Source organism: Leptolyngbya sp. CCNP1308 (genome assembly GCF_034932455.1).
Lineage (GTDB): Bacteria > Cyanobacteriota > Cyanobacteriia > Phormidesmidales > Phormidesmidaceae > Nodosilinea.
The window spans coordinates 57,672-115,342 of record NZ_JAYGIH010000004.1; the positions used below are offsets into that span (position 1 = coordinate 57,672).

53 protein-coding genes, 1 pseudogene and 4 CRISPR repeat arrays (2 of these 58 cut by a window edge) are annotated in these 57,671 nt (G+C 50.4%); of the genes and pseudogenes, 29 read left to right on the forward strand and 25 right to left on the reverse strand.

Annotated elements, in window-relative coordinates; translation table 11 throughout:
- The 11 genes from VB780_RS03360 to VB780_RS03410 form a co-directional block, all read right to left on the reverse strand.
- Positions 1-8 carry the beginning of a hypothetical protein gene (locus VB780_RS03360; RefSeq protein ID WP_323349724.1) on the reverse strand. Its footprint begins 466 nt before the window's first position, so the window shows 8 of its 474 coding nt (coding positions 1-8); its start codon is at positions 6-8; its stop codon lies beyond the left edge, outside the window.
- Positions 9-354: 346 nt separating this feature from the next.
- A complete protein-coding gene (locus VB780_RS03365; RefSeq protein WP_323349725.1) occupies positions 355-675 on the reverse strand; it encodes an HK97 gp10 family phage protein in 321 nt (106 codons plus the stop codon).
- Positions 672-1,061 carry a hypothetical protein gene (locus VB780_RS03370; RefSeq protein WP_323349726.1) on the reverse strand — a complete coding sequence of 130 codons (390 nt, stop codon included), beginning with the start codon at positions 1,059-1,061 and terminating at the stop codon, positions 672-674. The genes VB780_RS03365 and VB780_RS03370 overlap by 4 nt, the downstream gene beginning before the upstream one ends.
- A 2-nt stretch (positions 1,062-1,063) precedes the next feature.
- Positions 1,064-1,498 (reverse strand): hypothetical protein, encoded by a 435-nt coding sequence (locus VB780_RS03375; protein WP_323349727.1) that lies wholly within the window; start codon positions 1,496-1,498, stop codon positions 1,064-1,066.
- A gap of 25 nt (positions 1,499-1,523) precedes the next feature.
- Entirely contained in the window at positions 1,524-2,582 is a 1,059-nt protein-coding gene (locus tag VB780_RS03380) for a hypothetical protein (protein ID WP_323349728.1), read from the reverse strand.
- 27 nt (positions 2,583-2,609) lie between these two features.
- Positions 2,610-3,269, reverse strand: coding sequence for a hypothetical protein (locus VB780_RS03385; RefSeq protein ID WP_323349729.1), 660 nt, complete (start codon positions 3,267-3,269; stop codon positions 2,610-2,612).
- A 202-nt stretch (positions 3,270-3,471) separates the two neighbouring features.
- On the reverse strand, positions 3,472-5,412 hold the full coding sequence (locus tag VB780_RS03390) for an NERD domain-containing protein (protein ID WP_323349730.1): 1,941 nt from the start codon (positions 5,410-5,412) through the stop codon (positions 3,472-3,474).
- 169 nt (positions 5,413-5,581) lie between these two features.
- On the reverse strand, positions 5,582-7,108 hold the full coding sequence (locus VB780_RS03395; RefSeq protein ID WP_323349731.1) for a hypothetical protein: 1,527 nt from the start codon (positions 7,106-7,108) through the stop codon (positions 5,582-5,584).
- A gap of 2 nt (positions 7,109-7,110) precedes the next feature.
- Positions 7,111-8,151: a hypothetical protein gene (locus tag VB780_RS03400; RefSeq protein WP_323349732.1), complete on the reverse strand. Its 1,041-nt coding sequence runs from the start codon at positions 8,149-8,151 to the stop codon at positions 7,111-7,113.
- 287 nt (positions 8,152-8,438) lie between these two features.
- Positions 8,439-8,921, reverse strand: a complete 483-nt coding sequence (locus VB780_RS03405) for a hypothetical protein (protein ID WP_323349733.1) — start codon at positions 8,919-8,921, stop codon at positions 8,439-8,441.
- A 147-nt stretch (positions 8,922-9,068) separates the two neighbouring features.
- A complete protein-coding gene (locus VB780_RS03410; protein WP_323349734.1) occupies positions 9,069-9,479 on the reverse strand; it encodes a hypothetical protein in 411 nt (136 codons plus the stop codon).
- 544 nt (positions 9,480-10,023) lie between these two features.
- On the opposite strand from VB780_RS03410, the gene VB780_RS31310 reads away from it, so the two are divergent.
- The 13 genes from VB780_RS31310 to VB780_RS03470 all read left to right on the forward strand — a co-directional run bounded on the left by VB780_RS31310 (position 10,024) and on the right by VB780_RS03470 (position 21,322).
- Complete coding sequence (locus tag VB780_RS31310; RefSeq protein WP_416349196.1) at positions 10,024-10,230, forward strand: helix-turn-helix domain-containing protein; 207 nt, start codon at positions 10,024-10,026, stop codon at positions 10,228-10,230.
- A 2-nt stretch (positions 10,231-10,232) separates the two neighbouring features.
- Positions 10,233-10,433 carry a hypothetical protein gene (locus VB780_RS03415; RefSeq protein ID WP_323349735.1) on the forward strand — a complete coding sequence of 67 codons (201 nt, stop codon included), beginning with the start codon at positions 10,233-10,235 and terminating at the stop codon, positions 10,431-10,433.
- A 93-nt stretch (positions 10,434-10,526) separates the two neighbouring features.
- Positions 10,527-12,566: a hypothetical protein gene (locus VB780_RS03420; RefSeq protein WP_323349736.1), complete on the forward strand. Its 2,040-nt coding sequence runs from the start codon at positions 10,527-10,529 to the stop codon at positions 12,564-12,566.
- A 635-nt stretch (positions 12,567-13,201) separates the two neighbouring features.
- The gene (locus VB780_RS03425) at positions 13,202-13,822 is read left to right on the forward strand and encodes a hypothetical protein (RefSeq protein WP_323349737.1); all 621 of its coding nucleotides are present in this window, start codon (positions 13,202-13,204) and stop codon (positions 13,820-13,822) included.
- Between the two features lie 507 nt (positions 13,823-14,329).
- Positions 14,330-14,470, forward strand: a complete 141-nt coding sequence (locus tag VB780_RS03430; RefSeq protein ID WP_323349738.1) for a hypothetical protein — start codon at positions 14,330-14,332, stop codon at positions 14,468-14,470.
- A 133-nt stretch (positions 14,471-14,603) separates the two neighbouring features.
- The gene (locus VB780_RS03435) at positions 14,604-16,934 is read left to right on the forward strand and encodes a peptidoglycan-binding protein (protein ID WP_323349739.1); all 2,331 of its coding nucleotides are present in this window, start codon (positions 14,604-14,606) and stop codon (positions 16,932-16,934) included.
- 17 nt (positions 16,935-16,951) lie between these two features.
- The gene (locus tag VB780_RS03440; RefSeq protein WP_323349740.1) at positions 16,952-17,140 is read left to right on the forward strand and encodes a hypothetical protein; all 189 of its coding nucleotides are present in this window, start codon (positions 16,952-16,954) and stop codon (positions 17,138-17,140) included.
- A 136-nt stretch (positions 17,141-17,276) separates the two neighbouring features.
- Positions 17,277-17,687, forward strand: a complete 411-nt coding sequence (locus tag VB780_RS03445; protein WP_323349741.1) for a hypothetical protein — start codon at positions 17,277-17,279, stop codon at positions 17,685-17,687.
- Positions 17,684-17,923: a hypothetical protein gene (locus tag VB780_RS03450; RefSeq protein ID WP_323349742.1), complete on the forward strand. Its 240-nt coding sequence runs from the start codon at positions 17,684-17,686 to the stop codon at positions 17,921-17,923. The genes VB780_RS03445 and VB780_RS03450 overlap by 4 nt, the downstream gene beginning before the upstream one ends.
- A gap of 174 nt (positions 17,924-18,097) precedes the next feature.
- A complete protein-coding gene (locus VB780_RS03455) occupies positions 18,098-19,090 on the forward strand; it encodes a hypothetical protein (protein WP_323349743.1) in 993 nt (330 codons plus the stop codon).
- Positions 19,091-19,213: 123 nt separating this feature from the next.
- On the forward strand, positions 19,214-19,738 hold the full coding sequence (locus VB780_RS03460) for a DUF4230 domain-containing protein (protein WP_323349744.1): 525 nt from the start codon (positions 19,214-19,216) through the stop codon (positions 19,736-19,738).
- A 193-nt stretch (positions 19,739-19,931) separates the two neighbouring features.
- Positions 19,932-20,978, forward strand: a complete 1,047-nt coding sequence (locus VB780_RS03465) for a hypothetical protein (protein ID WP_323349745.1) — start codon at positions 19,932-19,934, stop codon at positions 20,976-20,978.
- Between the two features lie 50 nt (positions 20,979-21,028).
- Positions 21,029-21,322 carry a hypothetical protein gene (locus VB780_RS03470; RefSeq protein WP_323349746.1) on the forward strand — a complete coding sequence of 98 codons (294 nt, stop codon included), beginning with the start codon at positions 21,029-21,031 and terminating at the stop codon, positions 21,320-21,322.
- Between the two features lie 145 nt (positions 21,323-21,467).
- Positions 21,468-23,110: direct repeats of the CRISPR family, unit length 36 nt; unit sequence GTTTCCATTCAATTAGTTTCCCCAGCGAGTGGGGAG.
- Positions 23,111-23,242: 132 nt separating this feature from the next.
- Positions 23,243-24,218: a CRISPR direct-repeat array (repeat unit 36 nt; unit sequence GTTTCCATTCAATTAGTTTCCCCAGCGAGTGGGGAG).
- A gap of 115 nt (positions 24,219-24,333) precedes the next feature.
- Positions 24,334-25,605: a CRISPR direct-repeat array (repeat unit 36 nt; unit sequence GTTTCCATTCAATTAGTTTCCCCAGCGAGTGGGGAG).
- 34 nt (positions 25,606-25,639) lie between these two features.
- On the opposite strand, the gene VB780_RS03475 is transcribed toward VB780_RS03470, so the two are convergent.
- Genes VB780_RS03475 through VB780_RS03500 form a run of 6 tightly spaced genes read right to left on the reverse strand, consistent with a single transcriptional unit; the run spans position 25,640 to position 32,719 of the window.
- Positions 25,640-27,079: a hypothetical protein gene (locus VB780_RS03475; protein ID WP_323349747.1), complete on the reverse strand. Its 1,440-nt coding sequence runs from the start codon at positions 27,077-27,079 to the stop codon at positions 25,640-25,642.
- Between the two features lie 27 nt (positions 27,080-27,106).
- Positions 27,107-28,798 carry a hypothetical protein gene (locus VB780_RS03480; RefSeq protein WP_323349748.1) on the reverse strand — a complete coding sequence of 564 codons (1,692 nt, stop codon included), beginning with the start codon at positions 28,796-28,798 and terminating at the stop codon, positions 27,107-27,109.
- Complete coding sequence (locus VB780_RS03485) at positions 28,791-29,234, reverse strand: hypothetical protein (RefSeq protein WP_323349749.1); 444 nt, start codon at positions 29,232-29,234, stop codon at positions 28,791-28,793. The genes VB780_RS03480 and VB780_RS03485 overlap by 8 nt, the downstream gene beginning before the upstream one ends.
- A 2-nt stretch (positions 29,235-29,236) precedes the next feature.
- Positions 29,237-30,052 (reverse strand): RAMP superfamily CRISPR-associated protein, encoded by an 816-nt coding sequence (locus tag VB780_RS03490; RefSeq protein ID WP_323349750.1) that lies wholly within the window; start codon positions 30,050-30,052, stop codon positions 29,237-29,239.
- A 4-nt stretch (positions 30,053-30,056) separates the two neighbouring features.
- A complete protein-coding gene (locus tag VB780_RS03495) occupies positions 30,057-31,121 on the reverse strand; it encodes a CRISPR-associated protein (protein ID WP_323349751.1) in 1,065 nt (354 codons plus the stop codon).
- Positions 31,122-31,153: 32 nt separating this feature from the next.
- Positions 31,154-32,719 (reverse strand): Cas10/Cmr2 second palm domain-containing protein, encoded by a 1,566-nt coding sequence (locus VB780_RS03500; protein WP_323349752.1) that lies wholly within the window; start codon positions 32,717-32,719, stop codon positions 31,154-31,156.
- Positions 32,720-32,992: 273 nt separating this feature from the next.
- Between VB780_RS03500 and VB780_RS03505 the strand changes: the two genes are divergently transcribed.
- From VB780_RS03505 to VB780_RS03515, 3 genes are all read left to right on the forward strand, one after another.
- Positions 32,993-34,156, forward strand: a complete 1,164-nt coding sequence (locus VB780_RS03505) for a WYL domain-containing protein (protein ID WP_323349753.1) — start codon at positions 32,993-32,995, stop codon at positions 34,154-34,156.
- 155 nt (positions 34,157-34,311) lie between these two features.
- A CRISPR array of direct repeats spans positions 34,312-36,133; the repeat unit is 35 nt; unit sequence GTTTCCATTCAATTAATTTCCCAGCGAGTGGGAAG.
- A gap of 413 nt (positions 36,134-36,546) precedes the next feature.
- Positions 36,547-37,341 carry a hypothetical protein gene (locus tag VB780_RS03510; RefSeq protein WP_323349754.1) on the forward strand — a complete coding sequence of 265 codons (795 nt, stop codon included), beginning with the start codon at positions 36,547-36,549 and terminating at the stop codon, positions 37,339-37,341.
- A 57-nt stretch (positions 37,342-37,398) separates the two neighbouring features.
- Positions 37,399-38,421: a hypothetical protein gene (locus VB780_RS03515; RefSeq protein ID WP_323349755.1), complete on the forward strand. Its 1,023-nt coding sequence runs from the start codon at positions 37,399-37,401 to the stop codon at positions 38,419-38,421.
- A 14-nt stretch (positions 38,422-38,435) separates the two neighbouring features.
- Here VB780_RS03515 and VB780_RS03520 read toward each other — a convergent pair whose 3' ends face one another.
- The 3 genes from VB780_RS03520 to VB780_RS03530 form a co-directional block, all read right to left on the reverse strand.
- Positions 38,436-38,999 carry a CAP domain-containing protein gene (locus tag VB780_RS03520; RefSeq protein ID WP_323349756.1) on the reverse strand — a complete coding sequence of 188 codons (564 nt, stop codon included), beginning with the start codon at positions 38,997-38,999 and terminating at the stop codon, positions 38,436-38,438.
- Between the two features lie 632 nt (positions 39,000-39,631).
- Positions 39,632-40,366: a hypothetical protein gene (locus VB780_RS03525; protein ID WP_323349757.1), complete on the reverse strand. Its 735-nt coding sequence runs from the start codon at positions 40,364-40,366 to the stop codon at positions 39,632-39,634.
- Between the two features lie 73 nt (positions 40,367-40,439).
- Entirely contained in the window at positions 40,440-40,640 is a 201-nt protein-coding gene (locus tag VB780_RS03530; protein WP_323349758.1) for a DUF4113 domain-containing protein, read from the reverse strand.
- A 1,225-nt stretch (positions 40,641-41,865) separates the two neighbouring features.
- On the opposite strand from VB780_RS03530, the gene VB780_RS03535 reads away from it, so the two are divergent.
- From VB780_RS03535 to VB780_RS03590, 13 genes and pseudogenes are all read left to right on the forward strand, one after another.
- Entirely contained in the window at positions 41,866-42,798 is a 933-nt protein-coding gene (locus tag VB780_RS03535) for a BamA/TamA family outer membrane protein (RefSeq protein WP_323349759.1), read from the forward strand.
- Positions 42,799-43,334: 536 nt separating this feature from the next.
- On the forward strand, positions 43,335-43,565 hold the full coding sequence (locus VB780_RS03540) for a hypothetical protein (protein WP_323349760.1): 231 nt from the start codon (positions 43,335-43,337) through the stop codon (positions 43,563-43,565).
- Positions 43,566-44,042: 477 nt separating this feature from the next.
- A complete protein-coding gene (locus VB780_RS03545) occupies positions 44,043-44,915 on the forward strand; it encodes a toll/interleukin-1 receptor domain-containing protein (RefSeq protein ID WP_323349761.1) in 873 nt (290 codons plus the stop codon).
- A gap of 199 nt (positions 44,916-45,114) precedes the next feature.
- Positions 45,115-45,408 carry a hypothetical protein gene (locus VB780_RS03550; protein ID WP_323349762.1) on the forward strand — a complete coding sequence of 98 codons (294 nt, stop codon included), beginning with the start codon at positions 45,115-45,117 and terminating at the stop codon, positions 45,406-45,408.
- A gap of 104 nt (positions 45,409-45,512) precedes the next feature.
- Positions 45,513-46,028 (forward strand): DUF1499 domain-containing protein, encoded by a 516-nt coding sequence (locus tag VB780_RS03555; RefSeq protein ID WP_323349763.1) that lies wholly within the window; start codon positions 45,513-45,515, stop codon positions 46,026-46,028.
- A gap of 426 nt (positions 46,029-46,454) precedes the next feature.
- A complete protein-coding gene (locus tag VB780_RS03560) occupies positions 46,455-46,847 on the forward strand; it encodes an AbrB family transcriptional regulator (RefSeq protein WP_323349764.1) in 393 nt (130 codons plus the stop codon).
- A 215-nt stretch (positions 46,848-47,062) separates the two neighbouring features.
- On the forward strand, positions 47,063-47,434 hold the full coding sequence (locus tag VB780_RS03565) for a hypothetical protein (protein WP_323349765.1): 372 nt from the start codon (positions 47,063-47,065) through the stop codon (positions 47,432-47,434).
- A gap of 1,215 nt (positions 47,435-48,649) precedes the next feature.
- Positions 48,650-49,087 carry a hypothetical protein gene (locus VB780_RS03570; RefSeq protein WP_323349766.1) on the forward strand — a complete coding sequence of 146 codons (438 nt, stop codon included), beginning with the start codon at positions 48,650-48,652 and terminating at the stop codon, positions 49,085-49,087.
- 52 nt (positions 49,088-49,139) lie between these two features.
- A complete protein-coding gene (locus VB780_RS03575) occupies positions 49,140-49,625 on the forward strand; it encodes a hypothetical protein (protein ID WP_323349767.1) in 486 nt (161 codons plus the stop codon).
- Between the two features lie 249 nt (positions 49,626-49,874).
- Positions 49,875-50,030 (forward strand): annotated as a pseudogene (locus VB780_RS31315) (DUF2283 domain-containing protein); the annotation flags it as partial.
- A 117-nt stretch (positions 50,031-50,147) separates the two neighbouring features.
- Entirely contained in the window at positions 50,148-51,029 is an 882-nt protein-coding gene (locus VB780_RS03580) for a GIY-YIG nuclease family protein (protein WP_323349768.1), read from the forward strand.
- Positions 51,030-51,489: 460 nt separating this feature from the next.
- Positions 51,490-51,996, forward strand: coding sequence for an HNH endonuclease (locus VB780_RS03585; protein WP_323349769.1), 507 nt, complete (start codon positions 51,490-51,492; stop codon positions 51,994-51,996).
- A 50-nt stretch (positions 51,997-52,046) separates the two neighbouring features.
- On the forward strand, positions 52,047-52,580 hold the full coding sequence (locus VB780_RS03590; protein ID WP_323349770.1) for an HNH endonuclease: 534 nt from the start codon (positions 52,047-52,049) through the stop codon (positions 52,578-52,580).
- 290 nt (positions 52,581-52,870) lie between these two features.
- On the opposite strand, the gene VB780_RS03595 is transcribed toward VB780_RS03590, so the two are convergent.
- The 5 genes from VB780_RS03595 to VB780_RS03615 all read right to left on the reverse strand — a co-directional run.
- Complete coding sequence (locus VB780_RS03595) at positions 52,871-53,134, reverse strand: hypothetical protein (RefSeq protein WP_323349771.1); 264 nt, start codon at positions 53,132-53,134, stop codon at positions 52,871-52,873.
- Between the two features lie 15 nt (positions 53,135-53,149).
- Positions 53,150-54,460 (reverse strand): aminopeptidase P N-terminal domain-containing protein, encoded by a 1,311-nt coding sequence (locus tag VB780_RS03600; RefSeq protein ID WP_323349772.1) that lies wholly within the window; start codon positions 54,458-54,460, stop codon positions 53,150-53,152.
- Between the two features lie 100 nt (positions 54,461-54,560).
- A complete protein-coding gene (locus tag VB780_RS03605; protein ID WP_323349773.1) occupies positions 54,561-55,328 on the reverse strand; it encodes an MBL fold metallo-hydrolase in 768 nt (255 codons plus the stop codon).
- Positions 55,329-55,627: 299 nt separating this feature from the next.
- Positions 55,628-57,271: a phytoene desaturase family protein gene (crtI, locus tag VB780_RS03610; RefSeq protein ID WP_323349774.1), complete on the reverse strand. Its 1,644-nt coding sequence runs from the start codon at positions 57,269-57,271 to the stop codon at positions 55,628-55,630.
- A gap of 111 nt (positions 57,272-57,382) precedes the next feature.
- On the reverse strand, positions 57,383-57,671 hold the 3' portion of the coding sequence (locus VB780_RS03615; RefSeq protein ID WP_323349775.1) for a Uma2 family endonuclease. The gene runs 251 nt beyond the window's last position; 289 of the gene's 540 nt are visible here — the last part of the coding sequence; the start codon falls outside the window, past its right edge — the gene reads right to left on this strand; it ends in the stop codon at positions 57,383-57,385.

Genomic DNA, 57,671 nt, shown 5'->3' on the forward strand with positions numbered 1-57,671 from the left:
TTTGGCATCGTTAAACTGGTGTTGAGAAATAATTCGCAGTCTCAAATTGAGTCTTACGAATGTCAGAAAAAAGCTGAAAAATAGGCCCTTTTTTGGGGTGTTTTTGGTGTGCCAAAGTTGGTACAAATTGGCGCACTGTGGCACAAATGCGCCAAAGTTGGCACACTTTTCGAAACTCCTAAAAATGTGCGCCAATGTTGGTACTTATGCGCCAACTTTGGTACAGAGTGCGCCAATGTCGGTACACATGCGCCAACTTTGGCACACCATTTTTCATGAGTAAAAGTACTTAGTGAGATGAAATTTTTCAGACTCTAAAAAAAGTTTTTGATCTTGCCATGAGTCTTGCCTATCTCAATTCATTTCACGGTCAATATTTTCGTCAAGTGCGCGCGACAGGTAGCGATCGATCTCTGGTTGAGAGCGGCTAGCCATCAAAACTTTTTGCTCAACGAAGCGAGCGTATGGAGCTGAGTTGTCAAAGTAAAACTGATTCCAGCTTTCGATTTTGCTGAACCAAGAATTTTGCAGTCTCCCTGTGCGAACAGGTGTTCTCGCCTTGAGAATCCCCAAGCCGTAGTCGGCAGTGTCGCTCATTGCTTGAGAGACAGCACGACGGAAATGTAAGTTGGGATTCTCATGGAGAGGCCCGGACGCTACGAAGGAAACTTTCATTGGTACTGAGTTGTATGTCTTTTAGCAGAGGAGTACTTGCTCCAATAGATCGGAAGGTTGACGCGACGGGCTAGCTCTTCGAGAAGAGTGTGCCCGTCGCGGTTTAGATGCTGAAGGTGGAACTTCCAGTTCAACTTAGTGTGAGACGTGGAGCCAGCCATGCTGGACTGTCGCGATTCCTTCTTCTGCTCATCGATTTCGTCAAGTTCATCGAAGATGACAGACACCCGGTCGATGGTTGCCTGGGAGTAATCCTCCTCTAGTCGGCGCTGCAGAAAGATTAGTCCATCAGTTGCGTAACCAGTTTGAAGGAGGATTGTCCCATCGCTCGGGTAACCCAGCCTGATGAAAATATCTTCGATTACGCTAGGGTCGAGCTTGGCCATTCTTACGCCTCGAAGTGTCTGCGAGCGAGAACCTTGATAGCGACAACATCGGCTGGATCAGTTTCATCGATCGCAGCCAGATCCTTTACACGAACTTTCCCGCCCGCGGGTACGAACATGTTCGCAGCCAGGCTAGGAGAGCCGCCAATGAGGAACGAGCGGGTAGCATCGGTTTGAGATGCGGCCAGGTTAGCGGCAACAGCGGTCTGGTAGAAGACTTCGTCATCAGGGCCAAGCACCTGGGCAGAGTGAGTTCGGTTTCCTACAGCAGCGGTGGTAGTCACGGTAGCGACCACGCCCAGGATTTCCCAGGATTCACCAGCAGGTACAGTCGCTAGGTGGGTAGCATCAACATCACCAGAAATGATGGCGACAGCCTTAGAGATATCAACAGTAGGGGTGACATACATTCCCCTAACAACAACAGAGTTAGACATTGTGATTTCCAGAGAATTAAAGAATTTAGGCCGCGGTCTGAGCTACGTCATCCAAGATGGACAAACCCTGAATGGGGTCATGGCACTTGAGCTGCAGGGAGATAGAGATCTCAGCTTTGAAGACATCGGGATGGTTGTCAGAGACATCGGCCATACGAAACTTCAGGCCCTGGTAGGAGAAGAATGAGATCTTGCTGTCCTCAGTGCCGGGTGAGCCCTCTTCATCGAAGACGTACATATCCATCTTGCTGGGGTCGATAAACCGCATTTGGTTAGCAGTCGCGGCCACAACATCAGACACGACAGGGATGCCTTTGATGGCATAGCCAGCGAATGGCTGAATGTTCGCGATCATGTTGCCGTAATCAGCATTGACCTGAGTCTCAGCCTGATAAAGCTTTCTCAGTACGTCTTGGTCAATCTCATCGCTAGTCAGGATGAGAAGATTTGTCCCATTGTTTCGAGCAGAGGTCGCGCCAGCAACCCGACGATCGCGCAGCAAAGCAGTGACACGGTCTACGGTTAGAGCCTCAGGGGTTCCAGGAGTTGCACCCTGCTTGACGATGCATTTCCAACGTGGGTAAGTAGAGCGAGAGATGCCAGCGTAGCTACCCGTCTGGGCCGCGATCGTGTTTAGACCAATTACCCCAAAGTGAGTGGCGTTAGCAGTGCCGTTACCGGTGTACAAAACCCCATTGATCTGCTGGGTAAGAGACCGAAGAGCATCAGCGACTTCAGTGCCTACAGCAGAGCGAACCGCCTGAATTTTGCCAGTAGCAGCAGCTTCGATGAGGTCACGACGACGAACGTTCATCTGATACTTGAAGTAATAGTCAGGAACGGTCAGGGCAGCTTCTCCAAGGGAACCAGCAGTATCGTCAGCGAGAGCGCCTGCGAGAGCACGGCCACCAGAGGCAGCATCAGTTAAACGAGCAGACCATTCGATTGGGCGTTGGCGAGTAAGTTGTGAGCGAGATGCTAGGAGACCCAAAAGAGGGGTTTCAACCAAGCGAGTCTCGGCCAATGTTTGTTCGGCCACAGCCGACATGAGGTCAGCAGGGCTGTAGGTGTTGATATTTGTCATCGATGTTTTGCTTTGTGGATGGAAAGGTTAAAGAGCGAGTTTTGCTTCGCCACTTTGAAGCTCTGCCGTGATCTGTTCGAGGCGAGAGCTGTAGGTGGTTTTAGCGGGGGCAGTCGTAGACTTCGTTTCAGTGCTTCCCGACCCGCTGACACCAGAGGGAGGGATGAAAAACTTACCTTCGTCAGAAGCCAGAAACTTTGTGATGGTCGTTTCTAGAGGAGCGACATCATCGTCCCCATGTTTAACGAACCATTGGTCGCCTTCCTGCTGAATCTTGTCGCCGTGGTCAGCTAGGAATAAGCGGTAAAGAACCTTTTGGTTCAGTGCGCCAGTGCCTGCGATCGCCTGAGTGAGGGCAGAATCCCGCTTGGCCTGAAGAGTCTCTTGTCGTTCCCGCTCACGCTCAGCTTGAAGCTCAGCGAGTTGGTTTTGGAGAGCTTTGAGGGTTAGCTTTTGACTGCCGGTATCGTCAGGGTTTTCAGCGCTAGAGTCAGCCGCTGGGGCCTGAGGCGCATCCGTTATCTTCTGAAGCAGCTTCTTTGTAGCAGCAACAGCGCCCGCGTTCGCAGCATTGACCTCGGTTAGGACTTCGGTCTTAAAGCTATTAAGGAGGGTGGTGAGCTGTTCTAGGGTTACAGGTTCAGACTGAGGAGTTTCTGGTTGGTTGTTGTCTTCTGATGTCGTCATTGATTTTTAGATGTCCGTTTAGGATTTTTCTGCATGGCAAAACAAAACCGCCCCGACTGCAGTAGGTCGTGGGCGGCTGTATCTGGATATTTATAGAGCCCCTTACCAGTAGGGGCATTCACTTAGCTTTCGCTTTTTCGGAATGGGGTTAAGGACGAAGAAGTATTGCTATCTTGGTATACCGAATCAAGTTTTCAGCTGTTTAAGCAACGCGTTCATCTCTATGTCTGAATGTACTAGTATTCTGAATACACTGCATTATTTCAGAGGCTCTCACTAGTCTGCCAGCCTTAAGGGTTTTTACATCTTGCTCCACAGATTCGATTGTACTAATAAGGTTATCTAGTGTTGTCACACGACGAAATTCGCTTAGCTTCATGGGTATGTCAGAGATGTCAGCTTCACTCTTGAATACGACAATGCCGTATGAGTAAGCTATCCTTTTTCGGGGTGATTTCTTTAATCTAGGCCATTTTTTCGATAGGTCTTCGAATACTCTCATTAATGACTTAGCATACGTATCAACCTGCATATAGGGATTGATTCCCCAAGAGGACATAACCTCTATCTTGTGACCCTGTGAGTTCTGACAATACCAACGACTATTAAGAATATTTTGGCCAGAGATTATTTTTCCGCCATAGCCCTTTGCTTCTATGACAGCTAAAAAAGATTGGCCAATCACCACAAAGTCAGTTGCTTGGCTGCATTTTCCATCTCGGCTTGCGTCATACCTAAATAGGTATTCCCATTCTCTAGATTTAATCTTTTCGCAGCCATCTAGGACTCTGATCACTTCTTTTTCAAACTCATTCGCATCTTGGTTCGGCTGGGACACCTCTGAGAGCTGTTGTTTAAAGCGTTCGTTTTCCTTAGCAAGAGACTGGTTTTGTAGAACCATCTCTTCTTTTGAGTGATGAACTTCTTCAGCTCTTTTCTCAGCTTCATCTTTTTCTTGATGAGCCTTGTCAAGTTGCTGTTCGTAAAGCGCCTTTATCTCCTGCTCGGATCTAACTTGAGCATCTTTAGTTAAGAGTTGTTGGCTCAACTTTTCTCGGTCTTGTAGAAGCTGGTTAAGTTCTTGCTCCAGTTTTTGCTGATCTTGGAGTTTGCTTTGCTGGGCCGAGCCTAATTCTTTCTCTTTCTGTTGCAACAGCTCTTTGTTTTCAAGCAACTGCTTCTGAATATCGATTCGAGACTGTTCATCGGCTTTAATTTTGTTATCCTTAATCTGAATCTCATTCTTTAGCTGCTGAATTTGGTGAACAGCTTGACCCCTATCTCGGTTAAGATTCTTTAGTTGGATTTCTTTTTCATAAATTGTTTGCTGGTGCAGCTGGATAAGTTTCTGACTATCGCTGAATTGGCTCTCTAGCAGCTGATAATCATTTAGTTGGTTTTGAAATCTAAGTTCCTGAGCCTCGGATTCGGCCTCTTTCTGTCTCAACAACGACTCTGATATACGCTTCTGTTGCTTCCATTTCCCGTTGGTTAACTCAATCACAATCCATGACGCAAAACCTAAAGCAATAGCGAATAACGTTGTGAGAGCATAATATTTTTTGGCTCCGCTATCGGCCCAGAGTCCTTCTGGCCAGCTCCTTATCCACACGAAATAGGATGAAAAGAAGTTTGGTGACACGCCTCGAACATAATAAACTCGACCAATTACTTCACCCTGGTTGAGAAAACCAGTTGCCTTTCGGGCATCATCGCGCGCATCATTATATTTTCCCTCTGCGTACAGAGGTGGCGGATCTCTGAGTAGATCGTATTCAGACTTTGCAAGCGTGCTTGCATCAAGAAGATTGCTCCATGAGAAATTTGAATCAGTCTTAAATCGAACTTCTTCGCCGGGGCAATCCCTTCTCTCTATCGTACAATTCGTAACGACAAGTCCAAAGTGACCGTAGTTGCTATCTAGTGTGCGCTGAATTTCTCCCTCATCTCCTGCCATAAGAGCATAAGAGAGTTTAGTTGGCAAAGTGTGCGAAAGAATATTAAAATCTACTGTCTGGACTCTATAGATGGTGTTATCCCAATAGCCTCTATGATTGGCCTGATTTATTAGGGCGGAAGCGCCAAATGAAAAGCAAAAAACATAAAGGAAGCGGCTGACTGGATTATTTATTATTGATGGCATAGTCAGGATACATAACAGAAAGATTACTCACGCTTTCGCTTGAGTTCCCATCTGTCAGGTCAGGAATAGTAAAGTTTTAGATAATTTCCATAAGTCTCCGTAAAGGTATCGGCACAACAAAGAAACCTCCAAAGCAGCCGTTGCTCAGGAGGTCAGGTTATCTGAGAATTTATATGACTCCGTTAGTGGGGGCAGGTTCGACAGGTTGGGGGATTGGCTCAGGCGGGGGTGCATCTGCAACTTCATCGAGAACAGCCTGCTTCTGCTCAGGTGTTAAATTCGACATCAGCAGACTCAGCAGCCGCTCCCTGATCAATATATATAGAGTGGGAGTCAAAACCGCTTGAAGCCGCGCCATATCGATCCCTAGCAGCATGTTCAGAGCTTCGATGAGGTCTGTCAGGCGATCGCCGCCGAAGTCGTCTAACCCTGACACAGCAAGGGTTGAACCACTGTTTCCTTCAGCCCGCTCTACCAGCTGATAGGTGTCCTGAAGCGCGTCGGTAAGGATGTGGCCATAAGACTTAAGGCGGTCGTTTTCGATCTGGAAGTCCATTTCCTTAGAGACACCCGAGGCCTCGATTGCCTCTTGAACGTAGGCACCGCCTACGCCTAGGATGGCTCGAATCTGCTTCTCTGCCTGGGTTAGAGCCTTATCGACGTGAACGAGAATGTCGCCCTTAGGCTCACTCCACTCGAACTTATCGACCTGTAGAACGTACTGCAAGCCCGTTGGTAGAGGCTCATCAGACCCAACGTAGGTATCACCTAAGTCGCTATCGGGCGTCTGGATAGGCTTGTAGGTTCGCTGTAGATAACTGGCGGTCAGTAAGTCATATCTATGGCATTCCAATCGAAGGCATTCTTCGCCCTTCGCGTAAGCCTGGTTTCCAGACCACTGGGACTCATCCAGCTCCAGCCGAGCGACGGGCAGGGCACCAAAGCCATGCGCGACAGGGTTACCAGCTGAAGGAACAGCGGGCTCAGATTCGTGGACTAAAGGATTACCATCTTTATCGAGGAGTTCAAGAATATTCCCCTTGCGATCAAGCTTGACGTAAGCCTCATAGCGGGCGATATGCTCTCGATCGATGAAAGTCCACCTGGCCATCTTCATAGGCTCTGTCAGTGGATTGATGACATCGACAATCTGAAAGACCTTAATCCAGTCCAGCTGCCCATTCGATTCACTCCATAGAGAAACCTGAGGTGCTGGGTAGACCACAATTTTAGACCGTAGGCCCATCTGCTCTTCTTCAGCCTTGGACTGAGGAGGTACTGGCGCGGCGGTTTTATCGACGTGAAGGAAGACGGTTTTGAACTTTAAGGCTTCAGCGAAGATTTGCTCAACCAGCTGTATTTCGGTACGACCCTGGCCATCATTATCCTCTCGAAACTTCTCCCAGAAGTCTTCGCTAGCGGCATTGCTGACGTGAACCGTGCCGCTGGTAATCTTACTGGCCAGCTGCGAAAGGTTAGAACCTAGGGTATTGCTGTAGGCAAACTTCTTCAGACGAGCCTCGTAGATTGGGTCTTCTTCGCCAGGTCTCTGCTCAATAAAGAGAGAGAGTTTGTCCCTTAAGCGCCAGCCACCCTCGCTGAGAAGAGAGATTCTCTCTAGGTGAGGCTTCATCGCTGTGTAGCTAGGATGCTCGGCCAGCAGCTGTTTGAGGAGAAGTTTAGGAGGATATTCCATAGTTAAGCTGCTTGAGCGAAATTTAAGACGTGATCGCCGTGCTTGAATTCGAGAGTGCCAATAACGTGCATGGCCGCGTCGAGACAGTGATCTTGCTGTCCTTTCGCGGGTTTGTTCAACAAGTTTCCGTCTGAATCCTTCTCTCGGTGGTAGCTGCTAAATTCGTCAAAGAGAGCAGCAGTTTTGGGCGTGAAGTAGAGACGATTTTGATAGAACAATGAATCGCCAATAGCAACTCGTTCCATAGGGGATGGCTTTGATCGCTTTACTTCAACGCTACGCTGCAGCGCTGGGACACTATGAAGCTTTCCATAGCGTCTAAAACTGAGGATGCTGCCAGGCCTGTCATCCGGCAGGAATGGTCGATAGATGTTATATTCCTTGGCGAACTTAGCAGCCTGTTCTAGAAGCATGGGCTCAGTGATAGGCAGGCCCGAATCGTTCTTCCAGAAATCCAATAGGTAGTAGCATCCGCCGTGGGTTAAGCCAACAACGACCATCGCGGGGTTGATGTCGCCCCAGTCAACACCTAAGTAGACAGACCGAAATGAATCAGGCACTTCCGTTGCGATGTGGTGCCGCTCGATCGCGCTGAATAAAGCGCCCTCAAAATCTTCCCAACTGGCCTCGAACTCTTGCCTAAAAACCTTCGGGGGTAGTTCACGACGGGCACGCTCCAAATGTGTTTTAGGGAAAAACGGATTGTGAGAGGTGTGGAAGTGGAAATAGCTCCAGTCAGGTTCTCGTAATGCCTGCTCGTGAATTTTGTAGAAATAGCTGGTACGACCCTTGGGAGTTCCAATTAAAAGCGCGCGCCAGTCTCTGTTTCTTGCTAGTGCAGGGAATACAATCTCATCCCAAACGGTAGGGCCAACGTCCTGAAACTCATCCATCAAGCTGGCATAGAGGTTAAGCCCACGCAGGCGATCGCCTTGGTTATCACAACCCCTCAAAATCAAGTCAGGGCGGGATCCATAGAAGGAGATTCTATAGTCGCTACGATTGATGTTTTTTACTAAAGGACAGTTCTCAAGGGCATTCAATAGGGGGCCCCAGTGGATGCTTCGACACATTTTCAGTGTCGGCATCAAGATAGCCACAACCTGTGGACTAAGTGGGTCAATCGTCCCTGAGTAGGTTAAACACAAGACAATCGCAGTCGTTAGCAGTAGTCTGGACTTACCTAAGCCACGACCGGCGCAAACGACTGAGACACGAGACTTACTCTTAAAGACCTTCATCTGGGCCTTATGCAGGCTCAGATTTAACGAGGCCATTTTTCTTCTATATACAAGGAATGATTAGGGGCGAACCTTACATCGAAGCGGGGTCAATCCTCGGGTTCGCTAAACTCGTCATCGTCGTAATCATCGTCAGGCTCAGCCAAGCCGATGGTTAAATTGAATTGTTGTTCGCCGCTGTTGAGCTGTAAGAAGCGCTCGACCATACGGTCGGATGGCAGTACGGTTTCAGTGTCCTTAAAAATGACTACGCCAGTAGCGTCAGTGCGAGTCTTGACCCGCTGGATTTCACCCTTAAAGACTTTTAAGACATAAGCTTCAGCGAGAGAGCGACACTCTTCAAGCGTATCTAGAACCGCAGTGGTTTGAGACTGAACATAACCGGCTTTAGCAGCTTCGATTCGAGCTTTGAACTCAGGATGCTTCTTACTCCATAGATAGAAAGTATTCCTATCCATACCAGCAGCGTTAGCCGCATCAAGGTTAGTCCCGCCGCGCTCTAGTACACCAACAATCAAGTTGACGACAGCCTCTGAATATTTAATTCTGGCTCTAGGCTTAGGCTGTGACATATGCCTATAAAATGCTGACTAAGTTTATAAGTGCCTATGAAAATAAGAAGGGCCCCACCGAAGTGAAGCCCAGAGTCCCGAATTAAAACCCAACTCAAGGAGGAGAAAGACACACATTCCCTCTACCTTTACAGCATGTGCAGAAAACTAAATCACTTGATGAACGACATAGGCAAGGTGATTGATCGCAAGCGGCAACAAGTAGCTCTGATAATCACTCAGGCGCATGCCAGGAGGAACCAGCTTAGAGAGCTGAGTGTTCGCTACAACGCTGTCGCCATAGTAAGCATTCAAAGTGCATCTGTGAATGAAGTCTAACTTGTAGAGAGCTTCCCGCATGGTCTGTTGATCTAGGACACTTAATAGAGTCTTTCCAGGGATTAACTCGTAGTTCTCCATATACAACCGCGCGAAGTGCTCTTCATCAACGCGATCGAGCTCTCCCTCGTAGTAAAGCTGAACAGCCTCTTCTAACTCAATGAGGTTGATGTAGGGACAAAGTTGGCGCTCGACGGGTTCTAGATAGTAACCCTCTTCCATAGCAGTAGGCTCTAACATGCCAGCACCTCCCGGTAATCACCGATGCGACCACATTCTTGGTAGGTAAGACGGTCTAACTTCTTTTCAGAAAGGACAACGCGCGCGCTATGAATCTCGCTCTGTATGATTAAGTCGAGATTTTCGACTAACCAAATAGAAACCTCTTGTCTAATTCGAGCGCTTTTAGAAAATAGGTGAGGTCTGATTACCACGAAGATTCCGCGCCGGGCTAGTGAAGCATAATCTCGATGGATGTGATGTTGAAACCTATAACATAGCGTGCGGTAGGCGATACCAGAACGGCGCGATAACCCCCGCAGGCTAGGGGTTTTGAGGTATTCAAGGAAGAGCCGCCGCGTGGCTTCTCGTCTTTTAAATTGGTTTTTAGTCATTACTCTTGAGCCAGGAACTTAAGAGTAGGGTTCCATATTAATAGTGGCTTTGTCTGGCCATTCTTAGGGGTTTTTAGGGTATGCCTCGTTCTGTTCAAGCTCGCGTAGTACACTTGTCTTCAACAACTTTTAGATGTATAATTTAAATAAGAATTCGACAAGTTCAAATAATGTTTCACTGCCGACTTAAAGAGTATCTAGACGCAGCCGGTCACAACCGAGAATGGCTTATTAACGAGACTGGGCTGGGCTATGCAACCGTCCATAAATTGTACAGAGGCCCTGTTAAGCAAATCAGCGCTAAGACGTTCCTGGCTTTGAAGAAAACTTTTGACTTGGATTCAGTCGAAGACATTTTCACACTCACAGAGGACTAATCATGTACACAGCACAAATTACAGCCTGCAAGGGCCCCAACGAATTAGGAACGACAATCTACCGCGATCGCCCGATCGTCTCAGTAGAAATCGAGTTAGTAAAAATTCAACTGGAGCAGCTGCTCAGTGCCCCAGCATCGTTCGTGGTTCAATACGCGCGCGAGGCTGACCACACCTGTGGGTCACAAATGGATTTGGATTAGTAGGCACAAAAAAGCCGCTGCTCGACACAACGGCTTTTTTAGAAATTAGTTTACTCGTTCAACTCACCGCAAACATCTTCCAGGAAATTTACGATGCACACCGAGAATGACTCTCTAGGAAAATCCTCAATGCAATCTGATTATAACACAGCTGAGACTCAAAAGGGTATAAAACAAGACCTACAACTAGCCAACATCCGGCCTCATTGCCCTAGAACAGTTGCCGCCTTCTACGCTTTGCCCGAAGAAGAGATTCTACCTAAGGCACGCCAGCACTTGGGTTACAGAAGCAGCACACCCATCGCCCGTCTGCTGCGTAGCTATTTCATAAGGACTCAGGGCGTAGACAATATATTGGCCGCTGCTGCTGGTGAGATTTTATTGAGCATTGTCTGTAATGCCTACCGCATGAAAACGAGGTCTAATCCTGAGCGTTTGTTTAAGGATAAGATTCCCGTGTCGATCATCAGGAGTAAGCTGACCGGGCAGGATTACGAGACTTGTGAAGTGAGTCGCGGCATCATTACGCTGAGCGGGGCTTTCTTTGAGGAGGTGCTTGAGCCCCTAGAGAAGATTTATGTTGACAGCGATCTATTCGGTCGCATGCCCTTGCTTGAAATAACCCCGCAGAAAAAGGGTCAGTGCCGGACGTACAATGTCATGGGACTACAGGTGGCTTTGTCCGAGCAGATTCAGCACGGCTGGGAGGATGTGGAGATTGTTGCTAAAAGCGACTACAGCAAGCCCGCTGGACTGTCTGATGATTTTAATAGCGGGAACCTAAAGCCTTTTACAATTGACGCCGCTAACAAGTTCGCTAATGCGGAGTTCGAATTCAACGTGGAGTTGTTCAGCCGCAAAGGCGCTCAATTCATCCACGCCCTAGCACTATCTGGTTGCCCTGAATGGACACACGACCTAGTTGGGCAAAAGGCTTATCTGGCAAGGCTCACCAGCCTCTTAGGAACCCTAGGTACGATGGATGCCCATAGCAAGGAGCAGTTTGTAGGCATGGTGCATATGACCAGCTGCGGGCGGCTCTATCCTGAGGGTGGTGGAATCGTTAACCTACCCAAGCCCCTACGCTGGCTGCTGATTGGAACTCCTCATAAGGGCCATGTCCTGGTGGATATTGACCTCAAAAGCTGCCAGATGGTGGCTCTAGCCACAATTCTGAAGTGTGACGAATCGCTGGAGCAGATTCTCGATATTATCCACAACGGCAAGAGCCTGTGGGAGCACCTAGCGCCCAAAGGGTTTGACCTTAAAACAGGCAAACCGGCGCTGAAGCAATTGATTTATTCTTTCTGTTTTGGAATGCAGCTCAGCTGTTTACAACAAGAGACCAACAAAAAGCTAGCCAAGATGGGGGTGGGCTTTCGGTTCAATAAAGAGCAGATTGACGAGATTCTAGCTAGCCCTGTCATGGCTCCTCTGGTTGAGGCACGCGAGCGGTTCTTTAAGAAGTACAGCTTAGAGGCGATCGACAAGCTGGTTCAAGGTAAGCGCAAGGTTGTCATAGAGAACGAACTGGGCCTAAGCTTTAATCTCAAAGAGCGTGCGGAGGAACTAAGGGCTGAAGCGCTGAAGAAGGGTAAGAAACCTGATGAAGTGAAGATAGCGGGCAAGTTATTAGCTCACCTCGCTCAAGGCTCTGAGCAAGCCGTGATGCAGCAGTTCCTAGCGAGCGCCATCATCTCGAAAGAGAATGATGTATACCCCATCAATTTTCAGTATGACGGCTGCACGTTGTCCGTTCATATGGACAGAGTTAACGAGGTGCTTGCACAGTGCGACGAGTGGATGGAGCAAAACCACCCGAACCATAAGTTCGAAGCTGAAACGTTGTGGTTCTTAAACCATCCTTCTTTCCGCACCCACTGTGCAAACCACATGTTGGAGACCGAGTGGATATTGTCGGGCCGCTACAAGAAAATGAACCATGATAGTAGGGGGATGCTACTAAATTACGTCCACCTGGATGGATATTGGTACAGGACAACGCGCTGGGATGGGGAGAAGAGCTACACAGTAAACGAGCAAATGGATCACCCGTGGGTAAAGATAAAAGAATACTGGGAGAGAGAGGAGGCGGCACGTTTGGCGGCGAAGGCTGAGCGTTTGGCGGCTTAGTTATCGTCAGGGCTCACACAGGTCGCAAGGCTCTCATAGGGGGGGGGCCTTTTTTTTGTTGGGGGGGGGCGCGCGGCGGTTTTTTTCTTACGTGCTGACGATTTTTTCCCCTGTCTTGTTGAGTAAAGGATAGTTGGATGAGCGAGGTAGTTAAGGTAGCTGGCAGGCACATGGTAGGCGGGCATTAATAGGATATGTATACTATGTAGGTGAAATGAACATATAGAATAATTGCTGAAACCCTTTCTGTGTAAGGCCTTCAGCCGACGACCAAAAAAGGGGCAATCCCGCAAATCATTTTTCGCCAATCGCTGAAACCCTTATATACCAAGGGTTTCAGCGATTCACTGTTTTTGGGATTGCGGGATTCCCGAAACCCTTACACAGCAAGGGTTTCAGCGATTCGACCTGTTTTCCACCCCTCCAGCCGCCCGTTTTTGCGGCGATTCTGCGGAAAAGTAACTCCATGTGGCCCCAAACGCTTCAATGGTGGAGTTACTTTAACTCCACCATTGAGTTATTCAAGTAACTCCACCCCCTCGGCAAATAGAATTGCATAGAAGTAACTCCACTATGGAGTCAAAGTAACTCCACCCATGATACAATGGAGGTAACTCCACCAAAAGGGTAGACCTATGTCCACTGGCAAAAAGAAAATCTCCGCGTACCTCACCCACGACCTAGAGGCCCGAGCCAAATCACTGGCGGCATCTAAGCAAATGAGCCTCTCCACCTTCGTTGCTTACCTTCTGAGCCGGGAGGTTGAAGCGCACGAGGGCACCACGCCCGCTTCAACACAGGAACCCTCTGTACTGCCCGCAGTACAGCTTGAAGCCCCTGAGCTTCCCCAGTCCGCCGCTGCGGTTAAGTCTGAGCCCGCTAAAGAAACTAAAGCGCCCGTGCTTGACGATGATGATGAAGACGACGCTGTTCTATACACACCGCCGCCGAGAAGACCGCGACCTGTTGTTATTGAGGAAGGGCTCTCAGCATATGAACCGCCATCCCGAGAGAGAATGCATCGAGAGATTGGGATTGCTAAGCAGGTTCAAGAACCAGCCGCTCAGTTTAATGATGACGAAAACCCTTTCCCTGACGACGAATGTGAACCAGAGCGTGATTTTGACGACGAATACGACGAGGATTTAGAGCGAAGAAAACAATGGGAGCTTAACAGCATCAAATCCCAGTTCAGGAGCAATCCAGCCAAATTGAAGGAAAAAGTGGCCGAGTGGAAGGAGAAGTACGAGGCGTGACAAAAGCATAAATCACTCGCTAAAAGGCTCCCAACGGGGGGCCTATTTTTATGGGCATAAAACCTCAAAAGATGTTCCCCTCAGAAACGCCAGGTTGACCACCTCTCACCACTATCGACCTGGTATGTTTCAGTCATGGAACAAATTAGAGTAAACACCTATGAAAGTCGTTGTAAATTTCTCATTCGAATCGCCCGGCTTGGAACAGAAGCTCAAAGATTTACGAGCTAACCGAGACCGGAAACTATTTCCCAGAAACGAGAACTTTTACGATTTTCTACGGGTGAGGAGATGCCAGTGGTGGTTCTGGGAGCAAGGCCAGCGGGCCATTAGTCTCGAAACTCTCCGCTCGATCGAAGCCAAGCTCGAAACCAGTCTTAATGTTTCAGTCCCCAATCTTTAGGAACCGCATCATGCGAACCCAACCCAACTTAAATCCCGAAGTCGAAGCTGCCCTCTTAAAGCTTGAGGTGCTTCTCACCCGCTATCACCAGGAGAAATCACCCAATGACAATCAAATCTCAAATGGAATATCTTGGCAAGCTCCTGCCGGGGATGCTTGATCGAGCCGTTATCGAAAATACTTTGAGGCTTCAGAACGCTGAATCCAAAATTGAAAAGGGCTCTCTAGCTGCTGCAAACAACTAGAGAGCCCATGAGCTGAAGAAGCTGCAAACTTCCAAGCTCGATTTCACAAAACGCACCCACGTCAAATAGGAGGTCTTGCTGCTTAATTCTAGCAGGCGGGCCTCCACCCGATCTAATCAAATGGAGGCACGTTGTGCTAGAAGTTTTCGCCCAAACTGAATACGAAGCAAACTTTGAAGTTTACGGTGGTCGTGACCTCGACCCTGACCTCGATGCAAAGGTCAAAAAAGCTGGTCGTGGCGCTGCTACCCTAACCGTCGCTGCGGCGATGGTGTCCGGTATTAACTTCTGCGGTGGTACTCCTTCTGCAAGCGCCAGTGAAGGTAGCGGTGTCCTCCACACTGAAGTTCAGCAGAACCCTGTTAACAAGCTGCTGCGCGATGCTGTCAAAGCTACTGTCAAGCGTGATGCCAACGGTAATCCTCAGATTGTTGAAGCTGAAGCTCCTGTTCCAGCTGCTGAGGTTGTGGGGGCTGAGCCCGCTGCTAAAGTTCCTCAACCTGATGTTCAACCGCTCGCTAAAGAAGCTGACGCTCCTGGTGCTGGTGACCTGGTTCGTGGTTTCGTCAAAGGTTCTTTGAATCTGATTGACCGCGACGCTGAGCCTCTGACTGCGCCCCAGATTGGTGGTGAAGAGGTTAAAGGTACCGAAGGTGATGTACAGGCTGCTTCTAATGAGCAAGCTGCTGACAAGCCGGTGGCCACCGAGCACAACATCCATGACATCGACATCACACAGTACAAATTCGCGGACATGTCGGACTCCAACTGGGTCTTCTTGGCTCAGAAGAAGTTGAATCACCTGGGCTATGAACTTCCTGTTACTGGGAACTTCGGGCCTTTGACGAAGACTGCGATCATGAGGTTTCAGTTCGACCACGGTCTGGTCGCTGATGGTGTCGTGGGTATGGCTACTAAGCAAGCGTTGATGGATGGGATGGTTCCTGCCGAGGGCGATCGTATCAACCAGCGCAAGCCTCTGGTTCTCTGGAGTGCCGAGGAGATTCTCTCTGGTGAAGACCTTCACAACGGTCGTGGTAGAGACAAAGCTTCCTACATCAACGGTATTCCCGTAATTTCGCATCAATACCAGCGGGATTTGGGGAACGGGCCTCGTCCTCACCGCGGTGTTGACCTCCCCTTCGCTAAGGGTCATAAAATCCTGGCTGTGGGTACTGCGGCTAAAGTCTGGTATGACGCTGCTGGCGGCGGTTTGGTCATCGAGCAGACTCACCCCAGTATGCCTGGCAGTTTGATTCAGGTTCTTCACTGTAACTCTGCTTTTGGTAAGAGCTGGACTTACTACCGTGACAACGGTAAGCAAACCTTTGAGGTTGACCCCGCTGAGGTTGGTCGCAAGATTATCGGTGAGGTGGGTAACACCGGCATCGGTCAGGGTGCCCACTCTCACATCGGTGTGAAGATGCTTGACGGTAAGCGCTACGGTCAGCAGGTTCAATCGGGCGCTGAGAACTTCATCCTGGTTCGTTCCACCCTGCCTCACCTTTTGCACTGGGGATTCGAGGAGGACATCCACGTTGCGATGGGGCCTCCCGCGTTCAAAGACCACGGCAATCGTCTTGATGTTGCTGCTGTTCCTAACGTCAGTGACATCCAGGCTCTTAAGGGTGAAGTCGTTGCAGCTCCCTTGGAAGCGCCTGCTCCTGTTGAAGTTCAAGCTGAGGCCCCTGCGTCCGCTCCTGAAGCTAGTGGTGAGTACATCCCCTTTGGCGGGCGGGTTTCTGAGAACGCTGCCGAGCGCGTAATGGCTGACCCCAAAGGTGCTGCTTCTCTCGTTGATGTCGCCCGTCACATGGGTTTAGACCCGATTGAGTTTGTGGCTTTGATGTCTTGGGAAAGTGGTGGGACTCTAAATCCCAACGCAATGGGCGGTGATCGTGATGAGTATAAAGGCCTAATCCAGTTTTCTCCTAGCAACGCCATAAAGTACGGGGTTGAGGGTCAAATCTCCATCAGCGAAATGGCTCCTGCTGTCATGGAGTATCTGATTGATCGTGGGTTCCGCCCTGGTGAGCACGACATCAGACACGCCTACTCCGCGATTCTCGTTGGCACTGCTCGTGAAGACTACCGTCACCCTAAGACTGGGAAGCTTGCTTGGGATATTCCCGACAGCAATACTACCACCGTTCGAAACGCTCATAAGTATTTCCAGGGTGGTGCACATCACGAGCGGGCGCGGTCTTTCCTCGAAGCTAGCCTGGGTTCCGTTCCTACTAAGCCCGTGCCCCAAGAAGTGATTGTTGAAGAGCCTCCCGCTGAGGTTCCTGAGGTATCTGCTATTGACCCCGCATCTGCCAAAGAAGGAGCTCCTGCTGCTCATTTCTATGGTGAGGAAATCGAGCTTGAACCCCTTGATGACGAGCCGCCTGCCCCCGGCCTCTTTGGACGATTGGGTCGGGCGTTTACTCAGCCTAGCGGACAATCTTTCCAGCCTAAATAACAAGGACTCATCTACCAATGTTCAATCAATTGAAAACAATTCAAGTTCTGGTTCCCGCGGTCGCCCTAGGTTTTTGTCTGGGGTTGCCGCTGAGCCTAGAAATCGAAGCCGACCGCCGATTTCTGGTCTACACAGTTTATGGTCACACGGCAGTTCGCCTAAGAATTGCGGATGCCAGACGTTCTATCAATCCGCAGTTCTTTTAAGCTCAGAAAAAATCTAGCTAGGGGCTCCATCCGGGGCCTTTTTATTAGATAGAAAATATATGGGTTGAACAGACTTTGCTGGCATCAAATTGATAGTGTTCCAACATGAAACAAAAGGGATAACCCCCGAGGATTTATGGAAAATAACCCAACTCAAATTGTCGTCCACGAAGGTCAAGAAATTAGTGTTTCAGCTGAGGTTGCCGCTCTCATTCAACAGGCCGCGGCCCTTGCTGCTCAAGAGGCTCTACGCAATGCTGGCCTCGCTGCCAACGGCGCATCAAGAGGACTTGGTTCAGTCGCCAAAGGCGCTACTGTCGGTGTTGGCAAAATAATCTCAGACACTGTCGCTGAAGTAAAAACTGACCTAAAGAATGACCCTAAGCGGTTTCGGATTGGTGTTCAGCGCATGGTCTTCGCCTGCGGGTTGACTGGTTTTCTCTGCCTATTCACTGGCGTTGCGATCGGTTTGGGCGACCCTGCTCACCAAGTTCAAATCTCGCCCGCTGAACATGCAACTCAAACCGTCGAGGAAGCAGCAAAATGAAAACCCAGAAATTTATCGCTTACACCGCCCTTGGTGTTGCCTCAGCTCTAACCGTTGGTTGTAATCAGCCCGGACAAGCTAATCTCGATGCCGTCGATAGTCTTAATGACCAACAGACCGCTGAGGTCATCACAGTTAGAGATGGTGGTGACTCCGGTGATGTAGAGGGCTGGAGCGCTGAGCAAGAGCTGGCCCTAGACACCCTCAGTGCTGGCTACTTCAGCACTAAGAAATAATCCCAACTCCCTGGAAATCGAAACAATGAAACTCATCCAACTCCTATTCGTAGGTCTAGCCGCTGGTCGAACCCTAGAACAAATCGAAGAATCCCGTCGCGCGTTCGGTTAATAAGTTCTAATGGTCTCGCTCATTCCTGGTCGGGACTTCCCCATATATAAGGCTATAAGAAAGTGTCAAACTCCCTTCTGCATGTCGTCTTCTCGTCTGGTCTCCTAGCTCTAGCCCTCACCAGCCATCAGAAAGAACCTGAGTTCCATCCCATATTGCCCTCTCCTGAGACCCTAGACGCGCTCGTTAATGTCTCCATCACCGCTGTAAAGACCATTCACTTGGGGACTGACCCGAGTGTTCTAGACCTACATGATGCCAATGTTTTGTCGGTTAGCGATAAGTTCAAAGGCCCCGGCTGGGATGGGATGTTCCAAAGCATTGCTATCCAAGATTTAGCTTTGGGTCATCGCCTGCGCCTGGTTGTGGACTTTCTCAACGAGAACGTAATTGTCACCTTGGGATTTGATAGTCGTCTGCTGACTGAGAACGAATTCCAGTTGGGTGTCGCTCAATTCCTCGATGAACATCCAACCCGTGGTGCTGACGAGTTGACTGAAGGGTTGATGCGCGATGGGGGTGATGAAGTCTTCCAATCTCAGATGAGTGCCCTACTGCCCATCGATGATGGGGCCTTTGACGAGAACCTGGGCCATACCTCTGGAATGTTTAAGGCTACCGTTCTGAATCTGTCAGCCCAGCAGGAGGATGGTGAGTTCAATGTTGAGGTGACTGAGATTGAAGAACTCCTGAAGAGTCTAGATAAGAAACAAAATAAGTTCCAGCGAACCGTGAAGCGCGATCGCCTGGCCAAAGAACTTCTACCTTGGACTCTCGCTGCTGAATCTGGTGAGGGTACTGACTTGGCTTTGTTGCTGACTCTTTTGCATGAAGCGGGTCATCAGGTCTACGCTAAGGCCGCTAAGAACTTTCCCAATGATGTGGCTGGCTACGTGCCGGTGAAGCAGAATGTCTCCAGGTATGGACTGGCAACGAGCGGCGAGGCTTTTGGAGAAGGTTTTGTCTGGTTCATCCTTGACCCCGCTGGTATGAAAGATGAAGCTCCTGAGTACTTCGCCTGGGTTGAGAAGTGTTGGGAGCTGGCTAATAAGTAAATGTTCTCCCCTATCAAAAGAGTCATAACCCTCTCAGTATCTATTCCGCTCGTCGTAGGAGGGTTTCTATCAGCTGCTGTAGCGTTCGGTCAGCCTAAAGATCAATCCTTTAAGACAACCTCGGTGGCCCTGCCCCAGCTGGTCAATAGTCATTTTAATATAGACACCAGAGAAATTCTCGTTGCAGCCATCAGCGAGCGCGTGGAAGCTCCTACGGCTAAAGAGGATTATGAGTTCGATGTTCCCGCGCAGATTGTTAGCTATGTCAGCGGTGAGAAGGTTGGGGATGTCCTGGTAGGTTATAAAGCTGTTGGCTCTGTCACAGCTCAAGTAGACTTCGATGCGATACAAGCTGACAGCATCCGAATCGAGGATGGTCAAACAATACTGACCCTGCCGCCCGCTCAGTTTGTTGATGGCTTTCTAGATGTTACTGACGTTGGTCTAGCTGAGGAAGCTAGGGAGAAGCTAGCTGGCCATATCGGTTTCACATTGATGATGGAAGCCCAACGCAGCGGGCAAGGCCAGATGCTTGAGCAAGCCTGCGACGGTTCTCTCTTCTACGAAGCGAACGAAGAGGCCGCAAAAGTTCTCCAGACCTTCGTTGATTCAGTAGAAGTTTCTGAGTCCACCTGCGAGCTCAATTGAGTTTTCATTACTTAAAAAGCTTCGGTTCTCACACCAATGGTTGAACAGTCTTGCTGAGATAAAATTGGTACACTTGGGACAAGTTTGGTTTAAATGATCCAAATCTGGCGCATTCAACTAAGAGAATATGACGCACAAAACCGCCGCAACATGCTCGATAAATTGTAAAACTCAATCAAGGACTCAAGACTCAATGCAACAGCTAATCATCGGATTCGACCCTGGCAACCACTGGACTAAAGTCTGTGTTAAGACACCTGACGGAAAGCTAGAGAAGATTGTTATTCCTTCTTCGTTAGCTACTAACCAGAATAGTATTGTTCAAGAAGAGAGCTCCGACAGCTTCACTCTATTCACCGATCCTGAGAAGGATAACAGCCGCGAGTTTTTCAAATCTTGGAGTACGAATCCGGTCTACAACCCCTTTCAGGTAATTGTGGGTGACCCCAGCGGTAATGGCAAGCCTCGTTACGCATTTCCAATGCTAGTCTCTGCAATCTGGCCATATATACAGAATGGGGACTGCCTGAAGGTCGTAGTTAGTGTCCATGACAAAAGTGCCTATGGTCAAGCTATGAAAGAGGGTTTAGATGGCGTCCATAGTGTTACCTACACCTCAGCTGATGAGAAGCAAGAAACCAAAACCTTTTGTATCAGCGTTCTGAATGTTGTCTACGAAAGCGCTGGGGTTGTCCTTGGGCAGGAGAGCCGTCCGTTAAAGTCTTTTATTCTCGACATTGGCGGCGGCACTGTTTTGGCAATTCCCATGAACAAAGCGCGCCTTGCCCTTGACTCTGTAATCGAGCTTCCTCACAGCGGTGTTAAAGCCTTGCTCGGGAACTTGACCGTCTGTAATGAACTCAAAGCTCTGATTCGCTCTGATGCGGCTATGGCTCCCCACTACGCGCGGGTCATGTCTAACGAGGGTTTGATGTCCATGCTCAAGAACAAAGGGATCGCTACCGTAGGGAAGATTAAACTCGACTGCCGCGATGTGCTCGCACCTGTGGCCACCCGCTGGCTGAATAGCCTGGAGAGCGAATTGCACCAGAGCCTGTCGGCCAGCTACTTAAACGAGCCTGGGCGGACACTACTGCTCTCTGGTGGTGGCTCCCTCGTTCCTGGGGTTAAGGAATGGGCCTCAGGTCTTGGCTTCAAGACTGTCTCTGACCCCCAATTCGCGAATGCCCTAGGTTTGCACTCTCTCGCACAAGAACTATCCCAAAAGGTGGCCGCATAATGACAACTTCAAATTCCAAGCCCAAAGCCCGTAGAAAAAGCACTAAGCGAGTGGAACGGAACACCGTTCGTGTCTCGACTCAAAAAGGACTGATTGCTAAAGCCCGCGAGGTTCTTGGCGAAGCTGGAAGTGCTCTCAGTGATTCTGAACTGCTGAACTACGCTTTGATTAGCTTCATCCAGAAATCAAGCACTCATGCTGAATTAGCCCCAACGGTTCAGATGGTTCCTCATACGGTGGTTCCCCACCAATCCGTACCTGTCGTCATCCATCAGCCCACGCCTACGCTCGCGCCCGCGCTTGATGAGGATGGCCTAAGTGATGATGATTGGGGTGTTGACTGACCCTGAGGCATCAAGAGCACCCCCCATCAGCTCCTTTAAATTTATCTCAACTACCTACGCGCGTAGTATTCATAGCTTCACTGGTTCCTTGGTGACTCTGTCTGGAGCAGTAGCGACAACCCGCAAGCTGCGCGACCCGCGCCATGGTTCTATTCAATTAGTTTTCCCAGCGAGTGGGTTGTTCAGCACCATATGAAATGCACAAAAACGAAGAATATGGTGAAGTGTTTCCATTCAATTAGTTTCCTCAGCGAGTGAGGACGTTACATTGCAGAAATGGTTTTTGAGACTTTTGTAGTCTGGGAGTTTCCATTCAATTAGTTTCCCTAGCGAGTGGGGAGCATCAGGCCGCTTAAAACCCGTGTCAGGCGATGCAAAGTTGTTTCCATTCAATTGGTTTCCCCAGCGAGTGGGGAGAACTCAGAGAGGTTGACGGTCATCTTAGGATCATTCGCTGGTAGTTTCCATTCAATTAGTTTCCCCAGCGAGTGGGGAGCAGGCGTTGAGCGATGCCCTTGACGAGTACCAGGAGATTTCCATTCAATTAGTTTCCCCAGCGAGTGGGGAGACAACATCTGGGTCAACCTCTGCCACTACTGGGAGAAGCAGTTTCCATTCAATTAGTTTCCCCAGCGAGCGGGGAGCCACTGCGACGGCACTACGGTTTGGCCGTAAGCTGCAAACTGCGACGGGTAAGGTTCCATTCAATTAGTTTCCCCAGCGAGTGGGGAGCAGGTGGTGCGGCGGCGGTGGAGTGAGTGCAGGGGGCGGTTTCCATTCAATTAGTTTCCCCAGCGAGTGGGGAGATACCTTGTTGCCTTGGGGAGCATTTCTAGTTCATAAGTTTCCATTCAATTAGTTTCCCCAGCGAGTGGGGAGGTCACTACAATCACCCCGAGCACGGCGATGGCATTGTGTTTCCATTCAATTAGTTTCCCCAGCGAGTGGGGAGAACTCAAACCTGGAGCTTTGTGTTTTTTCACACTAAGTTAATTAAGTTTCCATTCAATTAGTTTCCCCAGCGAGTGGGGAGAAAAATATTTTTCTTTAGGCGCGATCGGTCGGAGCCTGGTTTCCATTCAATTAGTTTCCCCAGCGAGTGGGGAGTCTGGGTAGATAACAACGGTTCACTTGCTGACCTTGAGTTTCCATTCAATTAGTTTTCCCAGCGAGTGGGGAGTTGTTACGGGTGGGGAGAACCTTTCGGATTCAGCCATCTACGAGTTTCCATTCAATTAGTTTCCCCAGCGAGTGGGGAGATACAGCCTGGTGATTGTTTTTCCTTCCTGAGGTTCGGGGACGTTTCCATTCAATTAGTTTCCCCAGCGAGTGGGGAGTTACCAGGTATCGAAAGCGGTTGAAAGCACTAAAGTAACGTTTCCATTCAATTAGTTTCCCCAGCGAGTGGGGAGCTTGGGGTTAAGTACACTTCATTCTGGCTCTACCTTAGAGTTTCCATTCAATTAGTTTCCCCAGCGAGTGGGGAGGATCGCATCAAGTACACCACCACCGGTTCCGTTAACCTGGAGTTTCCATTCAATTAGTTTCCCCAGCGAGTGGGGAGCCACTTGCTCCCGGCCGTCGCCGGGGATGTGGCTGTAGTTTCCATTCAATTAGTTTCCCCAGCGAGTGGGGAGACCCGGTGAGCTACCGACAGCCGAGCCGGTTTGATGAGTTTCCATTCAATTAGTTTCCCCAGCGAGTGGGGAGACGATTCTGACTGACCCCAACATTCTGGCCAATTATGCTGTGTTTCCATTCAATTAGTTTCCCCAGCGAGTGGGGAGTTTAGGTTCGAAAGAGAAGACGTTGCTAAGACTTGGGTTGGTTTCCAATCAATGTACTCCCCAGCGAGTGGGGAGGTAGCGACCCATGGCCCATGACCTACGCCACAGAGCAAGACTTCATCGACCGCTTCGGGTTTCCATTCAATTAGTTTCCCCAACGAGTGGGGAGTCGAAAGAGAAGCCATTGCCGCCAATGTTGCACCTTCTAGTGTATGCAATGAAGTTTCCATTCAATTAGTTTCCCCAGCGAGTGGGGAGATCCCGGATGGCGCTGTGGGGTTGTTTCCCTGCAAGACCAGCAGTTTCCATTCAATTAGTTTCCCCAGCGAGTGGGGAGTCGATGCTGTCGCAAAAATCCATCCTTTAATGGATTCTGTTTCCATTCAATTAGTTTCCCCAGCGAGTGGGGAGCCCACTGTGGCCGCTAAGCAACTGCCCGTAGACGAATAGTTTCCATTCAATTAGTTTCCCCAGCGAGTGGGGAGTATTACGGCTCTAGCAAGGGTGTAATTTTTAGGGGTTTTGAGAAGTTTCCATTCAATTAGTTTCCCCAGCGAGTGGGGAGAACAACACTGTTTGGAGTGCCCCGCTTATGTTGCTGACGGGTTTCCATTCAATTAGTTTCCCCAGCGAGTGGGGAGTGGGTAGAGATTTTGCTTACGGCCAAAAAGCCGAGCAAAATGTTTCCATTCAATTAGTTTCCCCAGCGAGTGGGGAGCCCACGACGAAAACGCCCTGCTACTCAGCGCCTACCGGGCGGAGTTTCCATTCAATTAGTTTCCCCAGCGAGTGGGGAGCCAGAGCATGATTGACTACGAAGCCGCAGAACCCCTGATCGAGTTTCCATTCAATTAGTTTCCCCAGCGAGTGGGGAGTTGGCAATCTTTCCTCCCTTTGAATGTGATCTGTTAGCCACGTTTCCATTCAATTAGTTTCCCCAGCGAGTGGGGAGCAAAAGCTCCGTACTGTGGTGAAAACCACTGGCGCTAAAGTTGAGTTTCCATTTAATTAGTTTCCCCAGCGAGTGGGGAGACATCTACAACGGCTACTCTGTGGCTCGCCTGGCTGGCATGTTTCCATTCAATTAGTTTCCCCAGCGAGTGGGGAGTAAAACCTACGCTCACGACTTCATTGCGCTACACGATGATGGTTTCCATTCAATTAGTTTCCCAGCGAGTGGGGAGTGGGTAGCGATTGGCTTCTGTTCTGGAAAAATGCCCGTATGTTTCCATTCAATTAGTTTCCCCAGCGAGTGGGGAGCCACCATTGAGGTGCTGCGGGCCAAGTCCAGCATCCGCTGCCAGATGTTTCCATTCAATTAGTTTCCCCAGCGAGTGGGGAGTTCTCACGATAATACTCCGGAATCACAGTTCGACTTTTGGGTTTCCATTCAATTAGTTTCCCCAGCGAGTGGGGAGCTGTGGTATTGGAGCCTCCACTATTGGTGAGAAGGTTCCTCCAAGTTTCCATTCAATTAGTTTCCCCAGCGAGTGGGGAGGATTGATGCTCTTAGCAAACATGGGTACACAGTAAACGATCTGTTTCCATTCAATTAGTTTCCCCAGCGAGTGGGGAGAACCTGGCAGAATCCACTCAACATCTCATGACCGCTCAACAGTTTCCATTCAATTAGTTTCCCCAGCGAGTGGGGAGAAGGTGCAAATCTGGTTCACGCGAAAGCTTGATGATCAGTTTCCATTCAATTAGTTTCCCCAGCGAGTGGGGAGGACCCGAAGCTTAGCCACCTTGAGTACCCTTGTACCACCAGTTGGCAATTGTTTCCATTCAATTAGTTTCCCTAGCGAGTGGGGAGGGTTGTACCGAGATTCAGACTTCGCGGCTTCAATCTCGAGTTTCCATTCAATTAGTTTCCCTAGCGAGTGGGGAGGGCTGGCATGGCGTGGTGAAGGAGATCGTAAAGCCGGTGTTTCCATTCAATTAGTTTCCCCAGCGAGTGGGGAGAAGATCACCGGCACCTGGCGGCAACCGGGGCCGGTACCGGTAGTTTCCATTCAATTAGTTTCCCCAGCGAGTGGGGAGTTGTAGTTGATAGGGCGATTCATTCCCCCGCTACAGGTTTCCATTCAATTAGTTTCCCCAGCGAGTGGGGAGACCTATTCAATTGGATGAACTACCAAGGAGTGGAACCGAAAGGTTTCCATTCAATTAGTTTCCCCAGCGAATGAGGAGCTACCAGTTCCAGGAAAAGGTAAATCTACGTATACAAAGTTTTCATTCAATTAGTTTCCCCAACGAGTGGGGAGATCCCAGGTAAGGGCAAAAGCACATACACCAAGCACTTGTTTTCATTCAATTAGTTTCCCCAGCGAGCGGGGAGTTTCGGCTCGCCATACATTCAATTCACAGATAACATCAATCGGTTTCCATTCAATTGGTTTTCCCAGCGAGTGGGGAACAGAACTTCAAGCTTGAGTCTATTTCTTTGCCTGAGGCTTACACGGTTTCATTCAATTGGTTTTCCTAGCAAGTGGGGAGTTATTTCCGAAAACATCGTCCAAGCAAATCATTCTTATAGAATGGTCTTTAAATCTTGATGGATAGTTGCCATTAAGCTGGCTGTTTGAATAGATTCAAAGTTCTGATTGGTAATAGAGTTAAGGCAGTTTAGTAATCGTTTCTGCCAAGCAGCTCTATTTTCTTTGGTGCCCCAGGCACGAAACACCTCTCTTTCATCTAAGCCTAGAAGTCTGTGGAACTGTTGATTTCGTATGCTGCTAGCCCCTTTCCAAATGATGTTGATGTTTTCGTTGTCAGAAAATTCTGGGTGAGCTGTTTCAAAAAGTTTAAATAAGCTTCCGCTATAAAGCATCAAGCCATCAGTTTTGTCTGCCAGTTCTTCTTGTAAATAAGCAGGCAAACCACTTCCTTCTCGCAAAAAGGCAACTGGAGCACCCTTTTTGTTCGCCTTGATATCTTCTTGGTAGTACCACTTGGCCCAGTCGCTCAACATACCTTCTGCCGCACGAAAGCTGTGGAACAGAGCTTCTACAGTATTGCCCTGTTCTAGCCGCACCAACGCCAAAAAAGCTGACTCGTAGCCCGCCCACCACCACTCTTCCGTTCTATCAGGTGCCTCTTGGAGTGAGGCAGCAAACTCAGCAAACTTCGCTTGGTTCCATAAAATAGCTGAGTTGAGCAAATCCTCAATTCTCCGCCCAATTGCTGGCTCTATGATTGGTATATCTTGCCTTAAGACATCCTGTACACCTGCATAGTCGTAGCGATGCAAGAGCCGTCTGGCTTCTTGCAGTCGAATGCCCCAGAGGTAAGTTGAGCTAGGAATCAGCTCTGAAGAAGTCTGAAATTCGTTGCTGACTAAAAATTGAACCTGTGAACCAAACCGGGTCAGCGTCACAAACTGCACCGCTGACGATAGCGCTGGGGTGCCCGCTTGGTGGCTTACGTAGACTGGCTTGCGTGGGGTCCAGTCTACTTGGCCAAGCAAAGCTTGGATCAGTGACAGGGTACTATCCCAATGGTCTAGGCCAGGGCAGTTGGCCTCTGGGCTTACCAAAAGGTACTGCTGGGTAGCGTCGGGTAAGGCTTGGCCCAGATAATGCCGCAGCAGGGGTTCGAGTTCGCAGGTGTCCCGCCAGTAGGGATCTTTAGGTTGGCGATCCCTCTCTCCAAACAAATTGCTTTGGTCGGTCAGCAAAACCACAATGCGCTGAGGCTGCCATTGACATTGCGCCAAGCCCTGAAGCAGAGCCTCTAGCCGAGGAAACCGCAGAGTAGCAACATGGTTTTCGATCTGGTCAGCATACACCGCTCCTAGTGCCCTAGCCGGATAGGAGAATAGCCTTTCGCCTGTTGGCGTAGACACCTCAGTCTTTAGAAACAGAGGTGACGCCAATCGTCTATCCTTGGCCCGGCGCTTCAGATCGTCCCAATGGGTGGCAGTAGACAGGAAGACATCGCTATCTCCAACGGTCAAAATCCAGGTTGTCATAGCGCGGTGTATGGGAGTAATAGGCCGCTATTGGGGCCAGAGCAGGGCAAAGTCGGTTTGCTCTTGGTTTAGGAACGTAAGAAACTGCTGAAAATCGGGGGAGTTATCAGGAAATAGCGTCAGCAGTTCCAGGTATTGACAGTCAGCGGGCATGATAGCCAGCGGTTTGCCGGTTGGGTCATCTTTGCGCTTGACCAAGCGCACCACCGGATACATGCGATGCCACAGGCGACCGATTTTGCCCATTTGCCCAGTAACTGAGGTTTTGTAGATAGAGCCTTCGGTGGTACCAGCGGAACGAATGTCCTCACGGTAGGGGCCATGGAGCCAAGCGATCGCTCTGCTATCGTCTTCATGGCCAGCTAGGCGACCCCACACCTGCACCTTGTTTGGGTGCCACGCTTCGCGCCAGTCTGTAGCCCAATCTCTGCTGGTGCGGCCTTGCATCTCTACCCACTTTTGGGCTGCGGCCCTGACCGCATTGAGGAAAGGGGTAATGTTTTCTGGCTTACGCACTTTATGGTTTTGGGTGAGCGAGTCTGCCCCCCACTGCCAATGGCACCCGATCAACGGTTTGCCTGATAGCTCAGCATAATCTTTGTGAAACAGGCGGTGGTCGGCCCGTCGCCAAGACTTACCAAACCCGCCAAAGACCATGGCAAAGTTCATCAGTGCCCTCACCAAGTTGTTTAGAGCCTGGCGCTGAGCCGTATCATCTAGCGGGCGATTGAGCATCCAGTGCAAGTCACCCTCGATATCGTAGGTCGGCTGCTCCCAGCGATCGCGCCCATAGGTGCCCATATTCACCCGGCTGGGCTGAAAGCTCATGGCCAGTAGGCCAACATCGCCCTTTCCCTTCACGCTGCCAAACAGATCATCAACTAGACGTTCGGCATTGTCTGCTGAGGTTAGACCACCAAACAGCCTTAGGGCGTGCCCCCGCAGCGCTGCACGAAAGACGTTGGGTCGAAACTCTGAGGATTTATCAATGAGCTTGGGGGCCTGCCCCTCTCCTTTAAGCCTGCATTTGAATAAAACCTCACCAGCATGGTCAGCTACCTGGCCGTAGCCCGCGCTTACTCGGCAGCCGAGGCCACCGGCTAGTGCAGTTTCCCAAATTTGCCAAATAACCTCCCATTCGGTGGGTTCTAGTTGCTGAGTGCTAGAGATGCCAAACTTTAGCTGGGGCTGGTAGAGCGAAATCTGGGCAAAGGCGCTGGTTCGTTTTTCGCGCTGCACCTGGCGCTCTTGCTGGGGGTGAATCATATCCACCAATCCCTCTGTCCAGTTAGAGCTGGTGGGGTAGCCGCCGTGGAACCTCAAAATGCCAGGCTGAAAGTCTTTACCAGGAAGTTCTTTGCCGCAGTAGCGATTAGCCTGCTCTGGGCTACACGCCTTTCGAAATGCCCCTTTCATACTGCTGCCAGGGTAAAAGGGCCATCCGTAGGCCCCAATGACAGGGCGAATAATTCCGTCGTCTTGGCCACCGTTGGTAACAAACCGCCAGTTAATTTCATAGGGTTTGTGGTTGCCGGTTTCGGGTAGCTGGGGCAGGCGATCACTGGCCTTGTCGATCCATTCATCGACCCACAGTTCTACATCTTGGGGTTCATTTGCCTTGGTGCGATCAGGGTAAATGCGCTGGAGTTGGCAACGACCATCGATCTGTGCCCGAAACATCATTGGCACTTTCTGATCAGCATTGGGGATATTAGGCATCGTCTCTAGCCCCTCCCTTATACCGCTGAGTCCACCAAATTAGGGCATCGCAGAGCTGAGCCAGCACAGCTAGAGCTACACGTTGGTCAGCCAGATCAAGCTTCCAAAGCTCTGCCGAAACTTCTTGAATAGCTTGAGTATCTGTAAACTGAACGTTCCCATTGGGGATAGTGACGCCAGTTCTGGCCATAATGCTAACAAAAGCATCCCAAGTTTCTTTCCAAAACTGAGCCTTGTTTTGTTCTTTGTCTTGCAGGCGCAGTTGCTCGCCCCAAAACCTTTCCAAACCATAAGAAACGGACATTCGCATTTTATGAGCCTGGTTAAGCGAGGCTTTTTTAGAGCGCTGTGTTGGAGGAAGTGCTTCGTCTCGCTGGCGTGCTGCCAGCACCAGCTGCTGGGCTTCTCGATCTAAACCGTAAGAGTTCCATGCCATGGTTAGTACGCTCCTCCTAGGGTGACCTGGCAGCGTCCAAAGCCCACGGACTCTAGACCGCCAAAATACAGTTCATCGGATGATTCATTTTCTCCAAAGGGTTGCCACCCAGTGTTTTTCAAAGCAATGGGGAAGATCAGCACGCTGCCCTCGGGCAATGCTTCCACGTTAAAGAAGGCTCCCTTTTCGGTATCGACTTTTTTCATGTCATCTACCAGCTTCACCCGGCTCTGTCGGTAGAGAGCCATATCGTGCAAGATGGCGATGTCGTTGTCAGCCACAACAACCGTTTGCTTGGGGTCAATGTCAAACCCTGCTGGTACCCAGGGCGAAAGATCAACCTCTTGCTCAATTTCCAAAAAGCCGAGATTAAAGAACAGTACCTTGCGACCCGTACCCAGTGGTCGAGCCTGTAGACCGCTCTGTGCCGAGTAAGGTAGCGGCAGATCTGATGTAATCTCAGCAATCCGCTTGTAACGCTTGAGCAGGTAAGGGCAGGTGACCCAGACAATGGGCTGTCCTGGGCAAAACACCGGCAGCCAAACCAGGGACGCATACTCAAATTTGACGATCGCCTCGGTAGTGCCGCCATCTTTTTGCCCTTCCACAGATTCGTGACCATACCAATGGTTTTCATCAGTAGTGCCAGCGCGCATATCGGCTCGAAACCTGCCCCTAATAGAGCTACCGGGGATGATGCCTGTTTGAGTAAACTGGTCTCGAAAAATCAGGTTGAGATTGCCACTTTCTTCTCCAGCGCTAGCGCCGACATGAAGTGGGGCTAGGGTTTTTATGATGCCGAAGGCTTTGGAATACATAGTGTTAGCTCCTTGAAATATCAACAGGCAGACAGAGATTGCACCCCAGGTGCTTGAGCGGAAAGCCCTCTCTGGGGAACCAATCTTCTGGCCAGTCTGACCAGGGTTTGCCGATGGCATCTTTGAAAACGTAGACCGTGCCAGTGGGCACAGCGTATCGCCCTCGGCTGAGTCGCCCCGCTTGGGTGGGTTGCTCCGTTTGGTTGTCTTTGGGTTGGCTACCCAGGCGATAGCGGTAGGGCAGAGGGCGATCAGTCAGCATCATCGGTCGCCGTTCGGAAAAATCAGAGTGGCGTGGGTAGCGCAGCGACAGGTGAGTAGACCCCCACAGCCCAGGGCCAATCAAAGCAAAGGCGTTTTCGATAGGGCGTTGTAGCAACTCTGTAATGGGGCTAGTCTCATCAATGTGGTGGCTGGTGACTTCGACTAGGTGGCTTTCACCGCCAAATCGATACCAACCATCGTCTAGGGGCACTGTAGATAGGTAGACCAGGCAAGTCTCAGCGTCGCCGCCATCCCACTTGTTGGGCAGCATCTGCACAGCGTTTTCTAGAAACAGACCATTCTCGTCGCGCACGTGGCGTTCATCGGATTTAAGGCTGGGGTGCAGCATAGGTAAAAACTCCCAGGGCGCTTTGGCAGCAGCCTGGTTGGCTTTGATGTCGTCGGGAGAGTAATCCCAACTGTCGATGCGCTGCCACTGGTAGTCGGCCTCAATGTCGGGGTGAGCAACCTCATCGCGCCACCATTGGTAGTTGCGGATCTCCCATTGGTCGGTGTCGTCTTCCCCGAGAATTTTGTGGCGCGGGACGGGTATATAAAAATTGTGGGGGGAATCTACATTGGCCCAAAAGGGGCCAGCTACAAAGAGCTGATGCCTAAGGGTTTCCTGGGATGGGGCATCGTCCTTGGCGTCTTTATGGGCACTGAAAATGAGCCCGGATAGGGTTGCTGCATCGGGCGGAAACTTTGCGCCGGAAAGACCCACCAGGTTCTCTGGGGACAAAAATGCCCCGGCGCTGCCGTACATAAACCCCAGGGGGTGGATGGTAATGATATGGGTAAACATAGGTGTGGTGCGCAACAGCAATGTCTAAGCGATCAACCTTGATTGGCAGCTAGGTACCAGCCGGTGTGAATGGCACCGTTGATCCAGTCGATCATGGCGAGGGGGTCGTTTTTGGGGCCTAGAATATCGGCAGCTTGATCAAATAGGGTTTGCCCATAACCCGGAAAATAGAGGTCGAAAAATTCAATCGCTATGGTGTCATCCCCTGCCGTGGGGTTCTGGCGGCTGGGAATTGCGTGCCGAGCTTTGAGCTGTGCCCAATCGGTGAAAATATGCGCCCAGTTGGGATTGTTGCCCCAGGAGGTGCCATTGCGATCGCAGTAGCTTTGCAGTACATCCAAGTCTTGCCAGCGGCAAGTCCATTCCACAAATTGGCCGCTGTTAAATACAATGCGAATCGTGACACGATCGCGCCCTAGATTTTTGGCCCGCTTCTGGGCCAGGCGACAGTGCTGTAATACATCTCGCTGGGGCACATTGGGTGATACCCACACAAACCCAACGCTGACGGTAATAGGGTGGCCGTGCTGCTGCCATTGAGCATTTAGCCCCATCAGCCAGTCCAGCGCTTGACTAGTAGCCAGGGGGCGATCGCTAGCTTGACCATATAAGACTCCTAAAAAGTCATCGCCACCGGCATAGACTACCCGCCCATGATCGCGAGACAGAGACTTGCTAAAGTCCTGCCCCCATTCCCTCATCTGGCGGCTGAAGTCGCGCACAGCTTCATCGCCTATTGGGGTTAACTCCTTTTGAAGGTAGTCACCCACATGATCGCCATCGCCCATAAACCATCCCGTCCATTGGCCTTTGCCATCACGGGTGTTGCGGTGAATATCGGTAAAGCCACTCTCTAACTCGCTAATGCCCAGTTCCCTGGCTAACTGGGGCCAGGTCACCAACCGTTTCACCAACTCGGGTACGCTCAACCGTTCGTTAGTAGCCAGAAATCGGCCTACAGTGTCTTCTTCGCTGGCATTAGGGCTACTCAGACGTTCGGCCAAAGCCTCATAAAAGCTTTCCATCTGCTGCCGTTCTGATGGCGACAACGACCAACCAGGATTTGAGTTCAATGCCCCTAGCCCCGGCCAGGCGATCGCATCTACCCCCGATAAACTAGAGCTTTCACCCACCCAATTCACAGCTACCCAGTCGCGCCGCAGCTTGCGAGTTTCCAGATCCTTCATGGCTGTTTGAATTGAGTCGCCATGGCCCCAAAATATCTCCCAGTGGTAGCGACCCCACTTGGCCCAGACTTCTTGCCAGTGGTAGCTCTCCCTTGGAAACGTATCTTGCAGGCGGGTTTCAACCCATTGGCGGCATTGGTCTAAAACCCTTTGCCAGGCTTGCAGCAAAGTTTGCTCGACCAGGTTGCGTGGGTAGTCGCCGCGGATGAGTAAGCGGTTGGGCATGCCCCGTTGCAGGTTAATCGAGGCTGGAGAAATCACCTCGCAATTGGCGGGGGTTGCCTCCACGAGCCTTTCGGCTAGATATGACAGCAGCCCGGAGGCCCCATACAGATCGCGCAGTTTGCGTGATTTTTCGATGAATCCCTGTACTGGAGCAAAGCTAATTGCTGTATAGATCTCTTCAGTCATGCCACCGCCTCCTGTGGAGAGATGCAGTGCAACTCCTTTAGTGGAGCGTCTAACAACCCCCAGAGCTTTGCTTGCCAGAATGCTTTTGACACAGTGCTTTCCTTTATTAGTGTCGTAGCTCGCGCCTAATCTAACAGAGCTAATGCGTAGATGCCCCCTTAAATTGATATTCCTTCAGATAACCAACATCTTGATAAAGGGTTGCTATATTTGGGTTTCCAGGGTTGAGCAAGCTTTTCAGGAATATTTTCTTTTTGTTGACATTCAGAAATAATGAGCAATGTCAGTTTAAATTCCTACGTAAATCCTCAGGCCTTTGAGCGATTAATGGTGCTGATTGCAACTCTGGTGCAGCATCCAGGGATTGGAGGGCGAGACCCCGAAGGTGAAAAACCCGGTGAGCACGATGCAGCGCAAGCCATTCTGAGCGAAATGGAGCAGGTCGCTCAAAGCCTGCAAATTACCTTGCCGGTCTATTCCGTCCATACCATTCGCAAAGACCTTAGAACCCTTCGCCGTTACAGGATTCTGGATGACCGCATGTACCGTTGGGGCTATTACCTAGGAACTGGTGCCTTCACCCGTTCAGAGCTTCAGGCAGCCCTTCAAGCCCTTGCTACTCAGGCCCATTACCAGGGTGACCCTCAAATTCGCCGCCTCTACGCAACTCTAGAACGCCGCCTGCGGGGTCTTGATCTAGAACTCGATGGCCAACTCTTTTACCCAGTGCGCACCCACCTCAGCCGCACCATTGTCTACACCGACCCCGAGGACATGATGGCTCAAGGCCGCTATCGCAGTACCCTGTTTCATGAGCTAGAGATAGTAGAGCAGGCGATCATTACAGGCCAATCTATTGAGGTGCTGCGCCACCGTGACCCCTACGGCAGCACGGGCACCGGCTACCTCCAGATTTACCCGCTTCAGCTGATTTACTCAGATGTGGCCTGGTATTTGCTGTTTGAGCACGCGCAAAGCCAGCACTTTGAGATTGTTCGGGTGGATCGCCTAAGCGAGCAGGTTAAACCTTTAGATTCAGGCGGGCGGGGTACGGCAGCTCAAACCCAAAGTCTAGAAGCTGCCCATCAATTGCTAAAGCAGGGGTGGGGGCTATACTTAGGCACCCCAGAAGAACAGCGGCAAGAGCGTGGCGGGCTGGCAGAGTTTGTGCTGGTGAAGGTACGGTTTTGGTACCCAATGGCGGAATTCATTTTGGAGGGCGATCGCCGCCACCCCAGCCAGATAGTGAAAAAGGGTACCCAGGCTGGGGAACCTTATGTGGATTTCTCGGTTAGCTTGCCCCAGCGATCACTGCAAGAATTTGGCCGCTGGGTTAACCGATTTATGCATTTGGCAAAAATTCTCTACCCTGAAAATTTGGCTCAAAAGCATAGACTCAATGCTCTGGCTTTAGCCAGCCGATATGTGGAAGATTAAGGAAAAGTGGAAGGCGAGAAAAGCTTGGCTCTACCGGAACTGGTATGCTACAAGCCCCGCAGTAAGTTCAAAATGATTGGCCTGCAAGGCTTTCAGCGCTTCTGGGGTACTGTCAGCATACTGATCCCCGGAGAGCCAAAAGCTTTCCCCTAAATGTTTCCATTCAATTGTTTTCCCAGCGAGTGGGAAGGAGCCACAAACTCCTGATCGGGTTCCCCGCAACCTGCAAGTTTCCATTCAATTGTTTTCCCAGCGAGTGGGAAGAAAGTGGGTACTGCGGGGAGTGTTTCACTCCCTATAGGTTTCCATTCAATTAATTTCCCAGCGAGTGGGAAGATCAGCCCCAGTTTGTCGCTGAAAAGCGTGCTGATGTTTCCATTCAATTGTTTTCCCAGCGAGTGGGAAGTCTTACCTCTACTACCCCTCCTGAAGTAGAGCCACGTTTCTATTCAATTGTTTTCCCAGCGAGTGGGAAGTTGCTTGGATGAAATGTATCTTTGAAGGTACCGAGAGGTTTCCATTCAATTGTTTTCCCAGCGAGTGGGAAGGAGACAAAGTGATTAACACGTTGTTTAGAATGCTGGTTTCCATTCAATTGTTTTCCCAGCGAGTGGGAAGCTTTGGGGCATACTGCGGATTCGTCCAGTCGTTCTCTAGGGGGTTTCCATTCAATTGTTTTCCCAGCGAGTGGGAAGGTGCGCAGTTTGTATAACACAATCTTCGCTCAAATAGTTTCCATTCAATTGTTTTCCCAGCGAGTGGGAAGCTGGTGAAGGATACGGTGGCGGTTTCTCTATTCTGTTTCCATTCAATTGTTTTCCCAGCGAGTGGGAAGAAGGTGAAACGCATCGCGGCAGAAGTTCGCTATGGGTTTCCATTCAATTGTTTTCCCAGCGAGTGGGAAGGCGGTAGTTTAATTTTCGAGAACACCGCCAGTCCAAAGTTTCCATTCAATTGTTTTCCCAGCGAGTGGGAAGAGTGAACGCACTGCCAGAGCGTACCAGCGTCGCGTTTCCATTCAATTGTTTTCCCAGCGAGTGGGAAGTCTCTCCGCCTTGTTTGGGACGGACACATCCAGCCCCAGATTTCCATTCAATTAATTTCCCAGTGAGTGGAAAGTACCAGCTTTCACCCTCAGACACAAGCATTGTTGCCGTTTCCATTCAATTAATTTCCCAGCGAGTGGGAAGCCAACGCAGAATGGCCAGTTCAGCCGCGACTGTTATGGGTTTCCATTCAATTAATTTCCCAGCGAGTGGGAAGTGTGGGGTAGCTTTGGGGTTGCCGAAGCTGCCAAGTTTCCATTCAATTAATTTCCCAGCGAGTGGGAAGTGTGGGGTAGCTTTGGGGTTGCCGAAGCTGCCAAGTTTCCATTCAATTAATTTCCCAGCGAGTGGGAAGGCATCTTTCTCATCATGCCAAGCATGTGGGACAGGGCGTTTCCATTCAATTAATTTCCCAGCGAGTGGGAAGATATTATCGTTGCTGTCCGTACAGGCAACGTCGCCTTGTTTCCATTCAATTAATTTCCCAGCGAGTGGGAAGTTTTAAAAGATACTGATATTAATACCACAAATCTCCAAGTTTCCATTCAATTAATTTCCCAGCGAGTGGGAAGCAGGATGAGGTCGAACAAGTCCAACGCGGTTTGGCAGGGTTTCCATTCAATTAATTTCCCAGCGAGTGGGAAGTCGCATTTTCGTCCGACAAACCGTTCATTTCATTCTTGTTTCCATTCAATTAATTTCCCAGCGAGTGGGAAGAAGCTGAGTATTTTGGGGTCAACCGCAAGGTAATCCTCTTTCCATTCAATTAATTTCCCAGCGAGTGGGAAGACTCAGAAAATTCCGCGACGGGTGCGGTTTATAAGTTTCCATTCAATTAATTTCCCAGCGAGTGGGAAGCCGAAACCGTTTCGTTCGCCTCGAACGAAATCGGGGGAGTTTCCATTCAATTAATTTCCCAGCGAGTGGGAAGGGTCGGTCTCTAGGAGGCCCACCACGCCTCAATTCTAGACCACCCTTTTCGTCGGGGTCTACCCCACCCGCCTAGTAATGACATTTTTTCGCAATAGTACCTCGTTGAAAACGCCTGAAACCTTTGTGTGTCAACGCTCCCGCTGGGTTCGACGAGAGAATGAGGGTTTTGGCGATCAGCAGACTCCGAGAAGAAACAGAGCATGGAAGAGAATTTGCTATCTAGCAACGAGAAAAGCTGTGAAATCATGGCTGATGCCCCAATCGGTAGTGCTGGGTAACCGGAATCCTGATCACATCGCGCATCATCTCTACTTACCTAACCTTAAGACAGCAGCAACCAAAAGTTCCTTATAATTGCCAGGACACGCCACAACAAACCTTATGTACTGGTTACCGTCTGATTGGTTTCATATGCTGGATGTACTGGCTCAAACGCCTCAGCCAACTCCTGCTCCTGCTCCCTTGCCCCTAGCGACACCGCTAACCTCGAACGAAGTGGTAGAACTGTTGCGGCAGTCTAACGAGGATTTGAGCAACAGCTTCAACCAGTTCCTAGACCTGATGAAGTTTTTGCTCATTGTGCTTGGTGCCTTAGGTGGTGTGGCCACCTACATCTTTGGAAAAAGCCTGGGCGATGCCCGCAGAGTTGCCGCCGAAATCGTGCAGCAGGAAGTTGAACGCAAAATTGCCACCCAGGTTAAAGATGCCGTCGAGGATGAAATCGACAGTGTCAGGCGGTTGATTGGTCGGGAGCGTATTATCAGCGATATTACAGTGGACTATTTTGTCCCCGGTAGCGATGCCTTGCCTCCAGCAGAGGCCACCTTTCTCAAAACCCGAGGCTTTAAACGGGTCAACTACTGGAACGAAACCGATTTAGTGGATCTGTCGGGGCAGGTGGTGGTGCTCGACCTGGTGAATGCCTCGGTACTGAGCGCCCAAGCCCTGGCAAATCTGTCAGAGGACGAAGCCCACAATCGTCGGGAAAAAAGCGTTATTGACAATGCAACTCGGCTACTAGGGCGCATGGGCGATCGCGCTGTTTTAGTCATATATATTCGTCCCGCCAAGCGTCGGGTGGAGGCGATCGACAACCTATCACCGCAAATTGCTTACTACGCGGCTGCTAATACTCCTGTCAACTTGATTGGTGTAGTAGCCGATGCAGGGTATGTCGCCCACGGCTGGCAACGGCTCGTAAGTTAACCCAGCAGCCCAGCTTGGACAAATTGCTATTCTTCTTAAAGTAGCCTCAGGAAAAATATGGCAGATTGGGCTTTCCACACAGAATTCAACCTGGAAGAATTCATCTGGGCAAGTCTAGAACCACTACTCAACCTAAAGCCCCTGGCCCGTCAGTACATCATTGAGGGCCAAGTCTGCGACATCCTAGCTATTACTCCAGAACAGCAGCTCGTTGTCCTCGAACTGAAGAATGTAGAGGATCGTTATGTGGTGCAGCAGCTCACCCGCTACTACGCCAGCTTGCGCCATGCCCAACCCTTTGCCGACCAGATCAACTACAGCCTGCCCATTCGACTGGTAGCGATCGCCCCCACATTCCACGCCCACAACCACATCGACCGAGAGCACAGTCGCCTTGACTTTGATTTCTACCGATTCACCATCACTGGCGATGGTGATCACTTCAGCTTCCAGATTACCAGCGCTGACTCAGCAGCAGAGCCAGTGGTTGAGGTAGATCGTAAGTTTCATCCTTTCCTACGGTCTGTAGAGGGAGAGCCAGCGGTGAGCGCACCTGCGCGGGTCATTGGGCGGCCACCTAAGTCCTTGCGGGCACAGCTAGAGCAGATGACCCCGGAACAGGCAGAACTGGTATCGGCCCTGCGACTTCAGATCCTTGAGTTCGACGAGCGCATGGGGGAGGTAGGCCGCTCCAGCCGAACTCAGTACGGCTTAGCCAAGGGGAAGAAAGAAGTCTATAAAACCAAGCTCTGTGCTGAGTTTCTGCCATTGATGGGCAGTAGCTTGCCTGAGCTATACCTAATTTTGCCCTACCCCAAAAAGGAGTTTGGGGCACCAGGCCATACCTATAAAAAAGAGCGGGTGAAAGGGTTGGCTTGGGCAGGCATCTCACTATGGTTTAAAGAGAAGCGCGTCACCTTCTACTTAGGGAAAAGCCGGATTAGCTCTAGCTATCATCTTTCCTATGGCGATTACGCCAAGTTCTGTGAGCCATTGCTGGGCTATCGGCCACAGTTTGAGTCTTTTGAGGATCTGGTTGCGTTGGCTTTGGCGGAATGGAAGCAGTTGGTAGAAGAATAAATCTTCGCCCTTGCCTACTGCGCTGGAAAGCTAAACAACTGCACCGCATAGATTTCAGTCCCCGTGGGCGAGGCCACTATCCCATACCCAAAGGTAGTGTAGTGGGGAGTCAGCAAGTTCTCTCGATGGCCAGGGCTATCCATCCACCCCTGCTGGTATTCTTCTACCAAACCTAGAGACAGAGCCATCGGGATCGTTCCCTTCTGCTGCATGATGTTTTCCCCAGCCCCAACCTGGCCTCCTGCTGCTATGAAACGGTCTGAGGGGTCTTGGCCATCGGGGTTAACGTGATCATAGAACTGACGAGCCAGCATATCCTCGGCATGGCGCTGCGCCACTTGGGAGAGTAGGGGGTCTTCGACCAGAGGCGGTAGTCCATTCACCTGACGATCGCGGTTCACCAACTCCAGGGCTAGCGCTTTGAGTTCGGGCAGCGGCTGATTCCCCAGGCGAAAGTTCCATTGGGTTTGAGGTTTACCAATCGCCCAGCCAGGGCCATCTGCACTATTGCTTTGGAAAAATAGGTGCTGAAGGTGAACCAGAGCATAGCTGCCAAACACCAGAGCAGAGAGAACCACTGCCCAATGGGGTTGGGTCGCAGGATGACGGCGATTTATTGATCGGCTAGAGCGACGATACTTTGACATCTACCTTTTATCAAGTTGGTATTAACGGAGCAGATTTCGGTAGTAAGTATTCATATGCTCTCGGGCTGCTGGATCAGATGGAAAACTACGGGTTGTAAAATCCATTCCCTGGCTCGATTTGATGCGTAGATAAACATCTGTGGCATTAACTCGCCAAACTTCCATCGTGTATCTTACGTTGCCACGATTAGCTTGATTGTTAAAGATTCGGCTGCCATCGCGCCTAATAGTGCTGGTCAAATACTCACAGGCCAGTCCATCACTATCGTCATCCACAGAAGCTGGAGCAGTTCCCATTGCGTAATGCCACTGAGCCTCTGGGTGAGTTGCAAAGGCAGAGCAGGCTGTACCTGCATAGGGCGGCAGACTTTGAGCGCTAACCGTAGTTCCACCTAATAACAAGAAACAAAGAGGAGAAAACTGTAGGGCTCGTAAGAACAGATTATTCACTGGGAAAGCTCATGAATTAAGGCAGATTTATTATTCCCTTTCTGCTATCGAAAGCTTCACAATCATGAGCACTAACAGTGCTGAGAGAAGATTGACACTAGCAGTCTTAATAACTAATATCGGGGATTAATAGGATTGCTGATAATGAGTCCAAGAACACCAAAGGCTGTCTGAGGAGAATTGGCTATATTCACACAAAGATATTCAGAATATTGAGCCTGTTCATCTTCAAACGTACACCATCCAGTACGAGGATTACGATCTCCGACTTGAGGCATGTAGTAAGCTCGTCTTCCGTCAGGCAAAGTTTGCTGCCTAGATCGTCTTGCAACAGCTCTCACGCCTTCATCATCGTATCGAGCAGCCCAATGAACAACCTCAATAACGTTGCTAGCGTTGTACTGGGTAATAGGAAACGTAGCGAGGGCTGGAAGTTGGTCAAAGGTGCTGCCAGGGGTAAGAGTATTAAAACTATTATTTTGGTTAATCTGCTGCCTAACGGTAGACATATTAGGTAATGTCACGCCTTCCCGAGCAACAACATAAGAGGAATAAGCCGTATGTAAAGCTGTTAGAGCCACTTGCCCATTGGCAAACCCATTAGGGAATGACTGAGGAAGCGTTGCGATTGTGAACTCTTCACCATTAGCCTGCATGAATGAAACAAAGGTTTGCCAAGTCATCGTAGCCCGCTGGGCCTGGGCAATTTGGACGGGTGATGAAATAGAGTTAAAAGTGACGGGTTGTTGGGCTACAGCTTTTGAAGACCCGATCAAACCTAGTGCTCCCCCAGCTATTAATGACAGCAACATAGTTGTAGGTTTTTTCAAGGCACCACAAAAACCCATAGGACAACCCAGTGCAGATAGGACAGTCCTAAGGTGCCCGGTAAAGTATCAATCGTCAACGGCACTTTTCGGATCATGTGCGTAGCTCCATCTTGCGAGATAGTTTTATGGAACTGCCCTGCCAAACCTTCACAGTCGGTATCTCGCCCCAGTAGGTCGTGTAGCGTTGGGAGAAATAGTCTGACCGCATGGCCCAGGTGGGCTTTAGACCCATCGCTCCAAATTTGACGGCATCGGGGCTGAGCTTGCAGTTGCGGCTGTCCGTCGCTGCCATCAGGCGATCGCATCGTGCGGGTGCAGACCTATCAACCTCTAGAGCAAGCCGAGACTGCCCTAGAAGGGTTCTATCTGGCTGGATGTGGATCGAACAGAGCCCAGCCGTGAGCTCTGGCACGATGGCAGCGGACACGGCTGGTGGTTCATGCCGCTGTTAGCGGGGAGTTGATTGCTAATGAATATGGAGAGCCCCGCTGGGAATTAGTCAATCGGGAAGAGTTGATCTCGCCTGCTGACGGGCTAAAGATTGAGAGAGTTCAGCGCTTTGAGCCGGTGGGGGCGCGAGCGCCCGGAGACTATAACCAAGTGGTGGTGGCCTGGTCGGAGAGTTAGAAAGAACAGTCTGGTCGCGCAGCGACATAACTACAACTGCAAGGTCTAATTGTCGTTTAGCCCCTGGCGATCGCCCGGGGCTTCAAGATCGTTGTATGGTTTATGGCGGAAAGGAACCATCTACAACCTGAGGGGAAGCAGAAAGGTCTCAGCCAAAGCCTGCCCCCTGCTAAGGCTTGTTTTGGAGTGCCTGCTTCAAATCGGTATAGTGAGTCATGGATTTTCTGAGGATGGTCGTAAGTTCTAAGGAAACCTAATCCTCATAACCCTTTTATGCATTTATTCTGTGCTCAACTTTTCGTCATCGGGAAGGGCAAGCAGACTACCTGCAAGAAAGGCTGATGACGATCGCCATGCACCGAGATTATGCCCCCAACCTCTGCCTCTATCCCATGCACCACGTTTGCCCCGGCCTTGCAGTTAGCATAGGCTTAACAGCCCTAATAAGCTTTCCGACCGTAGTTTTTGGCCACCTTGAGCCCGAGGCGGCGGAGAATTTTTCACTAAAAGAAAATACCTGGGCTTGGGAGCTTGAATCAGCAAACGAATCTGGTAGTTACCAGTCTGCTGAATTTACAGACCACTTCCAGGCGTTTTCTGCTGCTTTTAGCCTAGCCCAGGCGGTTCCTACGTCCAATGACGATATCCCGGCCTACCTTCAACCTACCCCTCGTGGCAGGCTGCGCATTCCATTGGAGCCGGATAGTACATTTACTTATGGGTTTGGATCATTGCTACAAGAACCCCATGGGTTGCGAGGGGCTACGCGCGACAGAACCTCCACAGCCGAAATTGATCGGGTTGGCAATGTTTTTATTCCCTTCCATGTTGGTGCTCGCATTGGGACAAACCAAGCCGTCCTAGCAGAGGTAGTGGTCGGGCTATCCTCCTTGGATTTAGATCTGAATTATTTCTATGCCCCAGAGTCCATACCAGGCATTTTCTCAGCCAACCTGATCAGCCAGCGCGACGAGAACCCAGCCTTTAGCACTGGCTTTTTGGGCCCCCAGGTAAACCTACCCAGCGGCAATACTCCCTCGGTACATCGTTTGGGTGGTGGGATTCAATATGCCTATTCCTTTACCGATGATCTAGATCTGGCAGTAGGGGTTAACTATCAGCGAGTATCGGTACGCAACGGTCTGTTTAGTGGCCAGGTAACGCCTACAGACAGCGCTGGCAATTCTCTCACCGTCAGCCCCAATGGGCAGGATGACTTGCTCACCTTGAATGCTGCGCTGCTATTCGATCAGGTGGAAGGCATAGCGTTTTCTGTGAAGGGGACTCGCCTCCGGCTGGGGTTAGAGCAGGCTATCCCCATCGGCCTAGCTAATATTGGTTATACCCGCGCCGTGGCCAACGGCACTCAGTTTATTCCCCTCAATCTAGTGCACAACGGCGACTACACCGATACCTTAGTCCTGAACGTGCAGGGAGGGATGACCTTCGGCGAAGTGCCCCCTTATGCCCCCTTTAACCTGGGCGGTGTGAATACTGTCAGAGGCTTCCAAATTGGCGCTGTAGCGGCAGGTCGCCACTTTTTGATGGCCACAGCAGAGTACCGAGTTCCGATTACGACGTTGACACTGCTTGACTTCGCTTTACCGATAGCGGGGGTGCTGTTTGTGGACTACGGCACTGACTTTGGCACCGGAAATACGGTGTTTGGTACTCCTGGGCCAGTGAGAGGTAAACCAGGAAACGGTCTGGGTTATGGGTTAGGGGTGCAAAGCCATACCCCATTTGGATTGCTGCGGCTAGAATTTGGTCTGAACAGTCGAGGAGGGAGTGCCGTATATTTCAGCGTCGGGGATCGGTTTTAGTGCCTGGGATGCTGATGGCTGAGGGCCGCATAACTCCCCTGATGGTGCTCTCCCACGAAGACTACAATGCCTATGCCAACAACAGGCGGCAGGCAGGCTGACCCCTGAATAACTGACGTGTCAGCTCTATATGAATCCGGGCATCCTATAGGCAAATGTCTTGGGTGCAGGATGAAAGACGTTCAACCAATTACGCCAACTACAGTTCGGCCACTGCGGGTACTGGGTGCGATCGCAGCTGGTGCTGTCCTGATCGTGGTCGCTACCTTCCTTGCTGTCGAGGGTGGCCACCGCTACCAACTCTGGCGAGCTGGGGGTGTGTGGTGCGCCACAATGGAGCCTGATAGTTCGATCACCAGGTTTTATGGTGCAGATGCCTGCGGATACTAATGGCTAAGCTCGACTGCTGAGATCTCTGTAAACTTTGCGCCCATAGCCCCTACCTGGTCTGTGCTGAGCATCCGGGTGGCGTGGAGGGGGAGAACTGCCCAGGCTTCAGACTGGCTATTAAAAAGCTTTCTAAGTTTGATGCTCCCTTGGCCTGGTCTGGGGAGGCGTGGCACCCAGAGGGAGCCAGCTACTACGATGGTGAGCTGGTGCTAGACCCGGTGCAGCGGCTGACTCTGGAGCAGCGGTTGGAGCTGCTGGATGTTCACCCCCTATTTACGGGCCGGTGTCCTAACTGCGGGAGGCCGGTGGCCAGAGCGACTGATGGCCAGATTCATTGGGACTGCGTGCATTGTGATTGGGTAGATGATTCAGTGTAGGAAGAACCGCTGAATATGTTTGCAAGCAGAGATCCAGTGCCTCAGCTACATAGTCTAACCCTAGCGAGGGATGGCTAGGCAATCATAGTTTCATAGCGGCTCTCGATATAATGCACTCTGCCTTTCCCTGGTTACCGCTGGACAGGGGTTTTGTTTGGGATGTAGCAGCGATGTCGAGACAGCAGTAGCAATGGTAGTTGGACTGCATGGGTTTTGGGTACTGGACTGTTAAAGGGTGATGGAATCTGAAAAGCCTTGCCGGGCAAGGCTTTTAGAGAATTTTTCTAAAAATGATTAAAAGCTTTTTAGATAAAGGCTTTTGACTACTCATCTCCCCTTTAAAGACCAGTGCCCCAAATCAGATGATTATGCTGAAAGATATCTACTGATTATCCCAATAAGAAAGTTATGTAGAGGGATTCTCCGTACTTAAGAGTTAAACTCATAATGTTGTGATCGAATCAACAAGGAGGAAACATGGATAACCCTAAAATTCTAGGTTATTCTGAAATCATGTTCTCTACGGTAAGATCGAATTGTGGCGGCGAGGGAGTATTTATATGCTATCGCACTGTAGATACTGCCGGTCATGCTGGAAGGCTATATGATCATTTGAAATCGGCTTTCGGAAAAAGGAAAGTCTTTTTTGATAAAGAAGGATTTCATGTTAGCCAGAAGATTACACCCCATACTAAAGAGATCTTAGCCAAGTGTTCTGCATTGCTGGTATTGATTGGTCGGCACTGGCTTAGGAAAAACGATGGATCGCTTGATTACGTTATCGAGGAAATCAAGGAAGCCTTAAGGATTGGATTGCCTATTATTCCATTGTTCTTTGATGGTGCTCAAATGCCTTCATCAGCAGAAATTCCAAATGAAATCAAAGATTTAACTGATATTCTCGGATTTGAAATTAGAAATAATAATTTTCTGGATGACGTAAATATAATAATAGATAGCCTGAAATCTGAAAACACAAATCGAGGAAAATGTCCAGTAATACTAAAAAGAAATAGTCAATTTGCTGGATCTAGCGCGATATATAAACTAGAGGTTGATGGAGTTTCTATTGGGTCTATAGTTAGTGGTGGCTGTGAAAAGTTTTTTGTCGATTCTGGAAGCCGAAAACTTCGTATATCGCACTATGTTCCATTCAGCAGTATGCCTACACCTAGCAGTGCTATAGTCCACAGGGAAAAGACATATTATTCCAACGAAATTAATGTCTCTTTGACACCAGATGTTCAAGTAGGCTTGTATTGTTATTCTAATTGGCGAATGAAGCTGGTGTTAGAAAAAACTGAAGCTATTGAATATTATGACGAGCTAGATATTGCTTATTCAATGTAAGCAGAATCCTCTCTATACGACCAACGCAGGGGACGCTATTTTACGCATTGGAATCGACGCAAGGGGTTCCCAAGCTGCGCTAGGCCGATAGAGTAGCGCTTCGCGGCTGTTCTTGGGCCTGCCTTGCCCTTGCGCCTACTTTCGGTGGCTGAATGCTCTATGCAGGCGTACGGGATGCGCGTTGCGTTGGTTCTTTGTCATGCTTCCTGTTGCTTACGAGTTCATTCAGGGTTTTGCGGCTGAGTTTGGGGCGGTCGAGTGCTACTGGCGGGAGTCTGACCAGTCGTTCACTGGCTTTGTGGCTGAGGTGTGGTTCAGCGAGCTGCCGTCCGAGTTCTCTACTCGCTGGGCTGCGGTCGTGGGCTACTCCATCCTGGTGCGCTCTGTGTCCTCGGGGCCGGGGTCGTTTGCGGCTTCCATTCCCTGCACTGTTCCCGGTGGCCAGGTGTCTCTCGGGCCTGCTTCTCGCGGTTCGCGGTTGCGGTTGGGTTAGTTCTCTAGGGGGCTACGGCTCCCCTTTTTTTGCGTTGGTTAGCGGTATGTCTGACCTTCTGCGCCTGATTCACCTATGGTGAAGTTGTACTTAAATGAACTCCTATGGCTTCAATCCTTGCGTGCATTTTGGCGATCGCGTTATGGGCTCTCCCAACTTGCTCGGCTTTTGCTATTGCAGCGCCTGCCCCTCAGTCTCTAGGTACGATTCCTGGTCTATCACAGGTGTTCGCGGGAAAGACGCCCGAACTAGGAATGCAGGATGGCAAGTTGTTTCCCTGTCCTTCAACGCCTAACTGTGTCGTTAGCCAGGGTGCTGACCAAGACCACGCGATTGCACCGATTGCCTATACAGGTAATCGGGAGGAAGCTCGTAAGCTACTGATTAAAGTTTTGGGAGTTGTGCCACGTACTGAGATTGTGACCCAGCAGGAGAACTACATCCGGGTGAAGTCCACCAGCCACATTATGGGCTTTGTAGACGATACTGAATTCTACTTGCCGGAGGATGAGCCAGTCATCCATGTTCGAGCAGCAGCCCGATTAGGAGAATCTGATTTAGGCGTAAATAGACGGCGTTTAGAGCAGATTCGCTTCGCCTTACAGGACTTAGGTGTTTAGTTAGGTCGAAGCCGTCGAATATTCTCGCGTTACTAAGTATCTCCGGAACACTTACCTCAAAACTCGAATTAGCTTGCACCCCTCTGCGCCCTCGCGTTTTCCAGTGTCTCCAATTGTTGGCAGTCTCACAATTCCCATAGCATCGCCTAGAGTAAACCGCGCTTATCCTACGACGACTCGTTGGGTAGTTAGGTTGGTTGTTTGGATAGCGTAATTCTTCCCAAGAGTACTTTCCATTGAATTTCAGCCCTGTATATGCAGTCACTGAATCTGTTAGTAACTATAATCAGTGTAAGATGCTGAATTGTCTCTGATTCTCCCTACAAGTCGTTGGATAGAGTGGGAGGAACGGAGAAATAAATGATTCTAGAGTTTTTTCTAGCAGTCATCGTGGATTCTGATGTGTACCTATGGATGGTTTGAATTATGGCAGTGAAAAATAAGGAAGCCTTGACAGGCAAGCCTCTCCTGGCCAAGGTCAAAGAGAATGATGGCCTTACTAAGCGGGAACTCGCTAAGGAATGTGGCTACTACACGGTTGGCAAAGAAGGGCAGACCCGTGTGAATCTGGCTGAGTTTTATGATGCTCTCCTAGCGGCCAAAGGAATTCAGCTTGAGCCAGAAAAGGGTAAGTCAGATGGTCGAGGCCGGGAAGCTTCTTACACCCTAACGGTTCACAAGAATGGTCAGATCGTGATTGGCGCAGCCTATACCCAAGAGATGGGCCTTAAAACCGGGGATGAGTTCACGATTAAGTTGGGCTACAAGCACATTCACTTGAAGCAGCTGGATGCTGAAGGCAATGAAGAGCAATCCTGACGCAATTCATTGATGAACTAAGTGTTTCAACTCATGCCCTTTGGAATTGATCTTTCAGAGGGTTTTTTATCATTAGGTCAATGCTAGCTGCTCAAAGAGCTCTTTAAATTGACGCGCGGCTACTACTATCCCAGTACCTGAGCCGACCTTACTCCATCTGACCATGTCGGCACCCGAATGTTGAATTCAGAGTGCCCAACTTCAGATAACTGCTTATGTACTTCCCCAGCGAATACTCCCTGCAGGAGTTCCTGTTCACCTTCTTTAAGGTGCATGGGTATGAGGCTGCTACAGAAGTTCCGATTGAAGGGGGTGGGAAAGCTGATCTGGTTGCGCATATTTATCTTATTGAGTGTAAAAAGGTTCTTACTCGATCAAACTTGTTTGAAGCTGCTGGACAGCTGACGACCTACCTAAAAGCTCGCCCAGACAAGATCCTTGTGATTGCAGGCCTCACACCAGTAAGCGGCGAGCGCGAGGCTAGGCAGGCAGCTCAGCGGTTGGAGGCCGTTGGGTTTTCTGTATGGTTCATTGATGAGTTAGAAATATTCAAAAGCTTTTACAAAAGGTGCTACGAGCTGTTTTAGTTCATGGATAAGCTAGATTCAAAGTTTATCAGACAACTGAATAGTTCAATCGATAAGCTCTAGAGAATACTTCTCCAGAGCTTTTTCAATGGCCGTTCAGACGGACTTTATAATATGACACTCATGCAGGGCGCGACCTTCGGGATTGTCCTCGACCTTGATCTTGACCTAACAATTTTAGGGGCGCGGGCTCAGTTCACAAAACACTTTCACCCCAGTAGCCAACTAGTTTCGTTTGAGGTTTTCATCCACCAGCCCGCTAGCGGGGAACGGTCGTGTTGGGTCTCATGGTAAGTGAGCTGGAGCTAAATTCTTTTGAGGATGGCGTGAGTAGGCTGATTAAAGCCGGGGCCCCTGCGCTGATGGAAGATCACATTGATAGGGATGTGCTCTTCGCCAGCTTGACAAACTTTATAGGCACTCTAAGCCAGGTAAATGAAATCAACTCATTTATAAAGCCTTACTTAAAACAGGTATAAACGTTACGAAGAGCGGTGCTTAGGGATACAGGAACTGTGCTATATCTTTATGAAGAGGAATTCTTCCCAGAGCATACAGCTCGTCAATTAGCAGAAGAACGTGGTCTAAGGCCAACAACTATTCTGACTTGGCTATAAAGCCACAGCCGCGACCTGCGTAAGAAGAACTAGTCTTAAATTGAATTATTGTTAATAGGTTGAACTGATGAGAAAAACTAGCTTTGGTATTAGTTGTTTGCTGGCCCTTGGTTTTGTCGGCAGCATAGCAATTCCCAGTTTGGCACAGGAAACTAGCGAACCCACTTCCTATCGCATTTGCACAAGAAATCCAGGGTCAAGAGTGAATTTAAGAACTGGCCCAGGAACAAATCACGCCAAAGGATTGGTGCAAGTTGGCTCTGGAGGTGCTGCCGTTGACAACACCTTCTCAAGAGTTGGCTATTCTATAGCGGAGGGAGATGACTTTGGCCAATCTATTATATCTGTATCTGAAGTCGTCCAAAATTCACGGGGAGAATCTTGGTCTCAGGTAGGCACAAACCAATGGGTTGCCTGGGTTCGCTCTGACTTTGTGTGCCCAAATAGTTAAGAAATACACAAAGCTTGTAGAGATGGTGGGAGATCAAAGTCTAAGTTTTGCTTACGTTCTGGGGACAAACTAAGACCATAGATTGAGCAGACAATAGAATACCCAAATAGATAGGCTCTAGGAAATTAATCCCGGAGCCTTTCTCTTATGGCAGTCGCAAGTGGTGTCCACAATCTTGTTGTCGAACAAGGATGTACATTCGGTCTATTTCTTGATATGGATTTAGACTTGACTGGTCTCGGTGTTAGAGCCGAAATGACGAAACATCTACACCCCAGTAGCCCTCGAATTCCCTTCACAACCTTTATCGAGCAACCCGCCGCTGATGGCAAGATTGTTCTCACAATGCCCAGTGAAAAAACCCTGGTTCTAACCCCTAACGTTCATCCGCTGAGCTACCTGAAAGTTGACGATTGGGATGAGCGAGATTATGGTATTGGCTCTGATGAAGTTGAATTTCTAATCCCTGGCAGAAAACCCTATTACTGGGATCTGATTGTCTATGACAGTCATCCTGAGAATGTTGTAAATCGCTTCCTCGCTGGAGAAGTTCTCGTCGTGGCTGGGGTAACCGTAAGTGTCTAGTATTACTCCCCCAAGAGTCGTTCAGGTCGCGGTTAATCGTCCTGCTAACCAAATGATTCAGGTTACACCTAGGCCTACTCCTAACATCTCAGTTACGACTGGTGGCGCGGCCTATCGACCTACATTCGATGCGATCGTCACGACTGAGACCGCTGGTGCTGACTTACAGGCTCTGCGCGCGGTTGTCTTTGATGGTGATGACAATGTTGTATACGCCAGCGCATCAAACCGTACTCACGCTGGCCGAGTTGCTGGGATGACCCTAGAAGCTGCTGCTGAAGGTGAGCCTGTTCGGGTAGTCCGCTACGGCATCCTAAACGCTGAAGCCGTAGATGCTGTCTGGGGCGACTCAGAAGATTGGGAGGACAACGACATCTGGAACGACCAGGACAGCTCTGCCACCTTCCTTGGAGAGGGTGGAACGCTGACCCGTGAAACGCCTGCGGTTGGAGGATTTCTTCAGCAGTTAATCTTCTGGCAATCCTCTAGTAGTTTCTTATTCTCAGCTACAGAGCAGGTAATTTACATCGATGCATAACGCCCTAAGCCTCATTAGAAATGATGTCCGTGCAATAAAGGGTGAAGATACCCTAACGCTCGCGCACCAACTGCTATCTGGGCGGCTAAGCGGCCATCATAATTTACATAAAGAGTATGACTATGATGGCGACAACAGGCACTGGTCTGTTAGACGGTGATAGGCAAAATGGTTGTAGTGCAATTACTCCAGAGCCGCAAGCTAAAAATCCTGCAAGCATCTAACCAAGCCAGTTGAGACTATGACGACGAAGCGGATGTCTTGTACCTATCGGTAGGTGAAGCTCGTCCTGCCATTGCGATCGATATTGGCGATGGGATTGTGCTTCGCTATGACGAAGCAACCCAGGAAGTTGTTGGGTTAACGGTGGTTGGATTACGAGCCAAACTTGCGAAGGCAGCCTAGCTTGACTGCAAATATTGATGCTCACCTGTCACTTACAATTGTGGCTAAACTATTTAAGTATCCTTGAAAAGGATGGGAATACTAAAGGCGCAGTAGCACCTTATTAGGTCTAAGTGGATGGAGTGGCAGGATTGGAAGTGCGTTGACTTTTTGGAGCGCGGTAGGCTTCCAGCAGAATCAGGGATTTATGTAGTTGTAGATAGTGAAAACTTTGTCTGGTATGTGGGTAAAGCTAGAAATTTACAAAATCGATGGTTAGGCCGAGGCCATCACCGTTACCCACAGTTAATCAGATCTAACAAAAAGTTACGGCACCGAATCTATTGGAAAACAGTACTCACACTAGAACTTGACGAAAAGGAACAGTTTTACATAAGATTATTTGAACCCGAGCTGAATGGGCGGAAGGTAAAAAATTACCTTCCTAAAGAAGCTGAGGTAAATCGAGAAATAAAGCGATTACTAAAAGTTTTAAATAAAAATACTTTTTTATTCCCGGTCATTCGTTCCATTATTGCCGGAGAATACACAGACGATTTAGGCAATCGCTGTGTCGTCGTCGTCACAAATCTCAATGACTTTTCTATTTTAGCTAAATCAAGCCGAAAAAGATATTCTCAAAAAGTCAGAAACTCCTGGATAGAGCTAGAAACCTACTGCGCTTCTGATGAGAAAGAATATAAACCGCTAATAGTTCCCGCCTATACTTTTCAAGGTTATCGCTTTGAATTTATTGCGGTACCAGAGATTATTTTTTATTTTGAGGATTCATTCGACGAGCGGATCCGGTGGTTGCAGGAAATAGACATGTTTGACGTGCCCATAAAAGCATTGAAAGGACTTGGTTTTTTTAAAAACTTAAACCTGGAGGAAGCTTACGGGTTTGTCTCTTCAGATAATAAGCGAACTTTTAAAGATGTGGCATATTTAAAGTACATCAGTTCAGATTTAAGCTTTATATCTCAAGAAAGCCAAAGCTTCACATTGCCTGCCAAGTAAAACCTATAATCGGCCAACCCTAACATCAAGAGCCAACTTGAGAACAGCCTTCGCAGCTACCGTTAGACCGCTCGCGCCCATCATAAGCCTGAGGAAGTCATAAGCAAACTTCTTGTCTTCTTCCTGCATGCTCTGAAGGCCAAAGCGAAGGCATAGCGATAAGCACAGGCCAGCCATAATCAGGAAGAGAGATTTCTGATTCTTTTCAAGTGCCCGAGTCTGCGCGGCATTTATTTCCTCAGCCGCCGAGAGACGCTTTTCGAGGCCAACGAGTTGAGAGTACCTACAAAACCACATTTTTCGATTCCTGCTAAAATTGAATAGCATGTTAAAACGGTGTCGCCCAGCTTCAGCTGGGCTTTCTAATTCTTAGATATATACAACCGTACAAAATAGGTTGACCAGACTTGCTTGGGTGCTTTGTGAGAGTTTAGGGGCATAGTTTTTACATGCAAAAAATATGCACTTTAATTCCGCTAAACTCGCTGAGCTTAGAGAGGAGATAAAATCTCTTTCTCCCCTAGAAGGAGCTTTAAGATATTTCGAGGCTAAGCTCCCAGAACTAATCGCAAACCAGCCCGTTGGCGGTTGTTGGGACTATCACCGAAAAGACCCAGATGGCTATGGCTTATTGAACGCTTTCGGCAAGAGCTATCGACTTCATCGCCTAAGTTATTTCTTCTTCAATGGCCCGCTAAAAGATAGTGAGTGGGCACTACATCGCTGCAACAACCCAAGTTGCTGGAGACCTGACCACTTGTACAGCGGTAATGGCGCTGACAACGCAGCCGATCGAATCGCTGCTGGGGCCGTCCGCGGCAAGTTGCCTGATGAGGTTGTCTTTGAAATCAAGCGACGGATTGCCGAAGGTGGTACCAACGGTTTCATTGCTAAGGAGTTCGGGGTATCCCCAAGCTGTGTCAGCCACATCCGCTTGGGCAAGCGAAGAAAAGACATCGCTGCTTAAGACCAAACAGCCGGGCCTTCCCGGCTTTATTTTATTTAAAGGATAATTTTATGAGTATTCAAACCCTAAGCTTTAAGCGCGTTGAACTACCTGTAACCGAATGGGAGAAACGCCTGTGGAACAGAGTAGTTAAGGGTGAACGGGACGAGTGTTGGGAATGGCAAGGTACCCGTAACCAGAAAGGCTACGGCACATTTGTAATCCGTATCAATGGCAAGCAGATAAGGTTTATTGTCCATCGTCTAAGTTACGCTCTAGAGCACAATCATGACCCTGGAAAGCTGTTCACATGTCACCGCTGCGACAACCCTCCTTGCGTCAATCCTCATCATCTCTTTCTAGGAACAGCTCGCGACAATAATCTCGATGCGTTCCGCAAGGGCAGAAATCAAGTGGTAGGGGCCTACGCCAAATCTGGCGAGGACAATGTTAGAAGCGTATACACGCGCGAGCAAGTAGCCGAGATGAGAAAGCTCGCCAATGAGGAAGGATGGGGAGTACCTGAGCTGCGCGCAGAGTTTGGGGGCTCGCGGGGAGGTGTGCACGCAATCCTCAGCGGTGCGAATTGGAAGAATATTGCTTAGTCTAGTGGGGTCTCTTTTTTGGACTAGCGTTGGCCTATTTTTTATGGTAGCCTAATCACAAATGACCCCATTTACGGAATCCTGTCCCTAGATTGCAAAGGGTTCTATTAAGTTTTACAAAAATAATTCTTGTGTAGGGCTGCTTGTAAGGCAGGCGCTCTACCAACTGAGCTAATCGCCCGTGCTGCATTTGCAGTTTTATATTCTAGCAGAGGATGGGGACTGTTTGCGCGATCGCCCCACCAACTTTCTCTAAACTCACAGGCCTTCTCACCCGTCAAAATATGGCCCTAATGTTTGCCTTCAAAATACTGATACCACACCCAGTTGCCCGCTACTGTTAGTGTCAGGGTTGTGCCGCCTCCGGCCCAGCCCAGGGTTGGGTTGTAGCCACTGCGGGCCAGATTGGTCATCCACAGGTGGGTGAGATCGCTGCCCACCAGCCCATCGGCGATCGCCGGAAAGAGGTACATCAGCGCTGCTCCCACAATCAGCCAGCCCACCATAGAGGCCAGCAGAAACACGGTTTTTGCAGTTGATTGAGTGCCAATCATGGTTTCACCAATTCCTCAACGTTCCATATCTTCTAGGGCTTTGGGCACGGCTGCGGTCAGCACCTCACAACCGTTCTCAGTCACCAACACATCGTCTTCGATGCGAATGCCAATACCCCGCCAGCGATCGTCAATTTGAGGCTGCCCCTCCACTGGCTCGTAGGTGGGAGAGATGTAGATCCCTGGCTCGACGGTGACTACGTTGCCCACTGCAAAGGGCTTCCAGGTTTTGTCGGGGTTGCGCAAAATGCCCGCGTCGTGGACATCCAGCCCGAGGAAGTGCCCCGTGCCGTGCATGAAAAAGGCCTTGTGCTTTTTCTCTTCAATCAGGGTGTCCACATTGCCCGACAGCAGACCCAGTTCCACCAGTCCCTCGGTGATCGTGCGGGTGGCGGCATCGTGAAATTCGTTGAAGGGGGCACCGGGTTTGACGGCGGCGATCGCCCGCAGCTGTGCCTCCAGCACCAGTTCATACAAAATCCGCTGTTCGTCGCTAAAGCGCCCCCCCACCGGAAAGGTGCGGGTGATATCGGCGTTGTAGTAGTCGTAGGCGCAGCCCGCGTCGATCAGCAGCAGGTCCCCCTCTTGCATTTGGCAGTTGTTTTCGACATAGTGCAGAATGCAGGCGTTCACCCCCGAGGCCACGATGGAGGTGTAGGCTGGCCCCATCGCCCCCTCCAGGCGAAAGATGTGCTCCATCTCGGCCTGAATTTCGTACTCGTAGCGACCGGGGCGGGTGATGTCGTGGGCGTGGTTGTGGGCTTTGGCGGCGATCGCGATCGCCCGTCTCAACAAATCCAGCTCCTCTGCCGACTTCACCCGCCGCAGGGTCTGCATCATCATGGTAGCGTCTTCGATCGCAACGGGGCCGGTGCCGCGCTTGTAGTAGGTGGCCAGCAGCCGCTGCCAGTGGCGCATCACCTTGTTATTGAGCGCCTGGTCGTGGCCGAAGTGGTAGTAGAGGCGATCGGCCTTTTCTAAATACTTGGGCAGGTGCTCGTCGAGTTCGGCGATGGGGTAGACCTCGTCGGCCCCAAACTTTTCCTTCGCTTTTTCGACCCCGACCCGGTAGCCCGACCAGGTCTCTTTCTCAGGATCCTTAGGCCGCACAAACAGCACAAATTTGTGTTCGTCGTGGTGGGGAGCCAGCACCGCTACCGCTCCAGGCTCATTAAAGCCGGTCAGGTAGTAAAAATTGCTGTCTTGGCGAAAGGGGTAGTCCACATCGTTGTGCATCACCGCTGGGGGGGCACTGGCGAAGAGGGCCGTGCCGCCGCCAATCAGTTCCATTGCACGCTGACGACGGTGGGCGTAGGAGGTTGCCATGGCGAGGGGAAAATTTGGTAGGGGTGGCGATCGGGTTTCTGTTGTAAATGCTAAGGAATATTGGCTTTCACCGCAGAACCGCGATCGCTGGGGCAGAGATTTAAGCTCTGGGATATTGGTAGACCTGAATGCGCATCCCCTGGCTGGGCAGGTCGTTGGGCCGTACGCCCAGGGAGCCGCTGGTGGCGCGGGTTACCGGCGTACCCTGCATCAGGCTTAAAAACTCATCCACGGGGGAGAGTTCGCAACTCTCGCCAGCAACGGTGGTCAAGTAGTGAGTTGGAATAGCAATTTTAGGCTTGAGCACCTGTACCGCCTGGACGGCTTCAGCGGCCGTGTAGGCCTTGGGGCCACCGCCCACGGGCACCAGCATAACGTCGGGACGACCCAGCAAAATTTGCTCTTCTACGCCCAGGGGTGCGGCGGCTCCGCCCATGTGGATGATGGTAACGCCGCCCTGGGTCCACTTCCAGACGGTGTTGTTGCCGAAGCGCCGCCCGCCCTGGCGATCGTGGGGGGTGAGAATGCCCTGCACTCGCAGGTTTTCAAAGTCGTAGACGCCGGGGTCGGTGAGCACGCGCGGTTCGCCGGGCAGGCCATCAAGATAGCCTTCGTCGAATAGGCGGCTGCTGATCATGACAATATCGGCGGGCACAGCCGGAGAGGGGAAGCCTGCCGTGCAGCCAATGCGGCGAAAGGGGTTAACCAAAATACGCCGGCCGCCGCCGGTAAAGAGAAAGGCCGTGTGGCCCAGGCTGCGAATGGTGACGCCTGCGGTCTGGGCCTGGGCTGCGGAGTCTACTAGCCTTAGCCCCAGGGTGGCACCCAGCCCTGCCCCTGCGTAACCCAGTAGTTGTCGCCGTTTCATGACTCTCTTACTCCCACACAGTACGTATAGCTTTGGCTAGCCTAGTGTAGACCGCAAACCGCTGGTTTATTGCTCCATTTTGAGCCAGCCATGGAACTGGACATACCAAGTTTGGATTTTGGATTTGGCAGCTTTAGGTTTGTCGATGCCTAGGGGGCTAGAGGGTGTGTTAGCGAACCCTAACCCTGCGCATTCCCCAGGCTAGTCATAGACCGCGATGCACCGCTTACAGTAGTGGGTATCTCGATCAACCTGCACTAGTAGCGGGTGGGCACTGCCCACCCTACATTGGCTCTGATCTAGCGAACGCTCAGCTCGGGGCTGGCTTTACCGCTGACGATCGCCCCATCCACGCCATAATCTTCGGCAACCAGCCGCGCCGTCATTTTGGCCGACATCATCACGCTGGGGGTGCCCGCACCGGGCTGGGTGCCTGCTCCCACCAGGTACAGACCGTTGATGTCTTCGCTGCGGTTGTGGGGGCGGAAAAAGGCCGACTGCACTAGCAGAGGCTCAAGGCCAAAGGCATTGCCCGCGTAGGCGTCGAGGGTGTTTTCAAAGTAGTCGGGGGTGACGTAGCTGTGGCACACCAGCCGCTCCCGCAGGTTGGGCAGGTAGCCACGCTCATCGAGGAAGTCGAAGACGATGTCGCGCAGGCGATCGCCCATCTCGTTCCAGTCAATGCCCGACTTGTTGTTGGGCATTGGCAGCAGGGTATAGGCGGCGTGATGTCCGGGCGGCGCTAAGGAGGGATCGGTGAGGCTGGGCAGGTGCAGGTACTGAGAAAAATCCTTGGGGAAGATCTTGCGGCCAAAGATATCCTTCAGCAGCTCCTCGTAGCGGGGGCCGAGAATGATGGTGTGGTGGCGCAGTTTGTCGGTTTCGTTGCCGTCGGCTTTAAAGCCAAAGTAGATCACAAACACCGACATCGACTGCTGGGACAGCTTCACCCGCAGGTCGCTGTTCCAGAAGCGGTACTTGGAATCGATCAGTTTGCCGTAGGTGGTGGCCCAGTCGGCATTCGATACGACCACATCGGCGGTCATCGTCAGGCCGTCGCCCAGGGTGACGCCTGTGGCGACCTTCTTGCCGTCCTTGCGGGTGACGTTGATTTGAGTCACGGGGGCGTTGTACTTGATCTTGCCGCCCAGATCCTCAAACTTCTTCACAAAGCCCTGCACCAGCGCCCCGGTACCGCCCATGGCAAAGTGGATGCCCCAGGTTTTCTCGACAAAGTGGATCATGGCGTAGATGGCGGGCACCGACAGGGGGTTGCCGCCCACCAGCAGCGGCTCAAAAGTAAACACCTGGCGCAGCTTGTCGCTTTTAAAGTAGCGGCTGCTAAAGCGGAACAAGTTGCGCACGGCGTCGAGCTTGAGCAGGTCGGGAGCGACCTTGAGCATGGTGCCGACATCGCCAAAGTGGGTGTAGCCCAGCTCTAAAAAGCCCCGCTCAAAGATCGCCCGCGACTGCTCGTGGAAGCGCTCGTAGCCCTCCAGGTCGCCCGGTTCGCCCAGTTCTAGAATTTGCCGATGGGTGTTTGCTTCGTCGCCGTCGTAGTCAAAAAACGTGCCGTCGTCAAAGTAGATGCGGTAGAAGGGCAGAATGGGGACAATCTGCACGTAGCGGCTGGTGTTGGGGCCGCCCGAAATCCCTTCTTTAATGCGCTTGTTTTCGTCAACGATGGTGGAGGGAAAGTCTTCGGCGGTGAGGTTGGCGCGATCGCGCTCCAGCGAAAACAGCTCTTCAATAAAGTGAGGCACCGTGATCACCGTTGGCCCCATGTCAAAGGTGAAGCCCTGTTCGCGGCGCACGTAGGCCCGCCCACCAGGGGCATCCAGTGCCTCGACGATGGTAGTGTCAAACCCCAGACTTTGCAGGCGAATACCCATGGATAGCCCGCCGACCCCAGCCCCAATCACGATCGCCTGCTTCCGGCCCATGCTTGACTCCTGAGAGATCTGTTACAAACGTTAATAACTTGTTCGTATTCTACTACTCTTGGTTCCTGTCGTACGGCCCCAAGCCGCTGCATACACGAATATTCGACTCTCCTAGCGCTGCTGCGACAGCGCCATAACAGCATCTACCGTGAACCCCTCCAGCGTCCCTAACGTTGGCAGCGGATCGAGGCCAGCACAGATAATCGGCAGTTCTGCCCCTTGCCACACCCAAATTTGTTGCCGCTGAATATCAATTAACCAGGCCAGTTGAGTCCCGTTGGCTAGGCAGTGCAGAATTTTGGCCTGCAATTCTAGAGTGCTCTGGTTTGAAGAGCGGATTTCAACTAACCAGTCTGGTGCCCCCTGCAAGGGGCCATCTGTTTCGGGTAGACGGTCACTG

Excerpts from the sequence above, each read along its gene's own strand:
- VB780_RS03365 (WP_323349725.1), bottom strand. The coding sequence starts at position 675 with ATGAAAGTTTCCTTCGTAGCGTCCGGGCCTCTCCATGAGAATCCCAAC.
- VB780_RS03370 (WP_323349726.1), bottom strand. The coding sequence starts at position 1,061 with ATGGCCAAGCTCGACCCTAGCGTAATCGAAGATATTTTCATCAGGCTG.
- VB780_RS03375 (WP_323349727.1), bottom strand. The coding sequence starts at position 1,498 with ATGTCTAACTCTGTTGTTGTTAGGGGAATGTATGTCACCCCTACTGTT.
- VB780_RS03380 (WP_323349728.1), bottom strand. The coding sequence starts at position 2,582 with ATGACAAATATCAACACCTACAGCCCTGCTGACCTCATGTCGGCTGTG.
- VB780_RS03385 (WP_323349729.1), bottom strand. The coding sequence starts at position 3,269 with ATGACGACATCAGAAGACAACAACCAACCAGAAACTCCTCAGTCTGAA.
- VB780_RS03390 (WP_323349730.1), bottom strand. The coding sequence starts at position 5,412 with ATGCCATCAATAATAAATAATCCAGTCAGCCGCTTCCTTTATGTTTTT.
- VB780_RS03395 (WP_323349731.1), bottom strand. The coding sequence starts at position 7,108 with ATGGAATATCCTCCTAAACTTCTCCTCAAACAGCTGCTGGCCGAGCAT.
- VB780_RS03405 (WP_323349733.1), bottom strand. The coding sequence starts at position 8,921 with ATGTCACAGCCTAAGCCTAGAGCCAGAATTAAATATTCAGAGGCTGTC.
- VB780_RS03410 (WP_323349734.1), bottom strand. The coding sequence starts at position 9,479 with ATGTTAGAGCCTACTGCTATGGAAGAGGGTTACTATCTAGAACCCGTC.
- VB780_RS31310 (WP_416349196.1), top strand. The coding sequence starts at position 10,024 with ATGTTTCACTGCCGACTTAAAGAGTATCTAGACGCAGCCGGTCACAAC.
- VB780_RS03415 (WP_323349735.1), top strand. The coding sequence starts at position 10,233 with ATGTACACAGCACAAATTACAGCCTGCAAGGGCCCCAACGAATTAGGA.
- VB780_RS03420 (WP_323349736.1), top strand. The coding sequence starts at position 10,527 with ATGCACACCGAGAATGACTCTCTAGGAAAATCCTCAATGCAATCTGAT.
- VB780_RS03425 (WP_323349737.1), top strand. The coding sequence starts at position 13,202 with ATGTCCACTGGCAAAAAGAAAATCTCCGCGTACCTCACCCACGACCTA.
- VB780_RS03430 (WP_323349738.1), top strand. The coding sequence starts at position 14,330 with ATGACAATCAAATCTCAAATGGAATATCTTGGCAAGCTCCTGCCGGGG.
- VB780_RS03440 (WP_323349740.1), top strand. The coding sequence starts at position 16,952 with ATGTTCAATCAATTGAAAACAATTCAAGTTCTGGTTCCCGCGGTCGCC.
- VB780_RS03445 (WP_323349741.1), top strand. The coding sequence starts at position 17,277 with ATGGAAAATAACCCAACTCAAATTGTCGTCCACGAAGGTCAAGAAATT.
- VB780_RS03450 (WP_323349742.1), top strand. The coding sequence starts at position 17,684 with ATGAAAACCCAGAAATTTATCGCTTACACCGCCCTTGGTGTTGCCTCA.
- VB780_RS03465 (WP_323349745.1), top strand. The coding sequence starts at position 19,932 with ATGCAACAGCTAATCATCGGATTCGACCCTGGCAACCACTGGACTAAA.
- VB780_RS03475 (WP_323349747.1), bottom strand. The coding sequence starts at position 27,079 with ATGACAACCTGGATTTTGACCGTTGGAGATAGCGATGTCTTCCTGTCT.
- VB780_RS03480 (WP_323349748.1), bottom strand. The coding sequence starts at position 28,798 with ATGCCTAATATCCCCAATGCTGATCAGAAAGTGCCAATGATGTTTCGG.
- VB780_RS03485 (WP_323349749.1), bottom strand. The coding sequence starts at position 29,234 with ATGGCATGGAACTCTTACGGTTTAGATCGAGAAGCCCAGCAGCTGGTG.
- VB780_RS03490 (WP_323349750.1), bottom strand. The coding sequence starts at position 30,052 with ATGTATTCCAAAGCCTTCGGCATCATAAAAACCCTAGCCCCACTTCAT.
- VB780_RS03495 (WP_323349751.1), bottom strand. The coding sequence starts at position 31,121 with ATGTTTACCCATATCATTACCATCCACCCCCTGGGGTTTATGTACGGC.
- VB780_RS03500 (WP_323349752.1), bottom strand. The coding sequence starts at position 32,719 with ATGACTGAAGAGATCTATACAGCAATTAGCTTTGCTCCAGTACAGGGA.
- VB780_RS03505 (WP_323349753.1), top strand. The coding sequence starts at position 32,993 with ATGAGCAATGTCAGTTTAAATTCCTACGTAAATCCTCAGGCCTTTGAG.
- VB780_RS03510 (WP_323349754.1), top strand. The coding sequence starts at position 36,547 with ATGCTGGATGTACTGGCTCAAACGCCTCAGCCAACTCCTGCTCCTGCT.
- VB780_RS03515 (WP_323349755.1), top strand. The coding sequence starts at position 37,399 with ATGGCAGATTGGGCTTTCCACACAGAATTCAACCTGGAAGAATTCATC.
- VB780_RS03525 (WP_323349757.1), bottom strand. The coding sequence starts at position 40,366 with ATGGGTTTTTGTGGTGCCTTGAAAAAACCTACAACTATGTTGCTGTCA.
- VB780_RS03530 (WP_323349758.1), bottom strand. The coding sequence starts at position 40,640 with ATGGCAGCGACGGACAGCCGCAACTGCAAGCTCAGCCCCGATGCCGTC.
- VB780_RS03545 (WP_323349761.1), top strand. The coding sequence starts at position 44,043 with ATGGATAACCCTAAAATTCTAGGTTATTCTGAAATCATGTTCTCTACG.
- VB780_RS03550 (WP_323349762.1), top strand. The coding sequence starts at position 45,115 with ATGCTTCCTGTTGCTTACGAGTTCATTCAGGGTTTTGCGGCTGAGTTT.
- VB780_RS03555 (WP_323349763.1), top strand. The coding sequence starts at position 45,513 with ATGGCTTCAATCCTTGCGTGCATTTTGGCGATCGCGTTATGGGCTCTC.
- VB780_RS03560 (WP_323349764.1), top strand. The coding sequence starts at position 46,455 with ATGGCAGTGAAAAATAAGGAAGCCTTGACAGGCAAGCCTCTCCTGGCC.
- VB780_RS03565 (WP_323349765.1), top strand. The coding sequence starts at position 47,063 with ATGTACTTCCCCAGCGAATACTCCCTGCAGGAGTTCCTGTTCACCTTC.
- VB780_RS03570 (WP_323349766.1), top strand. The coding sequence starts at position 48,650 with ATGGCAGTCGCAAGTGGTGTCCACAATCTTGTTGTCGAACAAGGATGT.
- VB780_RS03575 (WP_323349767.1), top strand. The coding sequence starts at position 49,140 with ATGATTCAGGTTACACCTAGGCCTACTCCTAACATCTCAGTTACGACT.
- VB780_RS03580 (WP_323349768.1), top strand. The coding sequence starts at position 50,148 with ATGGAGTGGCAGGATTGGAAGTGCGTTGACTTTTTGGAGCGCGGTAGG.
- VB780_RS03585 (WP_323349769.1), top strand. The coding sequence starts at position 51,490 with ATGCACTTTAATTCCGCTAAACTCGCTGAGCTTAGAGAGGAGATAAAA.
- VB780_RS03590 (WP_323349770.1), top strand. The coding sequence starts at position 52,047 with ATGAGTATTCAAACCCTAAGCTTTAAGCGCGTTGAACTACCTGTAACC.
- VB780_RS03595 (WP_323349771.1), bottom strand. The coding sequence starts at position 53,134 with ATGATTGGCACTCAATCAACTGCAAAAACCGTGTTTCTGCTGGCCTCT.
- VB780_RS03600 (WP_323349772.1), bottom strand. The coding sequence starts at position 54,460 with ATGGCAACCTCCTACGCCCACCGTCGTCAGCGTGCAATGGAACTGATT.
- VB780_RS03605 (WP_323349773.1), bottom strand. The coding sequence starts at position 55,328 with ATGAAACGGCGACAACTACTGGGTTACGCAGGGGCAGGGCTGGGTGCC.
- crtI (WP_323349774.1), bottom strand. The coding sequence starts at position 57,271 with ATGGGCCGGAAGCAGGCGATCGTGATTGGGGCTGGGGTCGGCGGGCTA.